The organism is Bacillus stratosphericus, assembly GCF_020524495.1.
Taxonomy (GTDB): Bacteria; Bacillota; Bacilli; order Bacillales; family Bacillaceae; genus Bacillus; species Bacillus stratosphericus_B.
The window spans coordinates 1-57,671 of record NZ_JAIVLB010000010.1 but is presented as its reverse complement, the minus strand read 5'-3'; the positions used below and the strand labels follow the sequence as shown (position 1 = coordinate 57,671).

Genomic DNA, 57,671 nt, shown 5'->3' with positions numbered 1-57,671 from the left:
TGAAAGCTTCAACGCAGCAGGTGCGAAGGTGTCGATTAAAGGAAACAACGTCCATCCAGGAACAGCGAAAGACAAAATGGTCAGCGCTGCTAAGATCGGGATGCTCTTTCACAACAAACTTCCTTCTGACGAATCTCCGGAGTATACAGAAGGATATGAAGGCTTTTTCCACCTGACGAAATTTGTAGGGGAAGTAGAAGAAGCAGAACTTCAATATATTATTCGTGATTTTGATAAGGAGAAGTTTAACAACCGTAAGGAACTATTTGGAAAGATTAAAAATGACTTAAAAGCGGTCTACGGTGAAAAGAGCATTACCCTTAGCATTCAGGATCAATATTATAATATGAGAGAAAAAATTGAGCCGGTAAAACATATTGTGGACATTGCCTATGAAGCAATGGAAAATCGCTCAGTGACACCTGTGATTGAACCTATTCGCGGCGGTACAGACGGTTCTCAGCTTTCATATAAAGGTCTCCCAACTCCTAACATCTTTACTGGCGGGGAGAACTTTCACGGCAAATATGAATTTATATCTGTTGAAAACATGGTCAAGGCAACAGAAGTTATCGTGGAAATTGCGCGTTTATTTGAAGAAAAAGCATAGACATGTTTACAACCGTTCCTGTTCGGGAACGGTTTTTCAATAAAATTTTACAATTTTCTGAAACTTTCATGACACTTAATCGTACTAATATAGACAACCCCAGAAAAATTCTTCTTGACGAGAGAAATAACTGGAAATATAATAGTTGAAAATACATAGTATTTTAGACCTAAATGAGCAGATTATCTAAATCATAAGAACTAAACCGATTTTGTTGCTTATTTTCAGTTATAAACATCACTCACCCTGTCTACACTTAAAGAATAGGATGAATTGGAGGAATGTCATATGATGATTTTATTCATTATCGCTTCACTTTGCTGCTATTTACTTTTCTCTTTCAAAAAAGATAACCGCACCCAAAAACGAAAAAGCGCAGAGCTTTCGGAGTTTGAAATCTTTCGTATGCGCCGCCACTACAACGGCAAACGCCGCCACCCACTAAACAATGCACCAAAACAAGTATAAATACAAGGAAAGCACCTCCAAATGTTAGATTGTGTCTAACATTTGGAGCGCACTTCACACTGGGGCTGATTTAAGGTTTTAAATCGCTAGCATGAACGCAATTAATGCGAGCAAGGCTGGTAATCTGTTTTATTGGATGTCACACCGCCAAATACCACTGCGATCAACACACAAAGAATGAAAAAAAAGCTGAATCATATATCCAAAGGTAATCCATCCGAGAATAAGCCCCCAAATGATTCCTGCAGCTAGAAACCCGTTATATAGCCCTTGATTGGCAAAAATCACTTTCGCATTTGGATCTTTTTGTAAGTTCTCAGGCAGCCGGAAAGATCTTTTAGCCATTTTTAATTCCATAAAAAACATTTCGAGTAACATGATGAAAATGTGTTCTAAAGCGACAATTCCTACTAATATCATTGCTGAAATATCAATTTAGTTAATTCCTTTCTGATAGACGATCATGAATTTCTATTTTGTCCGTGTATAAATCAAAGTCTTGTATTAGCTCTAACACTTCAGTAAACCGACTTTGTGGAATGTCTTTCATTTTCCTCACACCAAATTCCTTTTTAATAAAAGCCATAATGGTATTGATATGAAGCTTAACGTAACCATCATACTCCAAATGGCTGCAAAAAGTCTGCATCGTTCCTCGAATCACCTTTAATTGCTTGGCAGTGACACAACTCATTAGTAACGCTCATCCTTTCCTGTTTTTTAACAGCTCAAAAAGAACCATGATTGAAAGAAAAACTTCCAATTTCTATTATATAATGGTTTCATTCGGATATCAAAATAAAAAAGAACAGACATTCGATCAAAAAACCGACCGTCTTATGAAAACCCTTGTCTCGACATATTAAAAAGCCGGATTCAATAGTAGAATCCGGCTTTCTGTTTAGTTACTTTTAGAAATTAATACCTTTCCAACAGAGCGATCCTTACTTTGTGCAACGACTTTAAAGGATAGCCCATATGACAGCACATCACGCCCTGCATCTGGGTTATTTGGATTCACATAATTCTTTTTATCACTAAATGTACGAGTTGGGCGAATATAGCGATCTTCCAAGTTTAAACCTGTCGTCTCTGTATAATCAATATTCAGTTTCGTACTTGGATTTAAAGAAAATGCTGCATCATGTACTTGGAACCCAGTGGCCGCAATGGAGCCGTCACTCCATTTCAATACTTGCTGATCCGCATCGACCACACCAAGGAAGCCATTCCCTGGATGATTCCCTACCCAGTTATCACTATAAGATTGATCCACATACCACACGACCAAACCGTTATTATAGCTCATCAGACTTGCTCCTCGTTTGATATGCTTTAAACCTTTATCGACATCAGCATTAGAGCGCCATTCTAGTAAATAGTACTGTGCTGCATATTGTTTTCCATTAGATTGAGAGAATCCATTGAAGGTAAAAGTGGACGTTCCCTCGGCATCATCAGACCACACTTTTGTTCCATCTGCTGTTATGTTTAGATCATCCACGAATAAACCTGGTAACGAATAACCCGCATCGGTTGTGTAGCGGAATTGCAGATCAATCTTTTTCCCTGCGTAAGCAGATAAATCAAAGGTTGCATCTACCCAGCCATATGATTTTCCGTCGATGGCATTTCCTTCGTTAGCACCTGCTTCATTTTGATCATCCGTGATATTACCCGCAATGGTTTTCCATTGATCTGTCCCTGTTTCACGAACCTCTACATACGCATAATCATAATCTTCTTCGATATCGTACCATGCTTTAAAAGTAAGCTCTGCTTTGCTTCCCTTCGACAAATCAATACCAGTTGTCGTCATGGTTGCATTCAAATTGTCACCCGTCCCGCTGAAGTAAGCGTATTTCCCTTGGACAGGCGTTGTGACGACAACTTCTTTATCTGGTAAATCGACTCGAACAGCATCATGGTTCGTACCTTTTGTTACTGCTTCATCGATTAACACTGTTTTGCTTTTCTTTAATGTATTACTATCAATGGTTTGTCCAGAAAGCCAGTTGCCGCCATGCAGGTTTTGAAGCATTTCTTTCGCATATGGACTAAAACCTGTTGGCTCCGTACCAGGTATTTTACCTGCCCAGCTCCCACTTGACATGATAGACCAGTAAGAAACGGGCTCCCCTCTGCCTGTGTATTGTGTATCGTACTCATCAGGAAGGCCAAGATCATGCCCAAATTCATGTGAGAAAACACCTGCTGCGCCATCTTCAGGCTCAATGGTATAATCTAAAGCACCTAATTTCCCGCCTTGACCAACTTCAGATTCAGTATTTGGAATCTCATACACATCACCAAGTGACCAGCGGTGCGACCATATAGCGTCAGAGCCGAGCTGTCCGCCGCCTGCTTCCTCACCTACACCAGCGTGAACGACCATGAGATGATCAATGATACCGTCTGGTTCGTTATAAACGCCGTCTCCATCAATATCATAGCGATCCCATTGATCATATTCACCGAGGTCAATGTTCGGATCTTTGGCTGCTGCTTCGAGTGCTTCTTTCACTAATTCACGCGGTTTTCCATCACTTCCTTCTCCGTCAGGGACGTTCCCGCCGTAATAAGCTGCTTCATGCTTGGATGTATACCATCCAGTTACTGTTCCACTAATCGTGTAACTTCCACCCGACTGTTTTTCATAATATTGCTTCATGGATACTTTTCGTTTACCATCTGGACCGAAGTAGCCATTTTTTCCGAAAATCATATCTTGATAGTGCTGTTGATCGTACTTGTCATAGTACATATCCGTCTCTTCTTTTTTAATACTATTATGCTTATAATCTTTAAAATCTACTAATAAAACCAGCACTTTATCATTGCGAACGTCGCCTTTATACTTTTCCTTTTTGACCGGTTTTACTTGGTTGCCTTCTTTTCCTTTATGTTTCTTTAGCTTTTTCTTTTTGGCTAATTTGTTATGTACTTCTTGTTTGTAATCTTTTAGGAATTCAGGCTCTTCTGTTAAGGTACTTGCGCTTTGTTTCATGGCAGCTTCTTCTTTTTTCTTTAAATAGTTCTTTAATACCTTTTGGGTTTCTACCTCATTGGCATTCTTTTTGATTTTCCCTTGTTTTTTCAGAGCTTTGATGAGACGGTCTTCATTCACAACACTTGCATCGAATGGAATGCCTGAATAATGACCGCCATCTGAGGATGTTGTCTTTTTTGTGGTGTGGGCAGATAGCGGGGTGCTGAAAACTGTCAATGTGCCTAAACTGAGGACAGCTGTTAATGCAATACTCGTCCATTTCCCTTTTTTCATATTGGTTCCTCCCTAATATGGTAATAAATAATATATAATTCTAGCATATTCCAGTATACTTAAGTCGAAAAATATTTTATTTTCAGAATTTTTGTGGAAAATGCACAATACGATAATGAAATGGATAAACCAGGTGTTGAAAATAAAAGAACCCTAGGCAATGAACGCCTAGGGTGTTTGTTGTTTTTCTATGAAAGCTGCTCACCTTGATATGCAACAACATCAAGTGGAGCGGCTAAAAATTCTTTTGTCTTTACTACGAAAGCTTGGAAATATGCACTTGCAATATGGCTCTGAACCGCAGCTTCATTTTTCCACACTTCCACCATTAAAAAGGTATTTCCTTTTCCATATCCTTGAACAGTTTGTAGGATACGTTGCCTTCATCAGCCGATTTCGCAATTGATAGTAGCATAACTGGTACATAAGGACAAAAGCGGCAAATCGCTTTTGTCCTTTTTCTCTACTCTGTAATTACTGTGTGGATCAATGTTGGTGCATCGGCTTGATCAGCAATACGGATGTTGTCATAAATTTTCTCCATGACATTTGCCACATCTTCACGATTGGCATGCAGCGTCACAAGAGATTCTCCTTTTTCTACACGATCACCCACTTTATTGTTCAGCATGATACCGACAGATAGGTCGATATCGTCTTCTTTTGTTGCACGACCTGCTCCAAGAATCATGGCTGCAACACCGATTTCGTCTGCGACGATTTCAGCGACCACACCTGATTCTTTAGCAGGTACGTCGATTTGATAAGGGGCTTGTGGCAGTTTTTCCGGCTGATCCACAATCGAGCTGTCTCCACCTTGATTTTCTAAGAATTCCTTGAATTTCTCAAGTGCTTTGCCGTTTTTCATCACTTCAACCAGTTTTTCTCTTGCTTCATCTAACGTGTCTGCTTTTTTCGCAAGAACGACCATTTGACTTCCTAATGTCAAAACGAGCTCGTTTAAGTCTTCAGGACCTTCGCCTCGCAGTGTGTAGATAGCTTCTTTTACTTCTAAGGCATTTCCAATCGCTAATCCTAGCGGCTGAGACATATCAGAGATGACAGCCATTGTTTGTCTGCCTACGTTGTTTCCGATGCGCACCATGGCTTTGGCAAGCTTCTCAGAGTCTTCAGGTGTTTTCATGAAGGCACCTGCACCAGTTTTCACATCTAGTACGATGGCGTCTGCACCAGCAGCAATTTTCTTACTCATGATCGAGCTTGCAATAAGCGGGATCGAGTTAACGGTTCCTGTCACATCACGAAGAGCATAAAGCTTTTTATCAGCAGGTGTCAGATTGCCTGACTGTCCAATCACCGCTACTTTATAACGGTTGACCAGCTCGATGAACTCGTCTTTTGTAATTTCTACGTGGAAGCCTTTCACAGCCTCAAGCTTGTCCACGGTTCCACCTGTATGACCAAGGCCACGTCCAGACATTTTCGCAACAGGTACATCAAGTGCTGCAACTAAAGGAGCCAGTACAAGTGTTGTTGTATCGCCTACACCGCCTGTTGAGTGCTTATCTACTTTAATTCCGTCAATGGCAGACAGGTCAATCGTATCCCCTGAGTTCGCCATAGCGAGTGTTAAGTCTGCACGTTCTTGATCCGTCATATCTTGGAAGAAAATTGCCATAGCCAAGGCACTTGCTTGGTAGTCAGGAATTGTTCCGTCCGTATATCCTTTGACAAAGAAAGAAATTTCCTCTGGAGATAATTCTTTTCCGTTACGTTTTTTCGCAATGATATCTACCATTCTCATTGTTTTCACCATTCCTTTTTTATGTTAGTAAAGCAAACCGACAACGCCTGCTGTTAAGAAGCTGACGAGTGTTGCACCGAATAACAGCTTTAATCCAAAGCGGGCAACAACGTTTCCTTGTTTTTCGTTTAAGCCTTTGACTGCTCCAGCAATGATACCAATAGAGGAGAAGTTCGCAAAGGATACAAGGAATACAGAGATGATGGCTTCTGTACGAGCAGTGAAATTCATACCGTCTTCAGACAGTGCTAGCATCGCCACAAATTCGTTGGACACCATTTTGGTTGCCATAATACTTCCTGCTTGTACCGCTTCGTTCCAAGGTACACCGACTAGTAAAGCAAATGGTGCAAAAACATATCCAAGTATATCTTGGAATGAAACACCGATGGCAGCTGTGAAGATTCCATTAATCATCGCAATTAACGCAACAAATCCAATCAACATCGCAGCGACAACAATCGCTACTTTGAAACCATCCATAATATATTCGCCAAGCATTTCAAAGAAGGATTGTTTTTCTTCTTCTACGACTTCAAGCATGTCTTCGTCCTTAGACACTTCATATGGATTGATAATAGACGCAATAATAAATCCACCAAATAGGTTCAGCACAAGTGCTGTGACGACGTACTCTGGTTTAATCATTTGCATATAGGCACCGACAATGGACATCGATACAGTCGACATCGCAGATGCACACAATGTATAAAGACGCTGCTGAGGTAATAATCCAAGCTGTTTCTTAATGGAAATAAAAACTTCTGATTGACCTAAAATCGCAGACGCTACTGCGTTGTAGGATTCTAGTTTTCCCATTCCATTTACTTTACTAAGCAAATATCCAATTCCGCGTACGATAAGCGGAAGGATACGCCAATGCTGCAGAATACCGATCAATGCAGAAATAAAGACGATCGGGAGCAAGACGTTGAGGAAGAAAGTTGACGCATTATCATTCATTAGTCCACCAAATACGAAGTTAATTCCTTCACCTGCATAGCCTAGAAGCATCTGGAATCCTTTCGCAAAGCCTCCAACTAGGAAGTTTCCAACACCTGTATTGAGCAGAATATAACCTAAAATAAATTGCAGTACAATCATGACAATGACTGGACGGAATTTCACTCTTTTTCTTTCGTTACTTGCCAGCCAAGCAATGGCGAGAATCACCAGCAAACCGATGATACCAATCACGTATTTCATGTTTTTCCTCCTTGAATGAATTCGTTTACATTAATGCGCTTGTATGGAACGAACCCTATTTTCGCAAACAAATGGCGGAAGAAATTCCCAGTAACGAGATCCTTCCGCATATGACTTTTTCATCATTTAATGAGTCACGAATGTTATCCTACCATAGGATGTTATGAATTAATAGTCTTTCGAAGGAGCTGATTGATCTCCTTTGATAATGGAAACGCTTGCACTTGCACCAATGCGGGTAGCGCCTGCAGCTGTCATTGCCTCAACGTCTTCTTTTTTTCTTACGCCGCCTGATGCTTTCACACCAATGTCAGGTCCTACTGTTTTACGCATCAATGCGATGTCCTCAGCCGTTGCACCGCCTGTACTAAATCCAGTCGATGTTTTCACAAAATCAGCGCCAGCTTTCACTGAAAGCTCACAAGCTCGAACTTTCTCTTCTTCTGAGAGTAAACATGTTTCAATGATGACTTTCACAAGTGCCTGACCTTTTGCCGCGTCTACAACTGCCCGAATATCTTGTTCAACCACAACATATTCGCAATCTTTCAGTGCCGCAATGTTGATGACCATGTCTACTTCAGTCGCTCCGTTTTCAATCGCATCCTTTGTTTCGAATGCCTTGACCGCCGTTGTGCTTGCGCCTAAAGGGAAACCGATCACTGTACATACATCAACGCCTGTCCCTGCTAGTTCTTTTGCTGCAAGAGACACCCATGTTGGATTGACACAAACAGATGCAAATTGATAAGTCTTTGCTTCTTCAAGTAACTGCAAAATTGCAGCTTTAGATGTATCTGCTTTTAGTGCTGTATGATCAATGAGCTTTGCTATCGTCATGCATTCACACTTCCTTTTAGTTAAGATACTTTCATCTTAAATGACTATTGAACAATAGTAAACATAGTTATGAAATTTTGTTCATCTAATTTGTGACATTTAAAAGAGTTCTTGCTGTGTGCTGATCAATGATTAATACGTTCGCATATTTTCCTCTTAGTGCCCCATGGATAGAAGCAACCTTTCGATGTCCGCCAGCAACAAGAATGGAGCGTTCTTTTGTTCTTAAATCATCAAGCTCCACACCGATTGTTCGGTTGTTAATGGCTTTACTGCAAATGCGCCCTTCTTGATCATAAAAACGCGAACAGATATCTCCGACGCTGGATGCCTTGAGCAACGCTTTTTCTTCTTCACGGAAATAACCAAGCCTAAACAAAAGTGCCTCATCTCTTACCGTCCCAACAGTAAACACAGCGATATTAGCCTGTTTGCCCATTTCAATGATGCGCTGAATATGTCTGTCCTGTTCGACCATCTCTTTAACGGCTGCACTATCAAACACAACAGGCAGCGGCAAATAGCGGGGGGCTGTTTGAAAAGCCTCAGCAAACAGCTGGATGGTTTCCGCAGAATATGTATTCACATGTGAATGGCTGATCCCGCCTTTTAGCTGGACCACCTCTACACCTTTTACCTGTTTAGGTTGCATCTTTTGTGCAATTTGATACATCGTAGTTCCCCAGCTCACCCCAACGACATCACCGTCTTTCACCGTTTTTTGCAGGTAATCTGCACCAAATCGGCTCAGGTAATCGGTGATGGTCGGATAGTCGTCCATTGGCGAAAACACCACATGAGCTTCGAGCAGGTCGTACTTTTCCTTGAGCAATGAGGACAGCTCATTTAAATCCTCAAATGGGTCCATCACCGTAATTTGGACGTACCCTTTCTCCTTCGCATATTGAAGTAGACGAGACACAGTCGGTCTCGACAGGTCGAGCTGTTTGGCGATTTCCTGCTGGCTGTAATCAGATAAGTAATAAAGCCTTGCCGCTTCAATACTTAATTGCTGTTTCTCCCGATCCATTCGTACGCCTCCTTTTTTTCTTCTATTATAACAGATTGTTCACCTTATCATGCACAAATGTTCATTTGAAGAAAATGGTGTAGGCTGCTTGAAAGTTCTCATCCTTTTCTAAGGTTTGAATACCGAATTTGTCCTTATACTGCTTATTCGTCCCTTCCATATCTGCGATTCCATACCAAGGCTCAATACAAACAAAAGGAGCCATCGTTCCCTTTTTTGGATCATAAGGAGACCAAATGCCCACGAATGGAAAACCACTGAGGTCAACCTCAACACCCTGACCTTTTGGGGATGATAATGACACTCGATTGATATGACTAAAGATCATCGCATCGTGCTGAAAGAGCTCTGACTGTAGCTGAATCGGCTCAAGATGAACGTCTTTCTCCTTCTCCCTCACAAGTGAATCCCGCAGTTCATATTGTACAGGTTTATGCTCAGTGGAAGGTATCAGTGTCAGCAAATAATCGGTTGTTTGCTCCCCTTCGACAAGCGGGACATTGAATGCTGGGTGTCCGCCAATGGAGAAATACATCGTGTCTTCCCCGTCATGTTCAATTTCCCAGGCAATCGTCAGTCCATTTTGCGACAGTTCATAACGAATGCGGGCTGTAAACTCATAGGGATATTGCGTAAGGTGGAGGCCATTTGATTGATATTGAAAAGTCACCTTACCTTTCGCTTCTTCATATAGTTCAAAATCGACATCACGAAGAAATCCATGCTGCGTTAGCTCATAGGTTTGATCCCCAATCTTGTATTGATCATCTTTTAATCTGCCAACAATCGGAAATAAGACAGGCGACACCCTGCCCCAATAAGCGGGATCACCATACCACATATAATGATGTCCGCTTTCCTTGTGAAGCACCTCTCTGACCTCAGCGCCTCTCTCATTGATTTGAACCAATAACTGATCATTTTCAATCGTTCTCATTCAACATAACCCCTTTTCTTCTTATTTTATTATGACAGGGATTTTTGATTTGAGTATAAAGATAAGACAATCCCTTTAGCTTATCAATTTTTTTCTTCATATAAAAAATTTAAAAAAACCCAGAAATTCGCCAACAAAATGTGATGCCGGTTCGTCTACTCTTATATAAAATAAAAGAATCGTTGTTCTTTTGGAGTGCAACAAAAAAGAGGCGTTTAACATTGATGGGGGATTCATTTTCATGAACAGCAAGGAAAACCGTTTACGTTACATATTAGGATTAGATGGGCTAAGAGCTGTTGCCGTAATGGCAGTCATTGCTTATCACTTACATATTGGATCCGCAAGCGGCGGGTTTCTTGGCGTTGATTTGTTTTTTGTGATTTCCGGTTACTTGATTACGACGATCTTGTTACATCAGCAAGCTTTGGGCTATCAAGAGCTGTTGACATTTTGGATGGGCCGCATTAGAAGGCTTCTTCCGGCTGCCTATGTCATGATTTTTTTAACCGTCAGCTGGTGTGCCATTGCTGGTTCAAATGCATTATTGTCCATAAGGGGCGATGCTTTATCGTCCTTTTTTTATGTGAGTAACTGGTGGTACATTTTCCATCAGCTGTCTTACTTTGATAGCTTCAATGCTGTATCTCCACTGAAGAATCTGTGGTCTTTGGCGATTGAAGAGCAATTTTATATGATCTGGCCGGTGCTGTTGATTGCTGGACTGAAATGGATCAAAAATAGATCCCACCTTTTCATGATCACCTTTGTTCTTGCACTGGTCTCCGCCTTATGGATGGCGATTCTCTATTCTCCTGATACTGATCAAAGCAGGGTTTATTATGGAACAGATACACGCGCATTTGCGCTACTGATTGGGTGCAGTCTTGCATTTGTATGGCCGATGCAAAGACTTTCAAGCAGAAAATTACTTCCTGTCGGCAGACGTATGTTACATATAACGGGATTTGGTTCACTGGCGATTTTCCTCTTATGTGTTTATGCAGTGGACGAATTTGACAGCTTTCTCTACCAGGGCGGTATGCTTTTATTCTGTCTCAATGCAGCCATCTTAATTGCGTGCGTATGCCACCCTGCAAGTCTCGTGGGGAAATGGCTGTCCTTTAAACCACTCGTCTTGCTTGGAAAGCGGTCTTACGGTATCTACTTATGGCATTACCCAATCATCGTATTGACCACACCTGTCATTGAGATTGGCCAGCCTTCCATGTGGCGTGTCACATTGCAGCTCATAGCGATTCTACTAATAGCAGAGGCTTCCTACCGCTTGATCGAACAGCCGATTCGCCAGCTTGGGTTTAGACAATATTTTACCTCTTGGTCTATTTGGAAAAAGGGGATCAAACAATGGTCTGTGTCCAATAAAGTGTTCCTTGGGATCGGCGCAGCTCTCTTGATTTTATTTACGATTGGCATGTCTAGCTCGTCTCATACATCTCCACATGCGAAAGAAGTGACACACATTAAGACTGCGCCAAAAAAAGCAGTAGACCCTCCTGAATCAAAAGCGAAGAAAAAGAATGATAAACACGAGAAAAAAGCAGCAGATCACAAACAATTTCACCAAGTTCTTGCCATTGGCGATTCCGTCATGTTAGACATTGCCCCGAATCTTGAAAAGGTATATGAACAAATCACCATTGATGCAAAGGTTGGTAGACAAATGAAGGAAGCCATCAGCATCGCCCCTCAATACGCTTCATTTAATCAAACAGATGCAGCTGTAATTATTGAGCTTGGCACAAATGGTTATTTCACTGAGGGCACATTGACATCATTCATTCAGCATTTTTCAAAAGCACACATTTTCCTTGTGAACACGAAAATTCCGAGGGCTTGGGAAAATGACGTCAACGCAGTGATCCGGCGGGTATCGAATCAACATCGCAACGTCACGTTGGTCGATTGGCATTCAGCCGCTACAGGACAGTCATCCTATTTTCAGCCAGATGGCGTCCATCTTTCAACAAAAGGATCTGACACCTTGACAAAACTCATTACAGCAAGTGTCAAGAAAAAAGGAGATGTGTCATCCCCATAAAGAAGACTAGTATGATGCTAGTCTTCTTGTATGTGTTCAAAACGGTAGCTCTAATCACTAATCCCCGTTCTTCCTTTGTTTTTTAATCCACCAAAGCGAAATCACCGTTCGCAGGGACTGACCCCCTAAGATGAGACAAATAAAAAACACCTTCAAGTTTGAAAACGGACCGTTGTGATCCGAAATAAAACATGGAGGTGTTTTGATCCCTGTCTCAAAAACGGGGGTCAGTCCCTGGTAGACTGCTCTTTTCTTTATTTTCCTAAGACAAGCTCATGTAGCACATGTGCGACTCCGGCTTCATTATTGGATTTTGTCACAACATCCGCTACTGCTTTGGCACCATCAATGGCATTTCCCATGGCGACGCCACAGCCTGCAAACTCTAGCATCGACACGTCGTTCCCGTTGTCGCCAATGGCCATGACTTCTTCACGAGCAATCCCCATCTCCTTAGCTAGAAGCTTCACGGCATTTCCTTTGCTCACATCAGGATGCATGATCTCAAGGAAGAAATCCGTGCTTTTCACCAACATATACTTGTCCTTCACTTCAGGTGGGATGGCTTGTATCGTCTTTTCCAACCGTTCTGGCTGATCAATATACATCATCTTCGGAAGTTTCATTGATTGATCTGCCTCTTCAACAGGTAAATACTTAAGTGGTAATTTTGTTAAGTAGGATTCAAGCACTGTGTACTCACTAATATTGCGATTTGGTGTATACAAATGAGTTGAATCGAAATAATGCATAGGTGTATTCAACTGACGACTCAATTCATATAAAGAAGTCAAATCATCATAGGATAAAGTCAGTTCTGACACCACTTCTTTTGTATGGCTATTTTGCACAAGTGCTCCATTGTAGGCAATCACATAATCTCCCTCTTGATCGAGCTGAAGCTCTGTTAAATAGCGGTTCACCCCGCCAATTGGTCGGCCCGTGCATAAAACAATTTTAATTCCTTCTGCCTTCGCCTGTTGAATGGCTTCAAACACTTCATCCAGCATCATATGTTGATCATTTAATAACGTACCATCCATATCAATTGCGACTAATTTATACATTCGCTGCTCCCCTTTTCTCAGCAAACACGTGCTGTCACTATTTTGAGCAATCATCTACATGATCATATATGATTCATCGTACTATTTACCTACTTTAGCCTATCGTTTTTTTCTCTTTCTGTCCATCCTACTCTATATAACGTATTCTATTAATCCTGCTTTGAGGAGAGCTTACCTCCCTTTTCAAAATTACCGTAGAATATTTTGAAACTAGCAGTTCTAATTGTATGATAAATAGCAAAGAAAGGAGGTGCAGGTAATGATTACGTTTACGAGAGGGAAATTATCAAAAATGTCTGGTGTTCATATCGAAACCATTCGTTTTTACGAAAATGAGGGTGTGCTCCCCGAGCCAAAAAGAGCACATAACGGCTATCGTTTATATGATAAAAAATATGTGCTTATGCTCTCCTTCATCACCGAAGCGAGAAAGCTAGATTTCTCACTCAAAGAAATTCGTAAAATTATGTCGTCACTATTCGAGAATCAGTCAAAAACAGAAGCTGAACAGCTGCTCAAACAAAAAGTAGAAGATATTCAAAAATCCATTCATGAGTTAAAAAAGAGGAAGGCTGCCATTCAATTGTTAACGAAACAAATATTAGCCAACATCAGCTAATTGCAAAGGCAACCAAAGATGTGCCGGTGTTCTTTACTGGTACCCTCTGCACCCAGATACGAGATACACGTTCTATGAAAACATCAGGTATACTAAGAGACGAAGTGTTGCTACATGTTGATGATCAAATGATCCCACTCAATGCACAAATAAATCGGAACGCCCTGTTTTATGAAGCAGAAGCTTTCCAACACATCATTGAAATAGAAAATCATGAACAGTGTTATGAATGGCTTGATGAAAGTCTCTCTATCATGAAAGTCCTTGAAGCCGCAAGAAAAGATATCGGCATTGTTTTCCCAGCAGATCATGCTTAATCAAAAAACCGCCTTCTGATGAAAAGGGGGTTTTTGACATTAAATACTCTTTGAGTACGTCACAAGACGCTGAGACATTTGATTCAAATCATCGACCGAGGCATTCACTTGCTCTGTTATTTTAAAGTTATAAATAATGTTTTTAGGACTTTAGTAATAAAAATGATAGATCAACAAAAACAGACCATTGTTTATGTCATCAATATGGCAAATGTTCTGTTTTCCTCTTGAAGTTTAATAAAAGCTTTTAATGATAGGTGACGGAAGGAATTTATGGGTATAAGTGTATAAATTGATAGAATCAACCGTCTATTTTGTCTGAAAAATCTCTTTTTTTATATTGACACTGACGTCTTGAAAAAAGAAAATGGAACTTAAGCATGTTAAAAAAGGAGAACGTCATGAGCGCAAATCAAGAACAACACGAATTAAAAAAGCTTTTATCACCGCGTCACATTCGCATGATTGCGATGGGCGGGGTCATTGGTACAGGAATCTTTAAAGGAAGTGCTGATACAATCGGTTTAGCAGGTCCTGGGGTTATCTTTTCCTATGTATTTGCTGGATTACTACTTCTCATTGTCATGGCAGCCTTAGCTGAAATGGCCATTGTCTATCCGGGGAATAATCTTCGTGATCTTATACAGATTGCGCTTGGTCAACGTTTTTCATTTGTTGTCGGCTGGGTTTACTGTTTTATGTGGCTCACTGTATGTGTCATCGAGATCATTGCAGCAGGCAGTTTGCTTCAATATTGGTTGCCCCATGTGCCGTTATGGTCACTATGTTTACTTTGCTCACTCTTAGTCATCGGAATTAACTTAAATAATGTAAAATACTTTGGTGAAATTGAGTTTTGGTTTGCTGGAATGAAGATTTTCGTTATTATTGTTTTTATTATTCTCGGTGCAGCATTATTATTTGGGATCATTCCAAACGAACAAAGCACACCTGCTCTCACCAACTATCAAAACTTCATTCCGAACGGATGGGGCGCTATCTTTGCATCATTATTAGTTGTGATTTTCTCTTATGGAGGCTCTGAATTGATCGGGCTGACCATTACAGAAACAAAGAATGCGGAGAAGGTATTACCTGGTGTTGTCAAAAGCATGATGTGGCGCATTATCTTATTTTACACATTGCCGGTTTTGATTATCTGCGGACTGATTCCTTGGAATCAAATCGATCCAAATAACAGTCCTTTTGTTCAAGTCTTCTCAGCTGCAGGTATGCAAGGCGCCTCTCACTTCATTAATTTTGTATTGATTACAGCCGTTCTATCTGCGGCCAATTCCGGCATTTATGGAACGACGAGGATGATTCATTCTTTATCAAAAGCAGACGGCGGCCCGAAAAAGCTGGCACAGGTCAATAAAAGAGGCGTGCCTATTTTGAGTTTATGGGTGACCGTTCTGTTTCTTTTAATTGGAACATTCTTTGCTTATTTATATCCAGAACAGATTTTCAGTTATATGCTGGCTATTCCTGGTTTCGCCGTTTCTCTTATTTGGATCAGCATTTGTCTGGCACATTTGAAACTGCGGCCATCATATCCACAGGAGCCGTATTTCAAGGTTTGGTTGTTTCCTTATTTAACTTTATTTGCAGGTCTAGTACTAAGTGTAAGTTTTGTTTTGTTCCTATTCAGGCAAGAAAACTTGCCAAGCTCGATTATTAGTATCGGTTTCTTAATTGCGGCCATCATTGCTTCATTCTTGATGAAAAAGAAGGCTTAAATGCCAAAACCCGTCTCAATGGCGGGTTTTTTCGTTAGCTGCTCCAACTTCAAAGTCAACTGACGCTTTTGGGATGCCGTTGACGATGATCGTTAATGTATGAGTTCCTTTATAGTGTTTTCTTGTCGTCATATTTTGAAACGACTGTGACCTGACAAATTCTCTATGTAACGCTGAGTCTGTTTCAAATTCTGTGATTTTAAATACCTTCTGATTGCGGGTACCCCTAGCTTTGACGTAATCAATGGCATACTCCACACGCAGTTTTAGTGGCTTGTCAGCCTGAAGAATGAAATGAAAGGTCATTTTCTCTCCAATACAAATAGAATCTTTCGCTACCTTCAAATCTATTACTTGAATGGACGGATCGTCTCCATAGCCAAACAAAGCCATGATATCTGGATCACCTTTCTTGAGTAATGTACGGGATGCATGTTTGACAATCCAGTTCGTATGCTTATTGGTTCCATACCAGTTTTTGACCGTTTGCTTCATCAGATCAGGCTGAATCGTAGATAGATCATTTAAATGATTGGCTACACTTTTTTGTACATACTTGGCCGAATCGGACTTCAAGTTTTCCAAAATAGGCAGCGTGACCGAAGGATCCTTTTTAAGCGAAGGAACTGATAATCCCCATGGTAAACGTGGTCTGCACCCTTCACTTGCCAGCCGGCGGATATGGTTATTTTGATCCTGTGACCACACCAGCATCTGTGCCAGCATTTTGTCTTGATGTTGAATCAGAAAAGGCCGAACGGCAAATTCAGAAGTGGAAAAAGGCGTAAAGAAGGCAAGCGCCTTGATCGAGATATCCCAATGTTTAAGACCATACATCTCTACGTAGTCTGGAAATACGAGTGCACTAAGCCCTGTAAAATGTGGTGCTACCTGACACAGTACATCAATTGCCTGCTCGTAATCCTCTGGCAAACAGGCATGCATCGACTCAGTGATTCTTCTCATCCGTTCTTTTAGCTCAAGCTGCGGCCAATCCTCTTGTAACACGAGCCGCTGAAATTCACCGGCATTAAATAAAGTCGACTCTTGTGCAAGTTTCTCTGCTAACTCTTGAATAAATAATTCATGATATACATGTTTTAATGGTTCGATCGTGTCCACCTCCCACATCTCATGCTCGGGTATACACTGACGAATGCCCGGACAGGAAAAGCCACTTATTTTACCGGAAATCTTCAAGAATCCTACATGGATTCCCAGGGCGCTTTGCAAATTATTGAGAAATGATTCATCGAGAAGAAATGGAAAGGGCACATGCCGATTCTCTACAATTTCTATGGAAAAGCAAGCTGGCTCACACCTGTTTTCGATTCAAACGGATTCCTGCAGAACTACTTTATTGTCTCTGCGGCTAACCCTGAAATCGCTGCTTACGCTTCAACATTATACGAAGCACTGAGAGCCTATAAAACAGCCTTCAAAAGGGCGACGGCACAGTCAACAGCTCATCTAAGCAAGAAAAGAAAAAAACGACTGGCAAGGTCAAACGAGTGTTCAAGGAAAAGACAGGTGATTATACAACCGTCACATTCCTACTAGACGATGGGAAAAACTACACCATGTCATCTGAAAAAGAGCCCCTTGTCATTTATTTAAAAGAAGGGAATCAGTGACGATGAAATACTCCGATACAGGTAAAATGTTCTTTCCAGTCGATGAAATTAAAATAAAAGGATGATAAGAAAGACGTTTCTCCTACTTTGGAGAAGCGTCTTTTCTCTCTTTCCTTAACAATTCAACGAGCAATTCCTTATTTTTATTTCCACCTGTCATCGGCGATTCGACATAAGAGAATTTTCGTTTAAAGTCCATTCCTCTCACAGAAATGACAGCCAACTCACCGCCAATACTGCCTCGCTGGAGGACGTATTTGGATAAAACAGATAGCCCCATCCCGTGGATGACAGCTTCTTTAATGGCTTGGTTGCTGCTAAATGTCACAAAGGTTCGCGCCTTCAGTCCATTTGATTTCAGCACATGCTGCAAGTATTCTCCGGTACCTGACCCTTCTTCTCTCGTGATCCATGTTTCGTTTTGCAATTGATCAATTGTGACATCCTTTTTCTTAGCAAACGGATGATCTAATGGAGCAACGATGTAGAGCTCATCCTCTAAAAAGGTTTCCACAGAAAGTTCTTTGTCATTGGTCTGTCCTTCAATGAGACCGATATCGACATGGAACAAACGGACATGTCTGGCAATCGCCTCGGTATTATCAATGACCACCTCAATATCGACATGTGGATAGAGCTGATGGAACTCTGTTAAGATTTGCGGCAGCACGTACTCCCCAATGGTGAAACTTGCCCCAATCGTCAGTTTCCCTCTTGCCAGATGATGATGCTCATAAATATCCTGCTTCGCCTGTTCATATAAATGAATGATTTGCTTTGAACGATGGTACAACATATCCCCAGTTGGTGTCACAGTTAATTGCTTCGGCGAACGATTGAGCAGAACCGTCTGAAATTCCTGCTCCAAGTTCTTGATATGAAGACTGACACTCGGCTGAGAAATTCGCAGCTTCTGGGCTGCTTTTGTAAAGTTTTTCTCCTCTACGACTGTCACGAATGTCTTCAATGCATCGTAATACATCTGCCCCTCTCCTATCAGCAGTCTTAATCCAACACCTTCTTTACATATATCTTACTAATTCATTGCCACTCCGTAAAGGACTACCTTGGCAGCAAAAATAAAGAACATTGCCGAAAAAGCTGGATTATCGATTGCGTCAAGGGATGCCAAAGCAATTGTAGATATACGATTGAATGGTTATTTTTTATCTAAATTTTTTGACATGTTTGATCCCGCACCATGATTGGTTTTGAAATCCTTTTTTACAATTGCATAGGTATGAAAGCGGTTGCATAATACTTGTATTTTTGGTAACCTTTTTTCAATGCAGATATGGGACTGCATTGGTATACAAAGAGTAAACAAGTGTAAACGGTTTATTGTAGGGGGAGGGACTTATGTTAACGTTTTTTGGGTTGTTGATTATTTTAACGATTGTTGTTTTGCTGATTTGGGGGAAAGCAAGTCCAATTGTCGCCATGGTCATGGTACCTTTAGTTGGGGCAATCATAGCAGGATTTGGTATCAATGATATTCAAACTTTCTTTGAAGAAGGGATTATCAAAGTATTACCAGTGGCGACCATGTTTATCTTCGCCATTTTATTTTTTGGTATTTTACAAGATACAGGGTTCTTTGAACCTGTCATAAAAGCTTTAATCAAATTGACAAAGGGAAATGTTGTCACGGTTGCGATGGGGACAGCTCTAATTGGCGTTTTCGCACATTTAGATGGAGCAGGAGCCACCACCTTTTTATTAACTGTGCCTGCACTGCTTCCACTTTATAAAAAATTACATATGAGTCCTTACTTACTGCTGTTATTAATCGGAACTAGTGCCGGATTAACGAATATGGTGCCATGGGCTGGACCGACTGGACGGGCAGCAAGTGTCTTGAATATGGATCCATCAGAGCTATGGGTACCGCTCATCCCTATTCAGCTCATCGGAGTCGTTCTCGTGTTGGGGATGGCGTTCATCTTAGGGAAACGAGAAGAAAAACGGATTAGGGTGAAAATTGCTTCAAAAGAAATTGCCGCCGTTCAACTAGAAGGCGCTGATTGGGACCGGGCTATTCAATCTATTAGTGAAACAGGTGACGCCTCTTTAAAACGTTATCACCTCATCTGGGTGAATTTCATCCTGTTTTTGGCTGTTGTTGTCCTTCTTGTGCTGAGTGTGATTCCAGCCAGTTATATGTTTATGATTGGACTTTCTCTTGCGCTGTTGATTAACTATCCGAATGTGAATGTACAAATGGAAAGAATCAAGGCTCATGCACCGAGTGCGCTGATGATGGCTGCTGTCATCTTCTCCGCAGGTTCATTTCTAGGAATTCTCGAAGGAACGGGAATGCTCAAAGCAATAGCTGTTGACAGCGTTCAAATTCTACCTGCTTTCTTGCTTCCATTTTTACACATCATTGTGGGGATGTTTGGGGTACCACTTGATATGCTGACAAGTACAGACGCCTATTATTATGCACTTCTGCCAATTGTCGAATCGATTACATCTGAGGTTGGCGTGTCTGGCTCATCAGCGGCATATGCAATGATGATTGGAAATATCATCGGAACCTTTGTCAGTCCACTCGCCCCTGCTGTTTGGCTTGCTGTAGGCCTTGCAGGTGTGGATATGGGGAAACATATCCGCTATTCCTTCTTTTGGATGTGGGGATTCAGTATCATTTTACTGATCGTCGCCAAGCTAATTGGCATCATTTAAAAAAAGAAAGACATGCGCATATGGACGCATGTCTTTTTCTTTTATTTAAGAAGGATATTCACTCGTGTGCACTTCAGTTTTCGGCTTTTTAATAAGTGACATCAATCCAATGATAAGCAACAAGATCATCGGAACGAAGGCAAGACCAACAGTTCCAATTAAAAGAGTGATCGCAGAAACCAAGAAGAGAATACCAGAAAGCACGGCGCGGCGGTCTGTTTTCAACATAATCACACCAACAATGGTTAACACAGCCCCAATGGAAGAAACCACCATGAATTGAATACCAAATGCATGAACCGAAGCCTGAAGTGTTTCGATTGGCAATGTTTCGCCTTCCTCTTGTAACACTTCATTGAATTGATCAAAAAACGATTGATCCATAGAGAGCATCAATGCCCCAAAACCAACACCAATGACATTGAGGACAATGCTAATAATCCCCATTACTTTTTCACCTTTACGTTTTATCATGTGTAAACCTCCTAAAAAATTAGATTAACTGCCTGTTTTCACTTCTCGCTTTTGGAAGACAATTAAGGCAATAGCCAAGAAAATAGCCCAATAGATGACTAGGACGGTTAATGAGAATCCTAGAGACATGCCTTCGATAAAAGTAGGTGTGTCCGCGAAATATTGTGCAGGGTCGTTGGCAAACAATAAGTATTTCGCCCAATCAAAGAAGAACATCAAAATGCTTGTGATGGATGCTCCCACAATATAAGCTAACACACTAATTGCAATAGAAATGGCCTCACTTCTAAATACCGTTGAGATTGCAAAAGAAAGTGTCCCTAGTACAACGAACATGGAACAATGTGCCAAATAATAAAAAACCATATTCGCAAACTGAGATCGTTCAATGACTTCACCATTTTGGTAAGACAAATACACATAATCATGGTTTAGTCCAAAGAATATCGTACCTAAGATGAATGATAAGATAAATAGGACTGCGATAAGGAATAGAGAGTAAAGTTGAACGGTAAAGTATTTAGATAAAAGAACCTTCAACCTTGATGGTGGTCGAATCAATAATAATTTAATTGTACCATGCTTATATTCAGCCGAGACAATCGTGGCTGCAATAATAATCACAAATACACCAACGAGCTGAAGCAAATCAGCATTTATCTTCACATAAGTCCATGCATTTTTACCGAATTGATCGGCTGGAGGCAAATCATGTTTGATACGATACTCATTGATCGCAATATCCTTTTCAAGGGATCTCTTATAAAATCCTAAATCATTCTCTTTCAATTCTTGCTTCTTTTCTTTATTGATCATTTGCAGCTCGGCTTTCCAATCACTTATCGATTGATCATCGTCATTTGTTTTAACTGCAAAGATAAGCGTGGCAATCATGCCTAAAACAAGAAGTCCAACCATAATCCACGTACCGACACGATAACTGATCTTCATCCACTCGTTTTGAATGAGGCGAATCATACGTCTGCCTCCTTTTTACCAGTTAAGCTTAAAAACTTATCTTCTAGTGTCTGTTTTTCTATTTTGATTTCGTACAAATGAATAGAAGCCTCGCTCAAATGACAAATCAATTGCGGCATTTTCTCTTCTGGCATGGAGAAGAATAAGTAATGCTCCTCTTTCCTTACAGTGATGCCTTCCTCGAATGCACCAATGAGCTTCTGCGCTTCTTCAAGCTCATTTGATGCGATCTTCATTCGATAATTGACCAAATCAGCCTGCTTCGTCTCCGCACGCTGATCCTCAATCGCAATCAGCTTTCCTGTTTTGATAATGGCAAAACGATCACACATCAATTCCATTTCTGACATGAGGTGACTTGAGACGATGACAGCCAGCCCTTCTTGCTTTGCCAACCTTCTCAAGTAATTTCGTATCATCCGAATTCCCTCTGGATCAAGCCCATTGGTCGGCTCATCTAAGATCAGCAGTTTCGGTTTATGTATCAGTGCCTGTGCAATGCCCAAACGTTGCTTCATTCCTAGTGAAAACGTACGGACACGCTTATGTTTTACATGCTGCAAACTGACTAGCTCTAGCAGCTCATCAATTCGACCTTCATCCACTTTTCCATTCATTCTGGCAAAATGGACAAGATTTTGCCTTGCAGTTAAATGATTATACATTTCCGGATTTTCAATAATCGCACCGACATCTTGAATGGCATGCTGATATGAGGTTTGAATACTATGACCATTAATCAGAATGTCACCAGAGGTAATTGGAGAAAGACCGACCATCATACGAATGGTGGTTGTTTTCCCTGCGCCATTCGGTCCTAAGAAGCCAAAGACTTCGCCCGCTTGGACAGAAAAACTCAAGTCTTGAACAATCTTTTTCCCGCGAATATGCCTAGATACATTATTCAGTTCTAAAACGTTCAACGTTACCTCTCCTTCTTTTTCTAAGTATCATCTATTTCCAGATAAACCCCATGATCCGTCAAAAATAGAAGAACACTTCCATATGGTACAGCAATGGCCGAAAGTTGTGAAGAGGATTAGGAAAAATTTAGAGAATCATCTGCCTTTTTTAAGGTAGGGTTAAGAAAACAGCGGATTTTTATGTGAAAAGAAGCTTGATTTTTTCTGAAACGAACCTTTTTCAACAAGTCTATATGTATGGAATTCTTTTTATGATTATTTCTTTCACCTATAAATATTGAAATGAATAAAGAGGCTATTATCGACAGCCTCTTCATTCATTATATCTTTTTCACAAACTCTGAATTTAACTTCATATTCGCAAAGCTAGGAATTTTACAATCAATGGTATAATCGCCCTCAACTAAACGACTGCCTTTCACCTTCGTCCCAATTTTATTTTACCACATTTCTATAGAAATGAACGAGATAGAAAAGGAAAATTTTAAATCATTTACTTTTATATTCCAAATTTCATTACAGCTGCAATATTCCTCGCAGTTCTCTCTACATGAACACCCGCATCTTGCATCGCTTCAGAAAGAGAGGTGACACCTGGAACAATACTAAACAGCGCATCAATTCCATGGTCATGTACAATTGCACTGTCTTTTGATAGTGAGCCTGCGATGCCAATCACAGGAAGATCATACTGTTTTGCTGCTTTGGCTACACCGATAGGCGTTTTCCCATAGATAGTCTGCCGATCAATTCGGCCTTCCCCAGTTATGACAAGGTCTGCGTCCTTCATGACATCATCAAAATGAACAGCCTTGAGCACAATATCTATTCCCTGTTGCAGATCAGCCTGTAAAAAACCTAATAAACTAGCACCAAGTCCTCCTGCTGCTCCTGCACCTGCTGCATCACAAAAGGATACTTTTAGCTGCTTTTCTGCCACAAGTGCAAAATGAGATAGGTTTCTGTCTAAAAGCTGAACCATTTCATCATCTGCTCCCTTTTGAGGACCAAATACGGCTGATGCCCCTCTCTCACCCGTTAAAGGATTATCCACATCACAAGCCACCTCTAGCCTGACAGCTTGAAGTCTAGGATCGAGTCCAGATAGATCAATAAAAGCTAATTGATTCAGTGGTCCACCGCCCTGCATGAGGTCTTGTCCTGCTTTATCGAGAAAAGCTGCACCTAAGCCTTGCATCATCCCAACGCCGCCATCATTCGTTGCACTTCCGCCAAGCCCAATGATTAAATGATTCGCTCCTTTATCCAGTGCGGCCAGCATTAATTCTCCCGTTCCTCTAGACGTTGTGAATAAAGGATTCCTTTTTTCTGGCAGGACAAGGTGTAATCCTGATGCTGCGGCCATCTCTATGACAGCGGTCTGACCATCCCCCAGCATGCCAAAAAAGGCATCCACCGGCTCACCAAGAGGTCCTGTTACCACTTGATTGACAATGTGTCCACCTGTCGCATCAACCAGTGATTGAACCGTACCCTCTCCCCCATCTGCCATTGGAAGTTTAATATACTCTGCGTTTGGCAAAATAGAACGAAACCCTCGCTCAATGGCACATGCCGTCTCATAAGCAGATAAACTTTCTTTAAATGAATCTGGTGCAATCACAATTTTCATCCAAAAACCCTCCGTTTCTCATCATGTCTTCAGCCGAACAGTTGGAAAATGCCAAAGATAATGGTCGATACAACGGTTAAAGTCAAACCAATTAACGATTCAAAGGGCATTAATTTCAACCGTTCTTTCATGTCCATTTGAACACTTCCTGCTGTTGCATGGAAAAAGCTCCCATGCGGCATATGGTCGAGCACAGTTGCGCCAGCATGAATCATGGCTGCGCCTGAAAGAGCAGATACGCCAAGCCCAAGCAATGTTCCGCTAAATACACCACTGGCGACTGCCGTTCCTGCTGTTGTCGAAGCAGTTGCTGCTGACATAAAGATTCCCGACGTTGGTGCGAGCAAATAAGGAGGCAATCCTGATGCGTCAAGTGCTTGAATAAAAACCTCTTTCAAGGAAGAATTGGATACGATTCCTGCTAATGTGCCTGTCCCTAATAACATAATCGCTACACCTGACATTTTATGAAGCCCTGACATCGCATAATCATTGATATACTTTCCTTTTTTCATAAAAATAGCGCCTACAATGCCTCCAATCGGCAAGGCAACCATTGGATCTATATTGATTTGAAACAGCGGCCTTAGGGCCAACAAGAGAATGGTAACAAGTGGACCAATCAGCGATGAAAAAAAGGTAGGCACTTGAACCTTGCTTTGATTGACTTCCTCTTCAAAAATGGGTGTCCCTTTATTTGCGAGCTTTTTGGCTAACACATACGTAACAGCTAAACCAAACACAGCCGGAATAACACCTGCCGCCATCATTGAAGTAAGGGGTACACCAAAAGCATCAGAGGCGGCAATTGCATTCGGGTTCGGCGACATGATATTTCCCGCCTTTCCACCCCCAATCATCGCAAGTAAAATTCCCGTTTTCGAAAGCTTTGCCCGTTTAGCAATTGCCAGGGCAATGGGTGCTACCGTGATAACGGCTACATCTACAAAAACACCCACCGTTGTTAAAATCATCGTCGCAAGCGCGAGTGCTAATAGCGCCCTTGCCTCTCCCAGCTTTTTCACAATGGACTCAGCAATAGATAAAGCTGCACCCGACTCAATTAGGACGCCCGCAAGAACTCCGGCGGACATAATTCTAAGGACCGCTGGAATCATGTCCTTAGCTCCATCCATCATGACATTGACGGTCTGAGCAATATCTACACCACCAACCAAACCACCAACGAATGCACCTGCCAACATGCCATAAGCAGGTGATACTTTTTTTAGAATGAGAACAATAGCAATCACAAGCGCAATAATGGCTCCAAGTGTACTTACCGTCACTTCTCCATTCATTCCCGATCCCCCCAGTTTGTCTTTTCTTTATTGTAAGCGTTTACTGAATAAGATCGAGTTGTGAATCTAGATAATCTTTTTTTATTTATCACTTTATCCAGTTGTGCAAATGCACAATCAGGGGAGTTGAATCATCAATTGTGCCATATAGAGCTCCATCAACTGTTTCACATGACGCGGATCTTTTCCGGTCATTGCTTTGATTTTATCTAAACGATATCGCAGTGTATTCCGGTGAATAAATAAACGATCAACAATCCTTTGCGAATCACCGCCCTCTTCAATATAAACCTTTAACGTAAGGACGAGCTCCGTCTCTTGTATAAGCGGCTTGTAAAAATCACTCCACCAATTTTCTTCTTCGGTGACTCCTGCTCTCATGAACAAGCTTTCAAGCTGATAAGAATCAAAGAAATACATGCTTTCCCCTGGATCAAGAACCTTCCCCAACCGCAGGGCATCCCTCGCCTGCTGAAAAGACAATGGCAATTGATTCATATCGTCAGCAACATTTCCTGCACCCACAAGTACTTGTCCACCTACTGCTCTCGTCATCGTTCGCTGTAGCTGCTCAATCACATGCTTCAGACTATGTTCACGGATCGGCTGTCTTAAAAGAATCAATTCATGAAGGAAGGTCATTCCTAGTAAATCAGTTGGATTCTTATCGTATTGTATCGCATGCATCATTTTGTGCACGGTGTCCTCAGAGGAGGGAACTGGCTGAAAAACGACCGCCATTCGACGCTTATCTAAATCCATTCCCAGCCATGCAGCTCGGTTTTTTAGCTGATGATCACCAACGTCGGATTGAGATATAAGCTGATTGACAATTTCACTTTCTATACGTTGCCGCCACTGAACTCGTTCAAGCAGAAAAGATTGCTCTAATACAAGTTCAGCTGCCATTTTCACTAGCTCGGCATGATGCCGAATGTCCTCTGGCTCACCAGTAATCCCAATCACACCAACTACTTGTTCGTGAAAGCAAATAGGCAAATTGATTCCGGGCCTCACTCCTTTTAGGTGGAGAGATTTCTCCTGGTCAATTTCGACACTGTTCCCGCTTAACAGCACAAGTCGTGCTCCGTCATGTTTTTGTCCAATCCTTTTTCGTTCACCAGAACCAATAATCACACCATCCGCATTCATAACATTGATGTTTTGATGTAAAATATGCATCGTTCGTTCAACCATTTCTTGAGCCAATTTACTGGTTAAAAATTGCATACAGCATCTCTCCTGAAGATGTTTTAATTCAATGTATCATAGTGTCATTGCACAATAAATGCAAAGCTCGCAAAAAACAGTCGTTGAAAAGTGTTTAATAAAATTAAAGGACCAACCGACAGTCTTATAAAAGAAAGGATGGCTTTATGAGAACCGTTAAACATCCTGAGGAGCGCAAAAATGTGACATTTTAAAAGCCGTGGGCATTGCAAAAGGCACATTCTAATTACTTTTCATCCAAAGAAGAAGTGATGGATGCCATTAGTGATAGGATCATAAAAGTAGATATCATTGTGGCAAAGCGCATTGAGGCTGATCCAAACCTGCCAGTAGTCGATAAGCTATTTCATATCATATGGCCCAATCTCCTAAGCAAGGCAGTAATAAACAGGGCATGATAGAACAATTTCATCAACCTTCTAATGCAGAAATGCATCAAAAAACTTGATCAAAGCCATTAAAGAACTATCACCCGTTTTGGCAGATGTCATTCAGCAAGGTGTAGAAGAATGAACTTTTCAGACGCAGTATCCGCAAGAGACGGTTGAATTTCTCCTTGCTTCTGCACAGGTCATATTTGATGGGAGCCTTTTCCAACGATCGCCGAAGAAAGTATGCAACGAGCTCTAGCATTTATAGATATCCTTGAGACCTCGTTACATGCAAAAAAGGGAAGCTTCTCCTCCCTTCTCAAACGATTAACTGGAGAGCTGGATAACAATAATCAGTGATTGGTCCCTTTAATACCAATCCTGCATACGGTCGGTCTAAAAGGAGAGTGAAGTTCATTTTTGTTAGTCAAAAGAGGTTACACCCACTAGCACAGCCAATTACTAAAGAATCTCAATCTATTTGACAACATTATTGCTGAAGCTTACTTAGCGAAAAAAGACCGAGAAAAAAATAAATGAACGAGCTAAATATTTAAGTGGAAAAGCTTGATCTTGGTCAATTAGCAGATAGATATTTATTAGAGGTATCAGGCGGACAGCCCAAAGAGCCTCTATCTGTCGAGCTCTGATGAATGAACCAAGCATTCTTTTTGCAGATGAGCCAAAAGGTGCTCTTAATTTAGTAATAAAGAAAAGTTCTAACATTTGGGGTGCACTTCAGAAGCTGGCTGTTTTTACTTTTCCTTACATGTAAATAAGTAATCCATGGAAAAATCATTTGTTTCTAAAATAATTTTTCCGTCTGCTTGTTGACATGACTCCGTCAACAGTTCAATTTCTTTGCTATAAAAGGATGTCTTTGACATGTAAAGAGTCACTAAAACGAGTAAGAACGTCATAATAACTAGTGTGTTTGTCCAATTCAAGGTTTGAGATCTTTTCTTCATTCCGAAATCCTTTCTAACATACGTGATTCTTTGTAATTGGTATTTATATCTATCTTTGTCTGCTTCTATCTATTTCTTTCCCAATACGTTCTAGCAACATTATAACTGATTTTCTTTACTAGATCGATCTTTCATTCTTCCTCAAAAATACCTAAAATTGCTTTATTATAAATATTTGGGTGATATTTTCAAAAATAATGACAAAATTGATCTGTTTATCACTTTTTTAGCATTTTAAAAAACGATTTTATTCATTTGTACAAACGATTATTCATCAGTACAATATCGTACATCACATGACCTAAGGTCCCTTTTATTACCTCTTGTCAATCACCTCTCCAAAACAATTATATTTTACCAAAAATTGTGATATCGTTTTTGTTGAAACAGGTGAAAGGATCTTAAAGAGGTGAAATTTTCATGACTACCATTTCAGCTGAACAGGTGGGGAACCGTTTAAATGATTGGCGAATTGCGATTCGTAAGCATGATGTACACAGTGCAAACGCAATGTATACAGAATTAAAGGAATTACTTAAAAAAATGGAAGAGAATCAGGAGGTCTTGACTTATTATTCATTGCTAGAGGGCAAGTATAAACTCATGTTATATGAAAGAAGAGGTCACAATCTGAATGAAAAGACAGAGCTAGATTGCCCCTCTAAAACAAATGACTTAATTGAGTACTATTTTTACCTGTACAAAGCCCTTTACGCATCACATAAGAGAGACTATGCTTCAGCGATTGGACTATTTAAGATTGCAGAGAAAAAACTACAAAACATTCCTGATGAAATAGAAGTAGCTGAATTTCATACAAAGATTGCAAACTTATATATGCTGCTTCATCAAAGCCTGATTTCACTTCACTATATTCAGAATGCCATTGATATTTTCAAAAGTCATGAAGGGTATGAAAGGAGACTGGTTGCAGCCTTTGTGATTGCCGCCACCAATTTTATGGATATTGGTGACTACAAAAGAGCAGAGAACTACTACAAAAAAGCGTTATATATCGCAAAAGGTCTAAATGATTATTTTCTAACATCACAGCTTTATCATAATATCAGCATTCTGTATGCCGAAGCTGGAGAATCAAAAAAATGTATCGATGCACTAGAAAAGGCTCTTAGTGATGATGACTACCTTTCATCGTGTTATTTCCATCACTCCATGTTTATGTTAATAAAAGAGCTGCTCTCTATTGATGACAGAACACAAGCTCTCTATTATTTCGAATTGCTTAAACAAAAACATGAAACGAAGAAAAGCCCCATCTATACAGCAAAAATGAATTTGCTCTATCATCTATATTTCACTGAAGACATGACCAAAAAAGCTCAAACCTGTTTCGATGAAATCCGTATTCTGAAAGAATTAAAGGATGCTGAAGGTGGACGTGAATTGAGTGCATTAGCTGCGAGACACTTTGAAGAGTTGGGATCAATAGATCAAGCATATCTCTTTTTAAAGGAAGCCTATCACACGGAACATCATAAAATTGACTGGAGGAATTCTGATGAAAAAAATGAGTTTACTGATTTTCGCTTTAGCCATCGTTGTCTTTGGACAAACAGGGTTTTTCAATCCGTTAAATGACTCGAATCCTGGTACAGCAGAACGGCCTATAGGGACATAATATAAAACGGTACTATACAAAGAACCACTTGCCTCATGATGAGGCGAGTGGTTATACATTTACTTTACTTGTTGAAAGAAAGGAGGCGGTGGATATGTACCACAATATATGATGACGATACTATGCACCTGTTGGCAACATCCATTGCTGAGGATACAAGTGAGCAATTTGTTCCAGCAGCTCATTTTCTTGATCTGATAATAATTTATTTGCATAAAATCTTCCCACAAAGAATTTCACATGGGAAATGAACCGGCTGTAATAAGGTCCATTTTCACATTTAATTATCGCAAGATTGACTTATACTCCCGATCATCTTGGCATACTTTATACCATCTTTCGAATCAGGTTTTTCACCTAGTGCATAATTACCTACTTCAAATTCTTCTTAGTAATTTTTGATTTCCCAGTACACGAGATTTGTGATATTAATATTCTTTTTGAAGTGTTCTACTGCAAAATTTAAATGGTCTATTAAGGTGAAATAGACCCCTCAATTTAGATTTGTGTTTAAGTGCTCTTCTTCTTATTATACGATGTGGCGCAGCCGCTGATCAGTTACCAGTAGAACGAAATGAAGTTTTATTAAAGTTATTCTTTGGACAATATCTTTCTTTTGAGAAAAAACTGGCGCTTTTACAGGATTATGGGAGGGGGGCTTCGTTCCGTTATGAGACATACGTTTCGATTAAAAAAAACATTAATGAACTGTATCCAGATGAAGCTGATATGAAGTACTGGCTGGTTTAGATTATGGAAAGAAAGTGACCCAAGCAGGAATTGATTGGTGCAGTGGAAACTTGTGAACAGATGAAAAAACACATACTTGCTGGCAGATACACAACTGATAACGAATCAATTAACGCTGGGCCATCCATCAATGGCTGCCTGTATTCATGGCAATAATTCCTAGCATGATCAAAGAACTGTATACGCATCAGAAGAGATTGGTTTCTTCGGGACTTGGTTTACGCACCACAACCATGATTCAATATTTGCAGTCAATAGAGGACCTCCTTGCCTATGCCAAGATGGAGAAACATTTGGCGGCTTGGAAAGCATTTAATCAGAGAGCACGGAAAAATGACGCAGTAGGAATTTGTCATGAAACCTATCAAATTCAAGCAGGCTCGTATGAATCAGTCTACGTGTGAACATGCCTTCCTACGGATTGAGCCAAGCTAGATCCCCTATTCCAATTTGGAAAGAAAAACAAACAGCGAAAGAGCGTCTATATAAACCCAAATTCCTAGAGAGCGATTCTTTAGGCATTTCTTTTTACAACGGACACAAAATGCTTTAATATGCGGGCTGTTAATCCCCAAATGGTATAGTTTTCATAATCAAAAAACCATTCCTCAATCGAACGACTCCCCCAGCGGTATTTCTCACCATTCATGATTTTTTCATAAGGAAAGTCCTCAGCTGGTGTTGGCTGAACAGATACATGATGTAAGTACGGCTCGTATTGGCAGAGCCAAGATAGAGACACGATAAAGGTCTCCTCCACTTCCTCTTGATTAAAGGAGTGTTTGACCTTCTGTTCATCAATGATACCGACATATGGATACACCACGAAGGATGGAGAGGCAATGTAAGGGCTGAGCTGTCCAACGGTTTCGACTGATTCGGGCGGAATGCCCAGTTCTTCATGAGTTTCTCGCAATGCCGCTTCTTGCGCTGTTTCGCCCCCGTCGAGTTTGCCTCCAGGAAAGCTAATATCACCAGGCTGTTTTTTCATCGTCAGCGATCGTACCTCAAATAAAACATGCCATTCCCCGTTGACTTGCACCAAAGGGACAAGGACTGCGGCTTTGAACGCTGTCTCTTCTCCAATAAACAACGGTTGTGATTGATGTAAGTCATTTTTTAATTGATCAATGAGCATGGGCATCACCTGTTTTCTTTTTCTCTTTCCTTTAGCGTATCATTGTTGACCTTTTGAATAAAGGTGATCTTTATAACAATTATTTTTATCATTTTGACAAATATCAAAATGAATATAATATTTTACAATCAAGTAAATATTGGGATAATATTTGAGGTGACATGATGAAAAATCGGCTAAAAGAGCTGCCCCACGTGATGGTTTGAACCAAACTGAGCTTGCAAAGCGTGTAAAGGTTTCTCGCCAGACGATCAGCTTAATGGAACGAGACGTATTAATGCCGTCCCTGCTGGCTGTTAAGCTTTCACTATTTTTCTATTCGAGGAGGATGAACTAAAAACGAGGCAATTGGTGTTGCTATCGTGACCAAGCAACAACTATAGCTCATCCTTGTCAATGTAACTTTATTGATGATCAATATAATTAACTCTTATGTAGCGATATCTGTGCTAAAGCTTGTCTATTCTAATCGCAATCTACCAAATCCATCAGACAAGGACTATATCAGAAAAGAAGGCGAAAAGCATGTGATGCTGGAAGGGCTGTTTTACACCTTTCAAATGATGAATTTTCTATTGACCGGTGCCATGTTTATTTTGATTGTGTATTCCCTCGGAGTCAATCGCTCTCAACTCTTCTCAATGCAAAGTATATGTTGAAGATTCGAAATCGTTAATTGATAAAAAGCACATCCCGAAAAGACTTTGCTGTTTCGCCCATTATCATGCACTTCGTTTCTTTCGTGCATAAATCAAAAATAGGAAACCGAACCATACTGGTGTCAATAACAGCGCTGGGCGTGTTGCGTCAGCGAAGAGCATGATCACGAGAATGGCAGCAAAGAGCACAAGGACACCGATATTCACAAAAGGTGTGAATGGCGCTTTAAAAGTAGATGCCGCATGCAGATCAGGACGTGCTTTTTTATATTTTAAGTGACAAATTAAAATAATACTCCAGACCCAAATGAAACAAATGGCACTAATCGTCGTCACAATGCCAAAGGCTTGTTCTGGCATCATCTTGCTCAAAAGAGCCCCGACAGACACCACGATTGTTGAAACAAACAGCGCATTGCTTGGGACAGCGTGCTTATTCAGTCGGCCAAAGGAAGTTGGCCCCTGCTTTTGATGACTGAGATTATACAAAATACGGCTCGTTGAGAACATACCGCTATTACAAGCTGAAGCTGCAGACGTCAGAACGACAAAATTAATGAGCCCCGCTGCTACTAGTATACCAATAAGTCCAAAGGTTTTCACAAAGGGACTTTCTGATGCACTGAGCTCGGTCCATGGGTTGATACATAATAAAACAAAGATGGCACCCACATAGAAAAAAAGAATTCTTAATGGAATTTTATGAATCGCAGACGGAATATTTTTTTGTGGATTCGCTGTTTCTGCTGCGGAAACGCCGACAAGTTCCACTCCTACATAAGCAAAAATCACCATCTGGAATGACAACAAGAAGCCTGTTATACCATTTGGAAATAACCCGCCATGTGACCAAAGATTCGTGACCGTCACAGATCCGGCATCTGTTTGAAACCCAATGATTAATAGGACAATCCCGACTCCAATTAACAATAGAATTGTGATGACTTTAATAAGTGCAAACCAAAACTCCATTTCTCCAAAAAGCTTCACCGTTAATAAATTAAATCCTAGTAAAATCAACAAACAAATGAGTGCAGGAATCCATTGCGGAATGTCAAACCAATACTGCACATACACCCCGACCGCAATGACATCAGCCATGACTGTCATAATCCAGCAAAACCAATACGTCCATCCTGTCACAAATGAAGCCCAAGAACCAAGATAGTCTTGTGCAATATCGGTTAACGATTGATAGCCCGACTTAGATAAGAGCAATTCTCCAAGTGCCCTCATGACAAAAAAGATAGCCATTCCGACAATTAAGTAGGCAAAAATGATCGACGGACCCGCCAATTGAATGGCCTTTCCAGAGCCTAAAAACAGCCCTGTTCCGATGGTTCCGCCAATCGCAATCAATTGAACATGACGGTTTGATAAATCTCGTTTTAACTCTTGTTGTGCCAATTTCAATGCCCTCCTACAACACGATCTTATATTGCAATAGCGAACTCTTAAAAAATACATAAAAAAAGAGATTGGATGCGCTCCAATCTCATAGTCATAAAAGAATAGTCAAATAGAGAAAAGCAATACATGACATCATCAATGCATCAAAAATACAATATTTCGTACTCTTCTGTCCTTCTGCCTGAGATTGTGAACCCTTCGGCGCCGCACATACATGTGGTCTCTCCAGAAGCTGCTCCTGCCATAGTGTGACCCACAGCAATCATAGCCTTCGTTATTTACTTAAAATGTTGCTATTTCTGAATAATTTCATATTTTACGCCTCAAGAAGAAAGCTGTCAATGGTAATCTGTTTGATGTTACACTCCCTCTACCTTACACACGATGACTTCACTTCATCTGATTAAGGTCTAATAAATCAAAGGATGTTCGGCTCGTTTGATGGAGAAATCCACCTTACACTTAAATACTCATCTGTATCCTCATTATAATTCACTCTTAAATTTGAATATTAGGGAATATAAACTTTATCTTATCTACCAATTCATTAAATTCGTCTTCTTTTTTTATTTAACCCTAAAGAAACTACTATATTTCTTAACACTAGGTTTGCATCACCAACTGTTATTGATTTAGTTCTAGCGTATCTGCGAATATAGGTCTTATTAGATAAAATCCCAGCCAATCCTGGGACTAGATGTGTACTAGGATTTTTATAATTAGCAAAATAATACATAATTTCTATTTTTAAACTTTCGATAGTATCAAATCTTACTGCTACATGACCATTTTTACCTTTTCTTAAAGCACATTCAATATATTCATCATCGAAATATAATTTTATTTTTGCTTCATTAGATTGTGTAAATTCATTATATTTCCAAACATTATATACATTTGTTAGGAGAATTATTTTTTTTATCGTGAATTGTCAAAGTCGTTATTAACCAATTCCAATTCATTTTTTTATAAGCATAGTTTTTTTAAAATTTATTAGTTCACAACTAGTAATAACATATTCAACTCAATTTTATTCTTACATAAAAAACAGTCATATCTATAAAACACTAGCTATAACTGTACATAATAATTGCATTTACTTATGATAAGGCTCCCCGCGAACAATCCGAAACGCCCGATAAATCTGCTCCATCAGCACCAACCTCATCAACTGATGCGGGAACGTCATTTTCGAAAATGACAGCTTCTCATTCGTGCGCTGCATCACAGCGTCACTTAATCCAAGCGATCCGCCTATGACAAAACATACCTTACTTTTTCCGTAAGTTGCCAGATTATCTATTGTTTCGGCTAATTCTTCGGAACTTTTCATTTTTCCTTCGATGGCGAGGGTGATGACGTGGGCGTCTGGATTGATTTTGCTTAGGATTCGTTCGCCTTCTTTGTCTTTGATGATTTTCATGTCTTGATGGCTGAGATGTTCGGGCGCTTTTTCGTCCGCTAGCTCAATGATCTCAATTTTCGCATAGGCCTGTAATCGTTTTGTGTATTCGGCTATGCCTTGCTTTAAATATTTCTCTTTTAATTTTCCTACTGTGATAATTGATATATTCACAGGTCATCCCCACCTTAAGAACAAGTTATTCATATAAGTTATCAACAATTGTGGATAAAATTTGTGTATATTGTGTCCGATCACGCGTTCCCTACTATATATATTGCAGGTTCATCGCACAATTCACAGGTTGTGGATAAACTGTGTGTATGTTCGATTTTTCTGAATTCTGGTGGCAGTTCATGATCATCTATATACATATCTAGTACGGTTTCAATGTGTTCTACACAAGCATAAAATGTTTTGTTCATAAGTATCTTATTCCTCCAATATGTTCTATGGTTATTCACAAGTATTTCGCTCATTGTTCAATATAACCGATTTATTCACATGTTAATAGTCTTTTGCCATTTCCCAAACCTTTTATCCACAAACAACACAAGAAGCCTCCACTTCCTGTGAAGGCTTCTTTCTATACAAACGGATTATAAAATCTCGTTCCTCTAATAAATGTAATTACAAGTGTCACGATCAGCACCACACCAACAAACACTAACGCCACATAATCTGCTTTTTGAAAGTCGTTGGCGGTGAACCATGTGCGCTTTTTATGCTTTCCAAATCCACGCAGCTCCATTGCATTGCTGATCGTTTCAATCCGCTCTAAGCTAGAGAAAATGAGAGGCATCACAATCGATAACGCATTTTTGATTCGTTTCCCCAGTTTTTCGTTCTTTGATAAATCGATTCCTCTTGCTTGCTGAGAAATTGCAATCGTCCGGAAATCCCGTTGGATATCTGGAATATAGCGCAGGGCAATCGCTACAGCATAGGAAATCCGGTAGCTGACGCCGATTCGGCTGAGCGATGAGGCGAATTCACTTGGATTTGTTGTGACGATAAATAAGAGCGCTGCTGGCATGACGGTCACATATTTGATTGTAATGTTCAATTGATAGAAAAGCTGTTCAAGTGTGACATTGTACCGGCCTGCGATATGAAAAAGCTCGTGTTTTGCTCCGTAGATGGCGACACCTTGCTGCGGTGCAAAGATGTAAATGGCGATGTTGTTGATCACAAGAAAAATTACCAACACAATCATCACGAAGGATATATCACGAAATCGTACGTTCGACAGATGGAAAAATATGATACTGGCGACTAGCATAAAGACTAAAACGCCCGTATCATACGTGAGCATCGCTGCGGATGACCAGAGGATAAAGCAAATGAGTTTGGTTGCACCTGTCAGCCGATGAATTGGCGAGGGGCGATCGATATAGGACAGCATATCTACAGCCATGTCATTCGTTCCTTTCTGTCAACCTCAATGAAGCGATCCACGAGTTCATTCGGATTTGGCCAATCTGCTTTTAGCGCTAGCTCATACAGCGACGTTTCCTTTAAACTTGCCTTTTGGACAAGCAACTGATCTGTGAGCAGTTTGGCAGGTGCATCATCTGCGATTTTTTCTCCATCTGCAATCACAATGGTTCTTGTTGTGTATTCAAGCATCAAATGCATATCATGTGTGATCATTAAAATGGTCACACCTTGTTTGTTTAGTTGCTCTAAAAACGTCATCATTTCTGTATAATGTCTAAAATCCTGTCCGGCAGTTGGCTCGTCTAGGATGATGATTTCCGGCTCTAACACAAGAATGGATGCAATGGTGACGCGTTTTTTCTGTCCAAAGCTGAGAGCTGAGATGGGCCAATTTCGGAATGGATACAAGCCGCATACTTTCAGAACACGCTCGACACGTTCTTTTATTTCTTCCTCTTGTACGCCTCTTAATACAAGACCCAATGCGACCTCATCAAAGATCATTTGTTTTGAAATCATTTGATTTGGGTTTTGCATGACGACGCCGATGCGTTCGGAGCGCTGTTTGATCGTATCTCCTGTGATGTCATCGCCATTTAAAAGGATTGTACCTTTAGTTGGCTTTTCAAATGCACAGAGCAGCTTGGACAATGTCGTCTTGCCTGCACCGTTGGCTCCTGCGATGCTGATCATTTCTCCTTTTTTGACGGTAAAAGAGAGATTGTTGAGCGTGTTTGGTCTTGTCGGATAGTCAAAGCTGAGCTCACACACCTCTAGCAAATCCTGCGCTGTATCCTGCTCGACTTTCTCCTCAGACGCTTCCATCCACTTCTCAATTTTATCTTTTGCCTGGTCATCTAAGGTCAGGTGCTGTAAATTCGCTAACTGATCTTGGGGCGCAACCGGAATGCCTGCATATTTCATGGCCTTCACATATAATGGCTCACGTAAATACGCCTCCTCCAATACATTTGAAGCGAGCAATTCGTCCGGTGTCATATCCGCTACGATCGTTCCGTCATTAACGACGATGATGCGATCGACATGTCGATAGAGAACATCCTCTAATCGGTGCTCGACCATCACGACGGTTTTTTTCGTTTCTTTTTGCAGTCGATCAATGAGATCAATGACTTCTTTTCCTGTTGCAGGATCAAGGCTTGCAAGTGGTTCATCAAACAGCAAAATGTCGACATCGTTGACAAGGACGCCTGCAATGGCGACGCGCTGTTTTTGACCGCCTGACAGCTCATGCACAGATGATGCTAGCTTGCCGTCTACCTCTGTTAATCTTGCCGCTGCTTCTACACGGATTTTCATCTCTTCTCGCGTGACCTGATCATTTTCAAGTGTAAACGCGATGTCTTCTCCAACGGTCAGCCCAATAAATTGTCCATCAGGATCCTGCAAAACTGTTCCGACGAGCTGTGAGAGGGAGAAAATGTTCTCTTTCTCTGCATGTTTCCCGCCGATGTGAAGACTTCCTTTGATAGAGCCTTTATAAGATGAAGGAACTAGCCTATTGATACAATGGGCTAGTGTGCTTTTTCCCGATCCAGACGGGCCTGCGATGAGGACTTTTTCACCTTCATAGATGGTCAGGTTGATATCTTTCAATGTCGGCTCTGACTGACTGCGATACTTGAATCCGAAATGTTCAAATTGAATCATCGGTTTCTTCATTTACGTGTTCCACCTTGCTTCATGATGTTTCTTTCGATAGGCTGCCGCTTTTGCTTCTCGTTTTCGCATAAGCTCCAATGATGATTGTTCCAAGTACTCCGACTGTGATAATGTTAGAAATCCCTGCTATGATGCCTTGAACAAACACCTTGTTCGCAGGTTCTGCATAGATCACAATGTCGAGTACAGGGGCAATGACAAACCAGCCTAATGCCTGTGCGCCTGCTTGTACGGCGTTGAAGAACGTGATTTTTTTCCAGCCGAAGTCTCCCTCTTCTACTTTTAAACGGTTTGAAATGAAGCCGATGAATAAACCAACAACACCCGAAACGATAATCCAGCTCCACCAAGGGCCAAATGTGGTGGCATCTTTAATGAGATGGCCAATAAAACCAATCAGTGCGCCAGCAATTGGACCAAATAATACGGCCATTAACGCAAGGAAAGCGTACGATGTTTCAATTTGTGTATTCGGAATTCCAGTTGGAATGGAGACGAAGCGTCCTAAAATGACAAAGACGGCTGTGCCAATTCCGATGGCAACGACAGTTTTCGTAGAAAGTTGTTTACCTGCCATGATGTTTCCTCCTCTTATTCGTATATAATGCGCGGAGCTTTGCGAATCGAAAGGCGCCATCCTGTGCCTGTACCGATGTTATAAGCCTTCGCAAATGACCCTTGATTGATCGCCACGCCCAAATGATCGAGTGAATTGACATATATGAGTGGTTCGCCTACCTTTAAATCGGCAAAAGATCGTCCATAGGTCATGATATTTTTATACACATTTTTTGGGCCTTTGGCAATGGTAACTTCTATTGAATCACCATAATTTATTGAAAGCTGTTCAAATAACGTGTGATGAATGTTTGTCCATAGGTTTCCGAACCTCACATCTAAAATATCAATTGTCCCTGTGATCACTTCTTCTTCCGCATAAGCCTGTACGGCTGGAAGGTGAATAACATCATCAATATTCGCCTTTGGCCCGACCTCTTCAAAAGAAATCACGCCTGATGCAATTCTTGCGCCTGTATATGCGTAAATATCTCTACCATGGAATGTATGTGATTTCCCCGACTTCGGCAATCGGTTGATCGTTTCATCTAAATAACGTGCTTCCACAATCCCAATATCCTGCGCGACGTGCGTTAATGTCCCGTTATCTGGGGTGATGATATAGTGAGAGCTTGTTGTTTTGACGACAAGACTCTTTCGCTCTGATCCAACGCCTGGGTCAACGACGGATACGAATACCGTTTCTTCTGGCCAATAAGTTACTGTTTGCAGCAGGCGATAGGATGCCTCCCAAATGTCATACTGGGGAATGTTGTGTGTTAAATCAAAAATACGGATGCTGTTGCTCACCGTATTTGCCACTCCGTACATTGCGCTAACCGCTCCATCATCAATTCCGAAATCTGATTGTAAAACCAATGCATGTTCACTCATGTCAATCTCCCTTTCATTTGAAAAAATGGTTGTGTTGTTTCACGTGGAACATTTGGACAGTTGTATGAAAAAAGTGGAAAATAAAAAATACCCCCTCCTTAACTATGAATCATAAGGACGAGGTATTTGTCTCGTGGTACCACCTTTATTTACTGTTTGCTCGCGCTAAACAGCCTCTACAAGTACAAAGCTCCAACTTGGCTCATATACTGTGGTTTTGATAACGAGTACCAAATCTCGTCGTGACCTACTTATATCAAGGATATGTTCAGTACGAGGCTCAGAGACCATTTTTCCAATCATTATTTTTGCTTCTTTTCAGCTACCGAAGCTCTCTGTGGAAAAATTGATGATTGTACTTTCTCTCGTCATTGCCTGTTCAATTATTTTGAATTAAAGCTATCATACATGATGTTTTTAGATAAATCAATATATTTTTCTGAACATTTTTAAAAATAAATCAAATAATGCTGGAAGAGTCATCTTTTTTAAAGTTAAACAAATGTTAAAGAGCGAGATATGGTGTCTTTCTGTTCTAACGTTATAATAAAGATGAAGGGAGGTACAGCGTGTGTGGACCATCTGTATGAATGAGTTTAAGAAGCTCTTCAAAAGCACAAAATCCATTTTAACAATTGTTATTATTTTCATTTTATCTACTTTTGTATCAAGTCTTCCGTTTATAGCGGCTTATCAAGCGCAATGGGAGCAGGAGAAGGACCCTTATTCCATTGGGAATGAACTGGTGATTTCTTTATTTGGTTTTTTCCTTATTTTTTTATTATCCCATGATATTTTGAGTCGCGAAATTCATTTGAAAACCATTCGTTTTCTCGTCAGTAAAACGACTCGTCTAAACATTGTCATCGGGAAATATCTTGGGCAGATGCTGTTTTGGCTCAGCTGCATCATGACGACATATGTGCTGAATATGGTCATTTCACATCGTTTTCTGTTCTCTGATGCCTTGAAAATATTGACCTTTATCAGTGTAGGCATCTCATGTGCTTTGTTTCTGTCCATGCTCTTTCCAACACCGCAGAAATCGATGTTTGTCGGCATGTTGTTTTCCTTTCTTTTCCCGATCATCAGTATCATTTCTGTTCTTTCTTCTGATCGATTTATCCATATGTTCCAATACATGACGCCTTATTATTATGCACGCTGGAGTGAACCGCTTACATATGTGCTGATGAATACAGCATTGACAGTTGTCTTACTCATTGGAACAGCGCTGCTGTTTCAAAGGAGGGATGTATAAATGCTACGTACAAAAGGGCTGACAAAAAAATACCGGACAAAAGTCGCAATAGATCATATCCATCTTGATGTCAATCAAGGAGACATTTTCGGACTCATTGGACCGAAGGGTGCTGGTAAGACCACTTTTTTCAATATCATTACAGGGATATCCCGCCCAACCTCTGGTACGTTTACAATGATGAACATGTCTTCGTTAAAAAAAGTGAGGCATCACATCGGCGTTCTGCCAGAATATACGGATTTATATGAAGGGCTCACCGCAATTGAGCATATCGTCTATTTATCCAAAATCAACGGCACACGCCAGAAAATAAGCTATTATGAAGAATTGCTAGAATTTGTTGGTTTACATCGCTACCATCAAGAGAAGGTCGGTGTCTTTACATCTGGTATGAAGAAACGGCTCGGAATGGCGCAGGCAATCGCCCATCGGCCTGAATTTATTTTACTCGACGAACCTTTTACAGATATTGATTCAGATTCGATCTTGCATATCCAACGGGTCATCGAAACGTTGAAGTATGAAGGAAAAACCGTCTTTTTAACAGCTGACCGCCCAAGGTTCACAAATACTATTTGTACCAAAACTGCGTTTATTTCTGAAGGAAAATTAGTGACCCCACGTAATCATCCTGAAAGGAAAACCATCATGTCCTCAAACATTCGTGCAACCTTTAAGCATGCGTGGATTGATGATGAGGTGAAGCCTGTTCTCACACAGTACTTACAAAGTGTGGGAACAGACCTTGTGATCAGTGATGACGAGACCTCATTGTTGATTCGTTCAGAAGCCCAAGTCCCATCGATCATCCGTGCCTTCGTGAAATGCAAAGTAGATCTATACCGAGTCACGGCTCAGGATGCCATGATGTCTTCATAACAAAGTACCGTACGCAGTCCGAACGGTACTTCTTCTTTTTTAGATCGGTTTGCTCATGTAGATGCTGGTTTCCGCAAAGCCCGTCTTCTCGTACAGCGAACGGGCGATTTGATTATGAGCAAAGACATGTAGCGAGAGTTTTTGTACACCTAATAACTTTGCTTGCTCCTCTAATGCAGCAATGGCTTGTTTCCCAAAGCCTTTTCCTCGGTAAGCTTCAAACAAGATGAAGTTGTAAATAAATCCTTCCTTTTGAGGGTGATTCGGATCATAACAAAGCCAGACCCAGCCAATGGCCTCGTCCCCGTTTAAGAATTTCCACAGCTCATGATGCTCTGTATGAATGCCTTCTGAAAGCAGCCGGTCAAATTGATCTTCTGCGTTTTCAAGCGCTTCTTCCTTGGCCCATGTTCCTGCTAGTACCTTTTCTTCTGCGTACCGCTTAATCGTCGCCTCTATCAATGAGTCGTAATCTGTTTGTGACATCGGTTGTAGTGTAACCAATCGTACCTCCCCCTTTCCGTTCATCATATGATGAGCATGCAAAAAAAACCAGTCCCTTGTTGGAACTGGTTATCCGCCAAATCGGTCGGTTCTAGAGAGTTTGATCTCTACCGATTTTTTCTTTCCGTTTCGGTAAAATTGCACCTTTACCTTATCTCCGACTTTCTTTTGGTATAAATATTTACGCAGATCCACGATATTTTGTACATCCTTGCCACTAAAGGACGTCAAGACATCCAGCTCTTTTAGTCCCGCTTTTCCTGCTGGAGACAGAGGTTCCACACTCATCACGACGACCCCTGTTGTTACCTTTGCTGGGAGTTTCAATGTTTCCTGCCAATGATAGCTCGCAATATCTGCTAGTGATTTCATGCCAACCCCAAGGTACGGACGTTTGACCTCCCCATAGCGCTCTAAATCTTCTATGACAGGGATGACCAGATTGGCTGGAATGGAGAGTCCAATTCCTTCCACCTCTGATTCAGCAATCTTCATCGAATTGATACCGATCACTTTTCCGTCCATATTGATCAGGGCACCACCGCTGTTCCCAGGATTGATGGCAGCATCCGTTTGCAGGACCTCCGCATTCCAATCCGTCTGTCCGTCACCATTTGAGTCAACAGGAATGGCACGCTCCGTTCCTGAAATGACACCTTGTGTGACAGAGCCTGCAAATTCTAGCCCTAATGGGTTTCCAATGGCTATGACTGGCTCCCCAGGCTTCACATGATCTGAATTGCCGAAGGCTGCGGTTTTCTTGATCTTATCACTTTTGACAGTGAGTACAGCTAAATCCATGAGCTGATCGCTTCCTACAAGATTTGCTCTAATTCTTGTCCCATCCTGAAGGCTCACTTCAAGCTGATTTGCACCCTTAATGACATGATGGTTGGTCACGATATAATAGGTGTCACCCTTTTTCTTATAAATCACACCTGAACCGCTGCCTGCTTCTCCGCCTTCCTCCCAAAAGCTCGACTTTTGGATATTAATAACGCCGACAACCGTATCAGACATGCTAGACACCACTTTTGTGACAGCATCATTTACGTTCACATTGACGGTCTTTAAAGGACCCTCTGATGCTTGCTGGTCTTTAGCTTGCTGCCATCCAAAGGGACTGCCGCTCTGTCCAGACACATAGGGAAAAAAGAATCCCATTAAAAAAGCTCCTACCAATACACCGATCAAACCAGATAAGAAATATCCTTTTCTGCTTCGTCTCGGCTTCCACTCTACATCGCGATAATCCACTATGTTTCCTTCCTTTCAGTGAATAGATATGTATATAGTGTTGGTAAGAAGCTCCTATCTTAATCATATAATTGTAAAAATCATACGGCACAAAGCGGGGTTGCTTTTCTCGGGTCCGTATCATATAAATCAAATCCGTCCCCCACAACAAAACCCTTCATTTCAAGTGTCTGTTGAACCGCCATACGGGCTAAATCCTTCATGTTGTTGTCTTGACTCAGGTGAGCCAAATAAATGCGTGAGGTGGCATCACCAATCACATCTGTCATGGCAAGAGCGGCATCTTCATTCGATACATGTCCAACGTCGCTCAGGATTCTGCGCTTAATACTCCATGGGTATCGGCCCATTTGGAGCATGCCGACATCATGATTGCTCTCAAATACAAACATATTTGCTGATTTGATAATCCCTTTCATGCGATCACTCACATAGCCTGTATCCGTCAGGAGGGCTAGCTTTCGCCCTCCATAATGGAACACGTAAAACATAGGCTCTGCCGCATCATGTGACACGCCAAAGGACTCGACATCAAGACCGCCAAAGGATTGAACTGTCTCCATATCAAAGTGGAATTTCTGTTCAGTATCAACCTTCCCAATATGCGACTCCATCGCCTTCCACGTTTTCGCATTTGCATAGACAGGAAGATTGTACTTTCTTGCCATGACACCGAGCCCCTTAATATGATCTGAGTGCTCGTGTGTCACAAAAATTCCGTCCAAGTCTTCAGGCTTGCGGTCGATTTGACCAAACAGCTCGACCATCTGTTTGCCACTTAGGCCAGCATCCACCAAAAAGGCATACTCGTCTGTTTCTAAATAAAAAGCGTTCCCCGTACTTCCGCTCGCTAGTACACTGAACTGCAAGCTCATGTTCTCTCACTCCATTGAAGATTTGTCATCTTTCTCTATATGATCAAGTGTTGAGCCATCGATGGCATTGATCAAAAATTCTTCCTCAGTCTTTTTCTTTGAACCAGCTACTACGCCTGCAAGCTCCACCCGCCATACAGGAACCATGACTTGAGTGCTTGCACCTGGGTATTGCGTATAGTAGCCAAGCTCAACCTTTTTCACAGTCGTGTATGGGCTCAGCATATTTTGCGTATATAAGTCCTTGACGGTTTCAAGCGCTGGGACAAGGGTTTCTTTTCTCACTTCATTAATCGACGTCACCATCGACTGCTGATACGATACGACCTCGTTTTGATCGTTCAAATTTAATGTGATTTTCCCGATGGTTTCAGTGTCATCCAAGCCTTCTTGGAAGATGTACTTCCCTTTGTACGTTTGGAAAAAGACGATTTTACCAGTCTCTTCATCCATACTCCACAGCTTATAATTCTTCCCATCCAGCAAACGCTGGTTCACAAGGTTTGTCGCTGCTGTTTTCGTATCCTTTTTCGGCAGTGCGACTGGTTTATTGAAGGTCATTTCAAGCAAAGTGACAGGATTATCCTTGTCTGTTTTTGGTGGGAATGTGCTTTTCGCCTTTTGATCAGCTAATCCGTCGACATCCTTTTTTGTATATTGTTTCTTTTCAGCTGTAATACGGTAGCCAATCTTCGCTTCATCTGATAGATTGCCATATTTGATCCCATCTTCCTTCATTTCTTCCAGCGTATCTGTTTTTTCGATAATCGCGAAATGATCGGTCGATCGTTTTTCAAAGTATTGAAAACCAAGAAAGATATCGAGAACGAGAAAGGCTAGGATAAAGATCGTTTTGGTCTTATTCCACTCCATTATTCTCGCTCCCCTCTGCCAACAGATCATTCGATAAAATCACGGTTTTGCCATTATATTTCATGCACCAGACTGGCTCTAGCCAGACAAACATCGCTTCATCTTGATCTGATGCCGTTGACGTCGCTTGATAGGCAGGGAAAATCTGTTCAATTTTCTCCAGATCATCATATTTCGTCTGCTTGATGATCAAGTCCTTCAGCTCTGTCCCATTCATCAACTTGACCTGTTCACTTTGACTTGCTTTGTTGCCAAGAATGTAGTTTGGACGCTTGTAATTCAAGATGTCATCATTCGCCCATTGTACTTCAAGAGAAGTCATACCAAATGGGTGCTTTGTGCTGTTGACGATCGGCAGACCATCCATAAACATATTAAAGGACAGCTGCTGATTGCTATTGATGCCAGTGTATTGATAGTCATCTGTAAAGCTTCCCGTATCATTGAAATACTTCACACTTCGCTTGATCAAATCTCCCGTTTGGAAGACGGTACTGGAATTGATATTGCGGTGCTGATATTGGATTCGGTGATCTTTTTGATTGGCCTCAAGACGACTTGTCCCATCTGTATACACCGTCCGATTTAAATTAGACTCCTCACCGACAAGACCTGGGTCTGTAAACAAAGCGTCCTTGAATATGCTTGTCTTGATCGTTTCGATAAAGAACATTTTCGCTTCAAGCTGCTTTTTCTTTCGCGGCAGAAGGAAATCTCGTTTAGAATTCGTCGAGAATGTATATAAATCATAGCGCGGCATCTCTTTTTGAGCGGCTGCGATGCTATTCATCAGATTACGATAGTTGGCCGACTCAATGGTCAGCTCAAGCACCGTTTCCTTGCTGTATGAGACCAAATAGACTTTCTTATTGGCCTGATCCTGCTGGACGAACGGCACAATCATCCGATCAAACGAGTTGTATTCAATGGATCTATTCGGCCATTTAAACAGCACTTGGAAAATATCAATCGGAATCGGATCATTGAATACAAGATCCAAAGTCTTTCCTTGTCCTCCACGTCCATAGAAGAAGTTCTTAAATCTGAGCTCAGAATATTGATCCGACACATCCGTAATCTCTTTGACATCCCAAAGGCTCACATCATTCCAAAAGTTTTGAAAGAGTTCCTTTTGATCCACTTTAAAATGCTCACCATTTGAATGGATGAACATTTCACGCGGCTTCACGACATCAATGAGGCTTCGAGGCTCGTCGCTTGAAATTTTCTTCGATTCCACAACCTTTGTGCCGGCATCCGCCTCATCCTGCATGACGGGCTGGAACATCCAAATATTCCAAGTAAACACAAGACTAATCGCAATTAGGATTGTCAATATTATGGTTTTAAAGGTCTCACGCTTCATCCCAATCATCCTCTTGTTCTTCATTGTACGGAAGGGAAAAGGTCACCGTTGTTCCTTTTCCTTCAATGCTGTCAGCCCAAATATCTCCGCCATGAGCCTGAACCATCTCTTTTGCAATCGCAAGACCTAGGCCGGTTCCGCCAAGCTTTCTCGTTCTCGCTTTATCCACTCGATAAAAGCGTTCAAAGATTTTATCCATATCCTTCTTCGGAATACCGATTCCCTCATCTTTGACGCTGAATACCACAAGACCTTTGCCCTCATCCAACTCCACTGTGAACGTAATGTGTCCACCCTCTGGTGAGTATTTCATGGCATTGGAAATGATATTATCGAGCACCTGTGTGATTTTATCTTGATCAATTTCAACATACACTTCACGCTGCGGCAGATTGCGGATAAAATCGACATGCTGCTCCTTTGTCATTTCAAAACGATCAATGACCAACGAGATAAATCTGATAAAGTTCGTCCACTCACGATTAAATTGATAATCCTTGCTGTCAAACTTAGATAGCTGCAGCAGATCATTTACAAGTCTGATCATGCGCTCTGTTTCATTTTGCGTCACACCGAGGAACCTTGGCGCAAGCTCTTTATCACCAAGCGCACCCTCTGCCAATGCTTCAAGGTAGCTTCTCATCGTGGTTAACGGTGTCCGCAGCTCATGAGATACGTTCGCTACGAATTCACGACGTTCAGCATCAATTTTCTCCTGCTCTGTCACATCATAAATGACCGCGATTAAGCCATCAATCTTCCCAAGCTCTTTCTGAATGACTGAGAAATTAACACGTAAAACAGACAGCCGAGCTTCCCGTTCAATTTCAAGCAGCATGGAGTCTTGATTTTCGACTAAATCCTCAAATGTATGGGTTTCCTCTAAGCCAAGTAAGGACGTAATCGGCATCTCTAATGCTGTTTCACGTGAAACATTCAGAAGCTCTAATGCTGGGCTGTTTAATAGTATAATGGCACCGTTTTGATTCGTTGCAATGACACCATCTGTCATATACGCAATGACAGAAGAAAGTTTTTTCCGCTCACCCTCTGTCATCAGCTGAGCTTCCTCCAGCTCTCTGGTCAGATGGTTAAACGTCGTCGCAAGCTGACCAATTTCGTCATGTCCATACTTTCGGACCTTTCTGGAAAAATTCCCTTTTGCCAGCTCGATTGCTTGCTTTCTCATATCCGAAATTGGATGTGTAATCGTTCTGAAGATGAAGATACCAAGTAGAGCCGTTATCCCGAGGGCAAGCAGCGTTCCCGTTGCCAAAATCGTATTAATGGTACGCATTTGGTTAAAAACACTTTCCATAGAAGACACCACATAAATGACACCGACGGTTTCTTGGTTCTCATTTTTCACGGCTGTCGCTGAAATACGCACCCGTTTATTCGATTCTGGATCATAGAATTTTTTCTCATAGTCTTTGCCCACGGCGAAAATACGGCTAATAATTTGATCTGTGATTTTCTTTCCGGCAATCTCTTGACTTCCATTATTCACAGAGGCAATGACCTCTCTGCTTTCGTCAATATAGCTGACTTCAGAAATTTCATTAGACTCATCTTTGTTGTTAAAATCATTTAAAATCTTTTGGGCATCCTCTTTTAATTCTGCCTTGCTCTTCGATGAATCTTGTTCTAGGTAATACGATAACGAGTAGATTCGCTGATTCAAGGAATTATCATATGAATTAATTAAGGACTGCTCTAACTGCTTCACAAAGTACACACCAATGATCTGCATGGCGACAATGATCAGCAGCACGTAGATTAAGGTCAATTTGAAGTGAATCGAGCGAAAAAAACCTACTTTACTCATAAGAATCTTAGTCCTGCTCTGGGTTTCTTAAATAGTAGCCGACGCCTCGTCTGGTCACGATCCAGCTCGGGTGGCTAGGGTTGTCTTCAATTTTCTCACGAAGACGGCGGACTGTGACGTCTACTGTACGGACATCTCCAAAGTAATCGTAGCCCCATACAGTTTGTAGTAAATGCTCTCGTGTCATAACTTGTCCAATATGCTTCGCTAAGTAATGAAGCAATTCGAACTCTCGGTGCGTCAATTCAATCGTTTCGTCACGTTTAGACACGACATACGCATCTGGATAGATGACAAGTGATCCAATTTCAATATCATTTGATTCAGATTCTTCCTCCGTCTGTGGAGTAGCGGTCTGTCTTCTCAAATTTGCTTTCACACGAGCAAGCAGCTCGCGCGTGCTGAATGGTTTCGTCACATAATCATCCGCTCCAAGCTCAAGACCAATGACCTTATCAATTTCAGAGTCTTTCGCTGTCAGCATGATAATGGGCATGTCATATTTCTTTCTCACTTCACGGCAAACTTCAACGCCATCTTTGTTCGGCAGCATGATGTCGAGTAAAATGATGTCTGGCTTCATTTCTTCTACCATATCAAGGGCTTCATTTCCGTCATACGCACAATGAACCTCATAGCCCTCTTTTCTTAAGTTAAATTCCAAAATATCAGCAATTGGTTTTTCATCATCTACGACAAGAATCTTTTTTTCCATTGTGATTCCCTCCTGCATTTTTAGTATCTATGTCATTCCATTTTGCATCTCTTATCAGTCCTTTTTGGTTTGAGGAAAAAAGGCTCACTGTCTATTATAACGTTTTAAGCGGCAAAGATAAAAATAATAAAGGCTTTTCTTTCTAGTAAACGTTGGATAGGAAGAGCGATGTTCAAAAAATAATGACTTTTTCTTTTTTTATCGAAACTTTTCCAATCACCAAACGTCTATATACATGTAACGTCTTCTTCTTATGGAGCCGGGCCCTACCTAGGTCCGGCTTCTCCCTTTTTATGCCTTCATTTCATAATAAAAACGCACCTGCGATTGCAGATGCGTTTGGAAGTGGCTCGGGACGGAATCGAACCGCCGACACACGGATTTTCAGTCCGTTGCTCTACCAACTGAGCTACCGAGCCATCATCAATATGATGAATATGTATAAATGGCGGTCCGGACGGGACTCGAACCCGCGACCTCCTGCGTGACAGGCAGGCATTCTAACCAACTGAACTACCGGACCTCAGTAACTTGCCCGAAAAAGCAATCGTGGTGCTCTTTCAAGCAAGTGAGGAAAAATTAGCTTAACGCTAAAGTAAATCAATGACCCGTACGGGATTCGAACCCGTGTTACCGCCGTGAAAGGGCGGTGTCTTAACCGCTTGACCAACGGGCCAAAACATGGTGAGCCATGAAGGACTTGAACCTTCGACCCTCTGATTAAAAGTCAGATGCTCTACCAACTGAGCTAATGGCTCTCGGTTTGTGAAAAGTGAATCTGAAGAAGCTGTATTGCGTCAAACCAATAGCTTTCATAAAGCTGGAACATCGCATGCTAACAAGTTTCAGAGACCTTTGCAACAACGAGATTTATAATATCATAGACTAATTACATATGGCAATACGTTTTTCGACATTTTTTTTAAAAAGTGTCAGATTTGATTTATCCTATCAAACCATCAGTTTCTACAACCCCTCAATTTCAATGATCACTGCGTCTTTAAGCACATAGAAACGTTTTAGACTATCCAAAAATGGTTATACATAAAACAAGTGACATTGTTATTGAAAAAGGAAGAAGTAGCATGAGTTCATTTCAATTAGGAGATCAAATGCCCAATTTCTCACTGCCAACGTACAGGGCGTACACATTGATTTTAGAGGAACATCAAAGCTGGCATTTTCTAAAAAACAATTGGACCACTCCTTTCTCACTTAAGCATGATTATTGGGCTAGTGCAGCAAGCCAATGAGTTTCTTCACCTGTTCTCAGCTTTTATCGTGATCACTTTCGGTTGATGGATGATGTTGTTTGTTGTTTGTTTCTTGCTCAAGCACCTCTTTCTTCGTGTCCCATCTTAGTGGCACTTGATAGAAATTGACTGTCCCATTCCCATCAAAAATAATAGGTAACTGAACCATCTACTAATCTTGAACCAGATAATTGGACAACGGCCTACGGGTAGCGTGCGCTGTTAGGTACATCAGGAATGACCAACGCTCCTTTTGATTTTCCTCACGTTTAATTCGTCTAAGAAAAAGCATAGCCACCGCAAATTCTACTAATTCGTTTGGTACGAAGATCAGTGCATTGAGCGGTAGATCAATCCACAAAACGATTCGGAACAATGTTTCCCGCAGAGATCGTTCACGCTCATTTGCATAAAATACACCCACTCTCACCATCCTTTGAATGCTCCTTCCCTTTATACAGTTATCATATTGGGAATGGCAGGAAGTCTGTTCTTTAGAAATATTTAAACAAAAAAACACCAGTAAAATGTATGATTTTACTGGTGTCTGATCAGACTACAATGCTGTTCGGTACACGCTGCGGACAACGTTCGTTTGTGAACGGTCTGGTCCAACTGAGAAAATGGAAAGTGGAATTCCTGTTAATTGTGAAATACGCTCTAAATAATGGCGGGCATTTGCAGGCAGCTCACTTAAATTCTTCACGCCTGTAATATCCTCTGTCCATCCTGGCATTTCTTCGTAGACAGGCTCACATTTCGCTAATTCATTTAGACTTGCTGGGAATTCTTCTGTGATTTCTCCGTTCAATTTATAAGCGACACAGATTTTCAATGTCTCGATACCTGTCAAAACATCAATTGAGTTCAAAGATAAATCTGTAATACCGCTCACCCGGCGAGCATGACGGACAACAACACTGTCAAACCAGCCAACACGGCGAGGGCGACCAGTTGTCGTACCGTATTCACGGCCAACTTCACGGATTTGATCACCAATTTCATCATAAAGCTCTGTCGGGAATGGACCGTCTCCAACACGAGTTGTGTAAGCTTTTGACACGCCGACCACATGTTGAATTTTCGTAGGTCCTACGCCAGAACCAATCGTCACTCCTCCAGCCACTGGGTTAGATGATGTCACAAATGGATAAGTCCCTTGGTCGATATCAAGCATAACGCCTTGCGCCCCTTCAAATAGAACACGGCGGCCTTCATCTAGTGCATCGTTCAATACAACAGATGTGTCGACGACATATTTTTTCACTTGCTGACCATATTCATAATACTCGTCTAAAATATCTTCAATTTTAAAGCCTTCTGTGTCGTACATTTTTTCAAAAAGACGATTTTTCTCTTCTAAGTTACGTGCAAGCTTCTCTTCAAATACTTCACGATCTAATAGATCTGAGACCCGAATTCCGACTCTAGCTGCTTTGTCCATATAAGCTGGTCCGATTCCTTTTTTCGTCGTACCGATCTTATTAGCCCCTTTCCGCTCTTCTTCTACCTCATCCAATTTTAAATGATAAGGCAGAATCACATGGGCTCTATTGCTGATTCTGAGGTTATCTGTACTCACATTCCGTTCGTGAAGATACGCAAGCTCAGTGACCAACGCTTTAGGATCAATTACCATTCCATTACCGATGACACAAGTTTTCTCTTGATAAAAAATACCGGACGGAATGAGGTGTAGCTTGTAAGTCACTCCATCAAATTTGATCGTGTGACCTGCATTGTTTCCCCCTTGATAACGGGCAATCACCTCTGCATTTTCTGAAAGGAAATCGGTAATTTTCCCTTTCCCTTCGTCACCCCACTGCGTACCTACTACGACTACTGAAGACATATCTTGCACCTCCGTTAACCTTTCAAAACGTTATCTCTTTCAAACACATTTATTTTATCAATGCAAAACGAAAAAGTCAACGTGAAATCCGAACATTAATATCTCGAAATCAAATTTTGTTCGTTTTACATGTGAGGAAAAGCGCTTTAATTGCTCATTCTACGCTTAAACAAGAAGATTTCGATCAAAATTACTGTTTTTCTCATTTCCGTTTGTTCAGTGATTTTCAATCAGAGGAACGTGTTGTGGATCTAGTGGTGAACCTGTGACTTCTTCTAGCCCCAAGGTAAAGCTTTCTTCAAAAAAAGCACTGGCCGTCTGATGAATATTAAGCTCTCTTCCTCTTTTCAGAGCTGAAGCTCCGTGTCACGCCTCGATCATAACAAAAAGGACTCCCACGAGAAGGGAGTCTTTCTTAATCAGGTGTAATTCCTTCTGTATTCATGAGCACCACTCGATATCCATCTGGATCTTCAATCGTCACGCCTCCTCGATCCCAGTACGGGTTCGTAGAGGTGACATGCCGTCCGCCAAATGCGATCAGTCTCTTTTTCATCTGCTGAAATTCCTCTTCATCCGGAATATAGAATACAAGCAGCTGCTCTGGGTGGGGAACAGGCAAGCTTTTGTCTTCTTCATGTTTGGTGATTTCCAGATGAACATGCTGGTGAGGAAGCCCAAGCATGACCCCATCATACCCTTCATGCTGATCAAATGAGCCTATTCGTTTCAGCCCTAAACCTTCTTCATAAAAAGAAACAACCTCTTTCATTTTGACGGTCGGACGTGCGATGCGTAATTGAGCGGCTTCGAATTGTTGAAACTTCATCAGTCATCACTCCTTTTCTCTCCCTTTAGTATACGCTCTCTTTTTCTCCCACTCCTCCTCATTTCGACTGTTTTTCAGTCATTCTTTCGATGTAGATGGATCAAAAATTGTGCTTTAAGCACCGGGCGGAACTCCCGCATGGTCAAATCTTCTTTCCAAGTTGACGAATTTATTATATTCTTTGACGAACGCCAGTGATACCGTACCAACTGGACCGTTACGCTGTTTCGCAATAATGATTTCAATAATGTTCTTATTCTCTGATTCTTTGTCGTAGTAATCATCACGATAAAGGAATGCCACAATATCGGCATCCTGCTCAATACTGCCTGATTCCCGTATATCAGACATCATCGGACGTTTGTCCTGACGCTGCTCTACCCCACGAGAAAGCTGTGATAGGGCAATGACCGGAACTTCAAGTTCTCTTGCTAGTGACTTTAAAGCCCTAGAAATTTCAGATACCTCTTGCTGACGGTTATCGCTTGATCGCCCGCTCCCTTGGATAAGCTGCAAGTAGTCAATCAGAATCATGCCAAGACCGTTTTCTTGCTTCAACCGGCGGCATTTCGAGCGAATTTCACTCACTCTGATCCCAGGTGTATCGTCAATGAAAATCCCACTATTTGATAACGAGCCCATCGCCATTGTCAGCTTACTCCAATCCTCTTCCGTCAGATTACCGGTTCTTAGGTTTTGTGCATTGATATTCCCCTCTGCACAAAGCATACGCATGACAAGCTGCTCAGCGCCCATCTCTAAACTAAAGATGGCGACACTTTCATCTGTCTTAGTCGCAACATTTTGTGCAATGTTCAATGCAAAGGCTGTTTTCCCTACTGATGGACGAGCCGCTACAATAATCAAGTCATTTCGCTGGAATCCAGCTGTCATCCGGTCAAGCTCAGAGAAACCCGTTGGAATCCCTGTGATATCACCTTTTCGGTTATGAAGCTGTTCAATATTATCGTATGTCTGAACAAGAATGTCTTTAATGTTTTGGAAGGCGCCTGAGTTTTTACGCTGAGCCACTTCCATAATGGTTTTTTCAGCATCACTCAATAGATCTTCTACTTCATCCTCACGCGTATACCCATCCTGTGCAATGGTTGTCGCTGTACGGATCAGGCGTCTTAAAATTGATTTTTCTTCTACAATTTTCGCATAGTATTCAATGTTCGCAGCAGTTGGAACAGAGTTCGCAATATCCGTTAAATACGAAATCCCGCCTATCTCTTCTAGTAAGTCTGTATTGGCAAGTTCTGATGTCACCGTGACAAGATCGACCGGTTCCCCTCTATCACCAAGTACAAGCATCGCATTGTAAATCTTTTGATGCGACATTCTATAGAAATCCTCTGGAATTAATACTTCAGAAGCGAGCGTTAGCGCAGATGGCTCTAAAAAAACAGCACCTAATACGGCCTGCTCGGCTTCTATATTTTGCGGCGGCAGCCGGTCATCGAGAAGTTCCGTCATGCCAAGCACCGTCCTTTCATAAAAAAATACGCTACTCATCATTTTAACATTTTCACCAATAAAAAAGTGAAAAACATCGACTATAGTCAAAATTACCTGTTGATGTTTCGTTGAACAGTATGTTTTTTGAAAAGAATTAGTGTTAGTGGTCGTTTTGCTGGAGGGCGTGTTGAAAGAGAAGAACGGTGATCATATCGGTAGTTCTCTGGTACAAATCCCATTCTTCATAGACTGCAAATGACATACGTATGTCATGTAATGATTGCTTCATTTCATAATATTCCTCCACTGTAAACGTATTTTTCAGTTTGAGCTGATTTTCAAGCAGTTTTAGTTTCAGCTTTCCTAACGTGGTGTTCATTCTGCCTACATTCCCTTCGATCTTGACTTCCTGAAAAGTGAAGTGCTTCCTAATGTATATGAATATACGCATTTTCTTTTAATAAGTTGTGAAATTTTGTCACCGGCTTTTCACGAACTTCCCTTCTTGTTTCCTAAAAAACAGGCCTAAAGACTTATTTTTCATCACTTTGAAAAGAACCTATATTTATTCTCTCAATAAAACAGAAAAACGGTAAATATTACAAGTCGGTCAAGGTCTTTTGATGTTTCTCCTCTTTTTGATTGACATGGTCCGGTACTCCTTATTTCCATCATTTGTTAGTGAGTTAGTCCTTTATTTACTGAATATTTGAATTATATCATCAATTATACAACTTAATGAATATTTGACTCATTATCTCTACACTCATCCAATATCCGCAAGCTGCTTTTATCATCATAATGGGGTCAATTTGAGGAAGAAGATTTTTAGATATGTCCAAACTTCTTGAAGGAATGGGGACTCAGGATTCTCTTTTCGGAGAAAGCCGTCCTTTTTTATACCTGGGACGGGGCAACTGGAACTTACATACAGACTTGTTATATTTAAACGGAATACTACTCCTCCTTCGGCTGATTTTCCAGTCATGTCCGTGCTTGATGGAAATTCACTTTTTGTCCCAATGGTCGAAACACTTCGTCTACAGTCAAGAAGTTGAAGTAACAGGAGTCGTACCTGCCATCATTTTGGGAATTTATCAGACAGAAGCACCCTATCATCCACTTAGGCATTATGATTTCACTCTTACAAGCCTCGCATCCATTGGAGACAAAAGAAAGTATTTCTCCACCCATACATATTAGAAAAGACTGTAAAGCCTTATATAGAGCAACGATTTCCAATTATTCGTACTTGCTATTTACACCTTATTGATGCGTCCTACCCTTTTTAAAAATATAAAACTATCTCCGGATCATTTTGAATTTCAAAGAAATTCTTATCAGCAATAAAGTGATTTTACAAAATCGAAATCTAAATATCCATATGTTGATATATTGGTCATTTTTTATCTGCATGACGTGAAGAGGATATGATATATTGGAACGTATAGATTGAAAGAGGAGGGATTTGCGCATGAGACCTTTACAAATCTCAGCCGATACCGCACTAAAACTTGCTGCATCACTCAATGTACCGATTGAGCAAATCATGCATATGCCGCAGCATATCTTATTAGCTGAATTAGCGGAGCTTGAACAGAAGAAAGATCGGTCTTCTTAAAGAAATAAAGGAGTTTACATTCATGGAACAACAACTAGAACCATCAAACAGACATCCCCGCAGTACAGGGCAAACCATTTTGCTGATTGCTGGGATTTTACTTATTGCCTTTAACCTGCGGCCTGCCATTACGTCCGTTGGCCCTGTGATCGGTGTCATTCGTTCCGATTTGCAGCTTTCAAATGGACTTGCGGGTTTTCTCACTACCTTGCCGCTGCTCTCATTCGCATTGCTTTCTCCTATTGCACCTAAAATAGGAAAACGCCATGGCAATGAACGAACCCTTTGGCTTGGACTGGCTGTCCTTCTATTTGGGATTGTCATTCGCTCATTTGGAACCATCACCTTTTTAATGATCGGAACGGCGCTAGTCGGCGTCGGGATTGCGATTTGTAATGTGCTTTTACCAGGACTCGTGAAACATAAATTTCCGGCACATGCTGGATTGATGACAAGCGTGTATACGACTTCGATGTCCGTCTTTGCTGCACTTGCATCAGGTGTCAGTGTTCCGCTAAGTCATGCCATGCCTGGCGGCTGGAATACGTCATTCCTTGTATGGGGTGCGCTTGCGCTTGCTGCCATGATGGTCTGGGCTCCGCAGCTTCTTCATCAGAACACAGTGGCAGTCAAAAGCATTTCGCTCACAGAGCAGCCAATTTGGCGTTCACGTGTCGCATGGCAGGTGACCTTGTTTATGGGCTTGCAGTCATTTCTTTTCTACAGCAGTATCGCATGGTTCCCTGATATTTTGACATCACATGGCATGAACCTATCCACGGCTGGGTGGATGCTGTCTATTATGCAATTCGCTGGTCTTCCATCCACCTTTTTAACGCCAGTTTTAGCAGAAAAATTAAAAACACAAAGACCGCTTGTAGGGGGCCTTGTTCTTGTATACTTGCTGGGTATGATCGGTCTCCTCCTTGGAGGGTCTACACCTATTCTCGTCTTCTCTGTTTTATTAATCGGCATTGGACAAGGGGCCAGCATCAGTCTTGCTCTCACATTCATCGGATTGCGGACAACACATATGGAACAAGCAACTGCCCTTTCTGGGATGGCCCAGTCCCTTGGTTATTTATTAGCCGCTGTTGGTCCGTTCATGATCGGTGTTCTCTTTGATCTCACACATACATGGACGCCATCGATTTTCATCTTTATCATCATTTTATTATTCATGTTTTTATCTGGCATGCGCGCCGGGCGCAGCGTCTATATTTCAGATCCATCTTAAAAAAAAGAACCCGCCTCCTCGTGGGGACTGACCCCCTAAGATGAGACAAATAAAAAACACCTTCAAGTTTGAAAACGGACCGTTGTGATCCGAAATAAAACATGGAGGTGTTTTTTCTATGGGGACAAGAGTGAGTTATCC

General features: G+C 41.2%; 51 protein-coding genes, 4 tRNA genes, 8 pseudogenes, 1 riboswitch and 1 other annotated feature (1 of these 65 running past the window's edge). Of the genes and pseudogenes, 18 read left to right on the top strand and 45 right to left on the bottom strand.

The genetic code is table 11. From position 1 onward, the window contains the following. A protein-coding gene (gene pepT / locus LC033_RS05880) for a peptidase T (RefSeq protein WP_226567314.1) crosses the window boundary here: on the top strand, positions 1 to 610 show its end. 623 nt of this gene lie to the left of the window's left edge; 610 of the gene's 1,233 nt are visible here — the last part of the coding sequence; the start codon falls outside the window, past its left edge; its stop codon occupies positions 608 to 610. A gap of 288 nt (positions 611 to 898) precedes the next feature. Further along, a complete protein-coding gene (locus tag LC033_RS05875; RefSeq protein ID WP_099682360.1) occupies positions 899 to 1,078 on the top strand; it encodes a hypothetical protein in 180 nt (59 codons plus the stop codon). A 78-nt stretch (positions 1,079 to 1,156) separates the two neighbouring features. Here LC033_RS05875 and LC033_RS05870 read toward each other — a convergent pair. The 9 genes and pseudogenes from LC033_RS05870 to LC033_RS05830 all read right to left on the bottom strand — a co-directional run bounded on the left by LC033_RS05870 (position 1,157) and on the right by LC033_RS05830 (position 10,139). Further along, positions 1,157 to 1,513 (bottom strand): annotated as a pseudogene (locus LC033_RS05870) (DUF1304 domain-containing protein). A gap of 4 nt (positions 1,514 to 1,517) precedes the next feature. Further along, the gene (locus LC033_RS05865) at positions 1,518 to 1,772 is read right to left on the bottom strand and encodes a hypothetical protein (protein WP_226567313.1); all 255 of its coding nucleotides are present in this window, start codon (positions 1,770 to 1,772) and stop codon (positions 1,518 to 1,520) included. Between the two features lie 207 nt (positions 1,773 to 1,979). Beyond that, positions 1,980 to 4,361 carry an immune inhibitor A domain-containing protein gene (locus tag LC033_RS05860; RefSeq protein WP_226567312.1) on the bottom strand — a complete coding sequence of 794 codons (2,382 nt, stop codon included), beginning with the start codon at positions 4,359 to 4,361 and terminating at the stop codon, positions 1,980 to 1,982. A 188-nt stretch (positions 4,362 to 4,549) separates the two neighbouring features. Continuing rightward, positions 4,550 to 4,761: pseudogene (locus LC033_RS05855) on the bottom strand (putative quinol monooxygenase); the annotation flags it as partial. Positions 4,762 to 4,824: 63 nt separating this feature from the next. Next, the gene (locus tag LC033_RS05850) at positions 4,825 to 6,126 is read right to left on the bottom strand and encodes a pyrimidine-nucleoside phosphorylase (protein ID WP_226567310.1); all 1,302 of its coding nucleotides are present in this window, start codon (positions 6,124 to 6,126) and stop codon (positions 4,825 to 4,827) included. Between the two features lie 24 nt (positions 6,127 to 6,150). Continuing rightward, the gene (locus LC033_RS05845; RefSeq protein WP_226567309.1) at positions 6,151 to 7,332 is read right to left on the bottom strand and encodes a NupC/NupG family nucleoside CNT transporter; all 1,182 of its coding nucleotides are present in this window, start codon (positions 7,330 to 7,332) and stop codon (positions 6,151 to 6,153) included. 168 nt (positions 7,333 to 7,500) lie between these two features. Next, positions 7,501 to 8,172 (bottom strand): deoxyribose-phosphate aldolase, encoded by a 672-nt coding sequence (deoC, locus tag LC033_RS05840; RefSeq protein WP_226567308.1) that lies wholly within the window; start codon positions 8,170 to 8,172, stop codon positions 7,501 to 7,503. An 85-nt stretch (positions 8,173 to 8,257) separates the two neighbouring features. Beyond that, a complete protein-coding gene (gene deoR / locus LC033_RS05835; protein ID WP_226567307.1) occupies positions 8,258 to 9,202 on the bottom strand; it encodes a DNA-binding transcriptional repressor DeoR in 945 nt (314 codons plus the stop codon). Between the two features lie 61 nt (positions 9,203 to 9,263). Continuing rightward, positions 9,264 to 10,139 (bottom strand): aldose 1-epimerase family protein, encoded by an 876-nt coding sequence (locus LC033_RS05830; RefSeq protein ID WP_226567306.1) that lies wholly within the window; start codon positions 10,137 to 10,139, stop codon positions 9,264 to 9,266. Positions 10,140 to 10,380: 241 nt separating this feature from the next. On the opposite strand from LC033_RS05830, the gene LC033_RS05825 reads away from it, so the two are divergent. Beyond that, complete coding sequence (locus tag LC033_RS05825) at positions 10,381 to 12,201, top strand: acyltransferase family protein (RefSeq protein ID WP_226567305.1); 1,821 nt, start codon at positions 10,381 to 10,383, stop codon at positions 12,199 to 12,201. Positions 12,202 to 12,455: 254 nt separating this feature from the next. Here the strand turns inward: LC033_RS05825 and yidA are convergent, their stop codons facing one another. Beyond that, positions 12,456 to 13,268, bottom strand: a complete 813-nt coding sequence (gene yidA / locus LC033_RS05820; RefSeq protein ID WP_226567304.1) for a sugar-phosphatase — start codon at positions 13,266 to 13,268, stop codon at positions 12,456 to 12,458. 259 nt (positions 13,269 to 13,527) lie between these two features. Between yidA and LC033_RS05815 the strand changes: the two genes are divergently transcribed. The 3 genes from LC033_RS05815 to LC033_RS05805 all read left to right on the top strand — a co-directional run bounded on the left by LC033_RS05815 (position 13,528) and on the right by LC033_RS05805 (position 15,943). After that, complete coding sequence (locus tag LC033_RS05815) at positions 13,528 to 13,887, top strand: MerR family transcriptional regulator (protein ID WP_226567303.1); 360 nt, start codon at positions 13,528 to 13,530, stop codon at positions 13,885 to 13,887. A 74-nt stretch (positions 13,888 to 13,961) separates the two neighbouring features. Continuing rightward, positions 13,962 to 14,204 (top strand): hypothetical protein, encoded by a 243-nt coding sequence (locus LC033_RS05810; protein WP_226567302.1) that lies wholly within the window; start codon positions 13,962 to 13,964, stop codon positions 14,202 to 14,204. A 401-nt stretch (positions 14,205 to 14,605) separates the two neighbouring features. Continuing rightward, positions 14,606 to 15,943: an amino acid permease gene (locus LC033_RS05805; protein WP_226567301.1), complete on the top strand. Its 1,338-nt coding sequence runs from the start codon at positions 14,606 to 14,608 to the stop codon at positions 15,941 to 15,943. 15 nt (positions 15,944 to 15,958) lie between these two features. Here LC033_RS05805 and LC033_RS05800 read toward each other — a convergent pair whose 3' ends face one another. Then, positions 15,959 to 17,074: a DNA alkylation repair protein gene (locus tag LC033_RS05800; RefSeq protein WP_226567300.1), complete on the bottom strand. Its 1,116-nt coding sequence runs from the start codon at positions 17,072 to 17,074 to the stop codon at positions 15,959 to 15,961. A 3-nt stretch (positions 17,075 to 17,077) separates the two neighbouring features. Between LC033_RS05800 and LC033_RS05795 the strand changes: the two are divergent. Continuing rightward, positions 17,078 to 17,642 (top strand): annotated as a pseudogene (locus LC033_RS05795) (hypothetical protein); the annotation flags it as partial. Positions 17,643 to 17,659: 17 nt separating this feature from the next. Here LC033_RS05795 and LC033_RS05790 read toward each other — a convergent pair. Further along, on the bottom strand, positions 17,660 to 18,559 hold the full coding sequence (locus tag LC033_RS05790; RefSeq protein ID WP_226567299.1) for a LysR family transcriptional regulator: 900 nt from the start codon (positions 18,557 to 18,559) through the stop codon (positions 17,660 to 17,662). Positions 18,560 to 18,936: 377 nt separating this feature from the next. Here LC033_RS05790 and LC033_RS05785 point away from each other — a divergent pair, with 377 nt between their 5' ends. Continuing rightward, positions 18,937 to 20,265 carry a CitMHS family transporter gene (locus LC033_RS05785; protein ID WP_226567298.1) on the top strand — a complete coding sequence of 443 codons (1,329 nt, stop codon included), beginning with the start codon at positions 18,937 to 18,939 and terminating at the stop codon, positions 20,263 to 20,265. A gap of 45 nt (positions 20,266 to 20,310) precedes the next feature. Here LC033_RS05785 and LC033_RS05780 read toward each other — a convergent pair whose 3' ends face one another. From LC033_RS05780 to LC033_RS05750, 7 genes and pseudogenes are all read right to left on the bottom strand, one after another. Then, positions 20,311 to 20,739, bottom strand: a complete 429-nt coding sequence (locus tag LC033_RS05780) for a DUF4064 domain-containing protein (RefSeq protein ID WP_226567297.1) — start codon at positions 20,737 to 20,739, stop codon at positions 20,311 to 20,313. 24 nt (positions 20,740 to 20,763) lie between these two features. Then, positions 20,764 to 21,717, bottom strand: coding sequence for a DUF2705 family protein (locus LC033_RS05775; protein ID WP_226567296.1), 954 nt, complete (start codon positions 21,715 to 21,717; stop codon positions 20,764 to 20,766). Next, positions 21,714 to 22,640, bottom strand: coding sequence for an ABC transporter ATP-binding protein (locus tag LC033_RS05770; protein ID WP_226567295.1), 927 nt, complete (start codon positions 22,638 to 22,640; stop codon positions 21,714 to 21,716). Before LC033_RS05770 ends, LC033_RS05775 begins: the two co-directional genes overlap by 4 nt. Before the next feature lie 320 nt (positions 22,641 to 22,960). Further along, positions 22,961 to 23,077: pseudogene (locus tag LC033_RS05765) on the bottom strand (PhnA domain-containing protein); the annotation flags it as partial. Positions 23,078 to 23,139: 62 nt separating this feature from the next. Further along, positions 23,140 to 24,273, bottom strand: coding sequence for a glycerate kinase (locus LC033_RS05760; RefSeq protein WP_226567294.1), 1,134 nt, complete (start codon positions 24,271 to 24,273; stop codon positions 23,140 to 23,142). A gap of 29 nt (positions 24,274 to 24,302) precedes the next feature. Further along, positions 24,303 to 25,574, bottom strand: coding sequence for a GntP family permease (locus tag LC033_RS05755; protein ID WP_226567293.1), 1,272 nt, complete (start codon positions 25,572 to 25,574; stop codon positions 24,303 to 24,305). A gap of 117 nt (positions 25,575 to 25,691) precedes the next feature. Further along, complete coding sequence (locus tag LC033_RS05750) at positions 25,692 to 26,804, bottom strand: CdaR family transcriptional regulator (protein WP_226567292.1); 1,113 nt, start codon at positions 26,802 to 26,804, stop codon at positions 25,692 to 25,694. A 146-nt stretch (positions 26,805 to 26,950) separates the two neighbouring features. Between LC033_RS05750 and LC033_RS05745 the strand changes: the two are divergent. Then, positions 26,951 to 27,535 (top strand): annotated as a pseudogene (locus tag LC033_RS05745) (TetR/AcrR family transcriptional regulator). Positions 27,536 to 27,628: 93 nt separating this feature from the next. Beyond that, positions 27,629 to 27,878 (top strand): annotated as a pseudogene (locus LC033_RS17005) (ATP-binding cassette domain-containing protein); the annotation flags it as partial. 52 nt (positions 27,879 to 27,930) lie between these two features. Here LC033_RS17005 and LC033_RS05740 read toward each other — a convergent pair. Beyond that, the gene (locus LC033_RS05740; RefSeq protein WP_226567291.1) at positions 27,931 to 28,143 is read right to left on the bottom strand and encodes a hypothetical protein; all 213 of its coding nucleotides are present in this window, start codon (positions 28,141 to 28,143) and stop codon (positions 27,931 to 27,933) included. A 420-nt stretch (positions 28,144 to 28,563) separates the two neighbouring features. On the opposite strand from LC033_RS05740, the gene LC033_RS05735 reads away from it, so the two are divergent. Next, the gene (locus LC033_RS05735; protein ID WP_226567290.1) at positions 28,564 to 29,742 is read left to right on the top strand and encodes a Rap family tetratricopeptide repeat protein; all 1,179 of its coding nucleotides are present in this window, start codon (positions 28,564 to 28,566) and stop codon (positions 29,740 to 29,742) included. A gap of 428 nt (positions 29,743 to 30,170) precedes the next feature. On the opposite strand, the pseudogene LC033_RS17580 reads toward LC033_RS05735, so the two are convergent. Continuing rightward, a pseudogene (locus LC033_RS17580) lies at positions 30,171 to 30,260 on the bottom strand (PRD domain-containing protein); the annotation flags it as partial. Positions 30,261 to 30,678: 418 nt separating this feature from the next. On the opposite strand from LC033_RS17580, the gene LC033_RS17200 reads away from it, so the two are divergent. Next, positions 30,679 to 30,936, top strand: a complete 258-nt coding sequence (locus LC033_RS17200; RefSeq protein ID WP_376776410.1) for a monooxygenase family protein — start codon at positions 30,679 to 30,681, stop codon at positions 30,934 to 30,936. A gap of 110 nt (positions 30,937 to 31,046) precedes the next feature. On the opposite strand, the gene LC033_RS05715 is transcribed toward LC033_RS17200, so the two are convergent. Next, positions 31,047 to 31,670, bottom strand: coding sequence for an NUDIX hydrolase (locus tag LC033_RS05715; RefSeq protein ID WP_226567289.1), 624 nt, complete (start codon positions 31,668 to 31,670; stop codon positions 31,047 to 31,049). A 164-nt stretch (positions 31,671 to 31,834) separates the two neighbouring features. Between LC033_RS05715 and LC033_RS05710 the strand changes: the two are divergent. After that, positions 31,835 to 32,007 (top strand): annotated as a pseudogene (locus LC033_RS05710) (helix-turn-helix transcriptional regulator). Between the two features lie 385 nt (positions 32,008 to 32,392). Here the strand turns inward: LC033_RS05710 and LC033_RS05705 are convergent. The 7 genes from LC033_RS05705 to LC033_RS05675 all read right to left on the bottom strand — a co-directional run bounded on the left by LC033_RS05705 (position 32,393) and on the right by LC033_RS05675 (position 39,716). After that, a complete protein-coding gene (locus tag LC033_RS05705; RefSeq protein ID WP_226567288.1) occupies positions 32,393 to 33,736 on the bottom strand; it encodes an amino acid permease in 1,344 nt (447 codons plus the stop codon). A gap of 162 nt (positions 33,737 to 33,898) precedes the next feature. Further along, a riboswitch (glycine riboswitch) is annotated at positions 33,899 to 33,978 on the bottom strand. 857 nt (positions 33,979 to 34,835) lie between these two features. Then, positions 34,836 to 35,315 carry a 23S rRNA (pseudouridine(1915)-N(3))-methyltransferase RlmH gene (gene rlmH / locus LC033_RS05700; RefSeq protein WP_226567287.1) on the bottom strand — a complete coding sequence of 160 codons (480 nt, stop codon included), beginning with the start codon at positions 35,313 to 35,315 and terminating at the stop codon, positions 34,836 to 34,838. An 80-nt stretch (positions 35,316 to 35,395) separates the two neighbouring features. Next, entirely contained in the window at positions 35,396 to 35,566 is a 171-nt protein-coding gene (locus tag LC033_RS05695; RefSeq protein WP_226567286.1) for a CxxH/CxxC protein, read from the bottom strand. A 161-nt stretch (positions 35,567 to 35,727) separates the two neighbouring features. Further along, the gene (locus LC033_RS05690; RefSeq protein WP_226567285.1) at positions 35,728 to 36,558 is read right to left on the bottom strand and encodes an energy-coupling factor transporter transmembrane component T family protein; all 831 of its coding nucleotides are present in this window, start codon (positions 36,556 to 36,558) and stop codon (positions 35,728 to 35,730) included. Continuing rightward, positions 36,549 to 38,264: an ABC transporter ATP-binding protein gene (locus tag LC033_RS05685; protein WP_226567284.1), complete on the bottom strand. Its 1,716-nt coding sequence runs from the start codon at positions 38,262 to 38,264 to the stop codon at positions 36,549 to 36,551. Before LC033_RS05685 ends, LC033_RS05690 begins: the two co-directional genes overlap by 10 nt. Positions 38,265 to 38,283: 19 nt before the next feature. Next, positions 38,284 to 38,841 carry an ECF-type riboflavin transporter substrate-binding protein gene (locus LC033_RS05680; protein ID WP_226567283.1) on the bottom strand — a complete coding sequence of 186 codons (558 nt, stop codon included), beginning with the start codon at positions 38,839 to 38,841 and terminating at the stop codon, positions 38,284 to 38,286. Positions 38,842 to 38,855: 14 nt separating this feature from the next. Then, complete coding sequence (locus tag LC033_RS05675) at positions 38,856 to 39,716, bottom strand: SAM hydrolase/SAM-dependent halogenase family protein (RefSeq protein WP_226567282.1); 861 nt, start codon at positions 39,714 to 39,716, stop codon at positions 38,856 to 38,858. A gap of 110 nt (positions 39,717 to 39,826) precedes the next feature. Further along, positions 39,827 to 40,097, bottom strand: a binding site (T-box leader). 190 nt (positions 40,098 to 40,287) lie between these two features. Here LC033_RS05675 and LC033_RS05670 point away from each other — a divergent pair. Together LC033_RS05670 and LC033_RS05665 are read left to right on the top strand one after the other, a co-directional pair. Next, entirely contained in the window at positions 40,288 to 40,977 is a 690-nt protein-coding gene (locus LC033_RS05670; RefSeq protein WP_226567281.1) for an ABC transporter permease, read from the top strand. Beyond that, positions 40,978 to 41,859 carry an ABC transporter ATP-binding protein gene (locus tag LC033_RS05665; RefSeq protein ID WP_226567280.1) on the top strand — a complete coding sequence of 294 codons (882 nt, stop codon included), beginning with the start codon at positions 40,978 to 40,980 and terminating at the stop codon, positions 41,857 to 41,859. Positions 41,860 to 41,898: 39 nt separating this feature from the next. Here LC033_RS05665 and LC033_RS05660 read toward each other — a convergent pair whose 3' ends face one another. The 11 genes from LC033_RS05660 to LC033_RS05610 all read right to left on the bottom strand — a co-directional run bounded on the left by LC033_RS05660 (position 41,899) and on the right by LC033_RS05610 (position 50,035). After that, on the bottom strand, positions 41,899 to 42,363 hold the full coding sequence (locus tag LC033_RS05660) for a GNAT family N-acetyltransferase (protein WP_226567279.1): 465 nt from the start codon (positions 42,361 to 42,363) through the stop codon (positions 41,899 to 41,901). A 69-nt stretch (positions 42,364 to 42,432) separates the two neighbouring features. Then, positions 42,433 to 43,623, bottom strand: coding sequence for a serine protease HtrC (htrC, locus tag LC033_RS05655; RefSeq protein ID WP_376776412.1), 1,191 nt, complete (start codon positions 43,621 to 43,623; stop codon positions 42,433 to 42,435). Between the two features lie 77 nt (positions 43,624 to 43,700). Further along, entirely contained in the window at positions 43,701 to 44,495 is a 795-nt protein-coding gene (gene yycJ, locus LC033_RS05650) for an exodeoxyribonuclease YycJ (protein WP_226567277.1), read from the bottom strand. 6 nt (positions 44,496 to 44,501) lie between these two features. Next, the gene (locus LC033_RS05645) at positions 44,502 to 45,368 is read right to left on the bottom strand and encodes a two-component system regulatory protein YycI (protein WP_226567276.1); all 867 of its coding nucleotides are present in this window, start codon (positions 45,366 to 45,368) and stop codon (positions 44,502 to 44,504) included. Continuing rightward, positions 45,355 to 46,734 (bottom strand): two-component system activity regulator YycH, encoded by a 1,380-nt coding sequence (gene yycH, locus LC033_RS05640; protein ID WP_226567275.1) that lies wholly within the window; start codon positions 46,732 to 46,734, stop codon positions 45,355 to 45,357. Before yycH ends, LC033_RS05645 begins: the two co-directional genes overlap by 14 nt. Beyond that, entirely contained in the window at positions 46,724 to 48,562 is a 1,839-nt protein-coding gene (walK, locus tag LC033_RS05635) for a cell wall metabolism sensor histidine kinase WalK (RefSeq protein WP_226567274.1), read from the bottom strand. Before walK ends, yycH begins: the two co-directional genes overlap by 11 nt. Positions 48,563 to 48,569: 7 nt before the next feature. After that, a complete protein-coding gene (gene yycF / locus LC033_RS05630) occupies positions 48,570 to 49,277 on the bottom strand; it encodes a response regulator YycF (RefSeq protein WP_226567273.1) in 708 nt (235 codons plus the stop codon). 346 nt (positions 49,278 to 49,623) lie between these two features. Beyond that, positions 49,624 to 49,696: transfer RNA gene (locus LC033_RS05625), tRNA-Phe, on the bottom strand. Positions 49,697 to 49,723: 27 nt separating this feature from the next. After that, positions 49,724 to 49,800: transfer RNA gene (locus tag LC033_RS05620), tRNA-Asp, on the bottom strand. Positions 49,801 to 49,881: 81 nt separating this feature from the next. Then, positions 49,882 to 49,953: transfer RNA gene (locus LC033_RS05615), tRNA-Glu, on the bottom strand. Positions 49,954 to 49,959: 6 nt separating this feature from the next. Next, positions 49,960 to 50,035, bottom strand: a tRNA-Lys gene (locus LC033_RS05610). A gap of 327 nt (positions 50,036 to 50,362) precedes the next feature. On the opposite strand from LC033_RS05610, the gene LC033_RS05605 reads away from it, so the two are divergent. Continuing rightward, on the top strand, positions 50,363 to 50,530 hold the full coding sequence (locus tag LC033_RS05605) for a hypothetical protein (RefSeq protein ID WP_226567272.1): 168 nt from the start codon (positions 50,363 to 50,365) through the stop codon (positions 50,528 to 50,530). Positions 50,531 to 50,702: 172 nt separating this feature from the next. On the opposite strand, the gene LC033_RS05600 is transcribed toward LC033_RS05605, so the two are convergent. The 5 genes from LC033_RS05600 to LC033_RS05580 form a co-directional block, all read right to left on the bottom strand. Next, complete coding sequence (locus tag LC033_RS05600) at positions 50,703 to 50,963, bottom strand: hypothetical protein (protein WP_226567271.1); 261 nt, start codon at positions 50,961 to 50,963, stop codon at positions 50,703 to 50,705. Between the two features lie 123 nt (positions 50,964 to 51,086). Next, positions 51,087 to 52,382: an adenylosuccinate synthase gene (locus tag LC033_RS05595; protein WP_226567270.1), complete on the bottom strand. Its 1,296-nt coding sequence runs from the start codon at positions 52,380 to 52,382 to the stop codon at positions 51,087 to 51,089. A gap of 415 nt (positions 52,383 to 52,797) precedes the next feature. Further along, entirely contained in the window at positions 52,798 to 53,211 is a 414-nt protein-coding gene (locus LC033_RS05590; protein WP_226567269.1) for a VOC family protein, read from the bottom strand. A 114-nt stretch (positions 53,212 to 53,325) separates the two neighbouring features. Beyond that, entirely contained in the window at positions 53,326 to 54,690 is a 1,365-nt protein-coding gene (dnaB, locus tag LC033_RS05585; protein WP_226567268.1) for a replicative DNA helicase, read from the bottom strand. A 142-nt stretch (positions 54,691 to 54,832) separates the two neighbouring features. Beyond that, positions 54,833 to 55,051 (bottom strand): hypothetical protein, encoded by a 219-nt coding sequence (locus tag LC033_RS05580; RefSeq protein WP_226567267.1) that lies wholly within the window; start codon positions 55,049 to 55,051, stop codon positions 54,833 to 54,835. A gap of 1,095 nt (positions 55,052 to 56,146) precedes the next feature. On the opposite strand from LC033_RS05580, the gene LC033_RS05575 reads away from it, so the two are divergent. Next, complete coding sequence (locus LC033_RS05575) at positions 56,147 to 56,293, top strand: YycC family protein (RefSeq protein ID WP_226567266.1); 147 nt, start codon at positions 56,147 to 56,149, stop codon at positions 56,291 to 56,293. Between the two features lie 22 nt (positions 56,294 to 56,315). Beyond that, positions 56,316 to 57,530, top strand: coding sequence for a CynX/NimT family MFS transporter (locus LC033_RS05570; protein WP_226567265.1), 1,215 nt, complete (start codon positions 56,316 to 56,318; stop codon positions 57,528 to 57,530). Positions 57,531 to 57,671 lie beyond the last annotated feature (141 nt).

Excerpts from the sequence above, each read along its gene's own strand:
- LC033_RS05575 (WP_226567266.1), top strand. The coding sequence starts at position 56,147 with ATGAGACCTTTACAAATCTCAGCCGATACCGCACTAAAACTTGCTGCA.
- yycJ (WP_226567277.1), bottom strand. The coding sequence starts at position 44,495 with ATGAGCTTGCAGTTCAGTGTACTAGCGAGCGGAAGTACGGGGAACGCT.
- LC033_RS05595 (WP_226567270.1), bottom strand. The coding sequence starts at position 52,382 with ATGTCTTCAGTAGTCGTAGTAGGTACGCAGTGGGGTGACGAAGGGAAA.
- walK (WP_226567274.1), bottom strand. The coding sequence starts at position 48,562 with ATGAGTAAAGTAGGTTTTTTTCGCTCGATTCACTTCAAATTGACCTTA.
- LC033_RS05715 (WP_226567289.1), bottom strand. The coding sequence starts at position 31,670 with ATGCTCATTGATCAATTAAAAAATGACTTACATCAATCACAACCGTTG.
- LC033_RS05850 (WP_226567310.1), bottom strand. The coding sequence starts at position 6,126 with ATGAGAATGGTAGATATCATTGCGAAAAAACGTAACGGAAAAGAATTA.
- LC033_RS05675 (WP_226567282.1), bottom strand. The coding sequence starts at position 39,716 with ATGAGTGAACATGCATTGGTTTTACAATCAGATTTCGGAATTGATGAT.
- dnaB (WP_226567268.1), bottom strand. The coding sequence starts at position 54,690 with ATGACGGAACTTCTCGATGACCGGCTGCCGCCGCAAAATATAGAAGCC.
- yycH (WP_226567275.1), bottom strand. The coding sequence starts at position 46,734 with ATGAAGCGTGAGACCTTTAAAACCATAATATTGACAATCCTAATTGCG.
- LC033_RS05645 (WP_226567276.1), bottom strand. The coding sequence starts at position 45,368 with ATGGAGTGGAATAAGACCAAAACGATCTTTATCCTAGCCTTTCTCGTT.
- LC033_RS05605 (WP_226567272.1), top strand. The coding sequence starts at position 50,363 with ATGAGTTCATTTCAATTAGGAGATCAAATGCCCAATTTCTCACTGCCA.
- LC033_RS05570 (WP_226567265.1), top strand. The coding sequence starts at position 56,316 with ATGGAACAACAACTAGAACCATCAAACAGACATCCCCGCAGTACAGGG.
- LC033_RS05750 (WP_226567292.1), bottom strand. The coding sequence starts at position 26,804 with ATGCAATTTTTAACCAGTAAATTGGCTCAAGAAATGGTTGAACGAACG.
- LC033_RS05590 (WP_226567269.1), bottom strand. The coding sequence starts at position 53,211 with ATGAAGTTTCAACAATTCGAAGCCGCTCAATTACGCATCGCACGTCCG.
- LC033_RS05860 (WP_226567312.1), bottom strand. The coding sequence starts at position 4,361 with ATGAAAAAAGGGAAATGGACGAGTATTGCATTAACAGCTGTCCTCAGT.
- LC033_RS05665 (WP_226567280.1), top strand. The coding sequence starts at position 40,978 with ATGCTACGTACAAAAGGGCTGACAAAAAAATACCGGACAAAAGTCGCA.
- LC033_RS05600 (WP_226567271.1), bottom strand. The coding sequence starts at position 50,963 with ATGGTGAGAGTGGGTGTATTTTATGCAAATGAGCGTGAACGATCTCTG.
- yidA (WP_226567304.1), bottom strand. The coding sequence starts at position 13,268 with ATGTATAAATTAGTCGCAATTGATATGGATGGTACGTTATTAAATGAT.
- LC033_RS05815 (WP_226567303.1), top strand. The coding sequence starts at position 13,528 with ATGATTACGTTTACGAGAGGGAAATTATCAAAAATGTCTGGTGTTCAT.
- LC033_RS05830 (WP_226567306.1), bottom strand. The coding sequence starts at position 10,139 with ATGAGAACGATTGAAAATGATCAGTTATTGGTTCAAATCAATGAGAGA.
- LC033_RS05775 (WP_226567296.1), bottom strand. The coding sequence starts at position 21,717 with ATGATTCGCCTCATTCAAAACGAGTGGATGAAGATCAGTTATCGTGTC.
- LC033_RS05875 (WP_099682360.1), top strand. The coding sequence starts at position 899 with ATGATGATTTTATTCATTATCGCTTCACTTTGCTGCTATTTACTTTTC.
- LC033_RS05800 (WP_226567300.1), bottom strand. The coding sequence starts at position 17,074 with ATGTGGGAGGTGGACACGATCGAACCATTAAAACATGTATATCATGAA.
- LC033_RS05740 (WP_226567291.1), bottom strand. The coding sequence starts at position 28,143 with ATGAAGAAAAGATCTCAAACCTTGAATTGGACAAACACACTAGTTATT.
- LC033_RS05755 (WP_226567293.1), bottom strand. The coding sequence starts at position 25,574 with ATGAATGGAGAAGTGACGGTAAGTACACTTGGAGCCATTATTGCGCTT.
- LC033_RS05695 (WP_226567286.1), bottom strand. The coding sequence starts at position 35,566 with ATGAACAAAACATTTTATGCTTGTGTAGAACACATTGAAACCGTACTA.
- LC033_RS05580 (WP_226567267.1), bottom strand. The coding sequence starts at position 55,051 with ATGAACACCACGTTAGGAAAGCTGAAACTAAAACTGCTTGAAAATCAG.
- LC033_RS05690 (WP_226567285.1), bottom strand. The coding sequence starts at position 36,558 with ATGGCTGTAGATATGCTGTCCTATATCGATCGCCCCTCGCCAATTCAT.
- LC033_RS05810 (WP_226567302.1), top strand. The coding sequence starts at position 13,962 with ATGAAAACATCAGGTATACTAAGAGACGAAGTGTTGCTACATGTTGAT.
- LC033_RS05805 (WP_226567301.1), top strand. The coding sequence starts at position 14,606 with ATGAGCGCAAATCAAGAACAACACGAATTAAAAAAGCTTTTATCACCG.
- LC033_RS05790 (WP_226567299.1), bottom strand. The coding sequence starts at position 18,559 with ATGTATTACGATGCATTGAAGACATTCGTGACAGTCGTAGAGGAGAAA.
- LC033_RS05780 (WP_226567297.1), bottom strand. The coding sequence starts at position 20,739 with ATGATAAAACGTAAAGGTGAAAAAGTAATGGGGATTATTAGCATTGTC.
- LC033_RS05825 (WP_226567305.1), top strand. The coding sequence starts at position 10,381 with ATGAACAGCAAGGAAAACCGTTTACGTTACATATTAGGATTAGATGGG.
- LC033_RS05845 (WP_226567309.1), bottom strand. The coding sequence starts at position 7,332 with ATGAAATACGTGATTGGTATCATCGGTTTGCTGGTGATTCTCGCCATT.
- LC033_RS05865 (WP_226567313.1), bottom strand. The coding sequence starts at position 1,772 with ATGAGTTGTGTCACTGCCAAGCAATTAAAGGTGATTCGAGGAACGATG.
- LC033_RS05760 (WP_226567294.1), bottom strand. The coding sequence starts at position 24,273 with ATGAAAATTGTGATTGCACCAGATTCATTTAAAGAAAGTTTATCTGCT.
- LC033_RS05785 (WP_226567298.1), top strand. The coding sequence starts at position 18,937 with ATGTTAACGTTTTTTGGGTTGTTGATTATTTTAACGATTGTTGTTTTG.
- deoR (WP_226567307.1), bottom strand. The coding sequence starts at position 9,202 with ATGGATCGGGAGAAACAGCAATTAAGTATTGAAGCGGCAAGGCTTTAT.
- LC033_RS05680 (WP_226567283.1), bottom strand. The coding sequence starts at position 38,841 with ATGGCAGGTAAACAACTTTCTACGAAAACTGTCGTTGCCATCGGAATT.
- LC033_RS05735 (WP_226567290.1), top strand. The coding sequence starts at position 28,564 with ATGACTACCATTTCAGCTGAACAGGTGGGGAACCGTTTAAATGATTGG.
- LC033_RS17200 (WP_376776410.1), top strand. The coding sequence starts at position 30,679 with ATGGCAATAATTCCTAGCATGATCAAAGAACTGTATACGCATCAGAAG.
- LC033_RS05685 (WP_226567284.1), bottom strand. The coding sequence starts at position 38,264 with ATGAAGAAACCGATGATTCAATTTGAACATTTCGGATTCAAGTATCGC.
- yycF (WP_226567273.1), bottom strand. The coding sequence starts at position 49,277 with ATGGAAAAAAAGATTCTTGTCGTAGATGATGAAAAACCAATTGCTGAT.
- deoC (WP_226567308.1), bottom strand. The coding sequence starts at position 8,172 with ATGACGATAGCAAAGCTCATTGATCATACAGCACTAAAAGCAGATACA.